This window comes from Methylobacterium terrae (assembly GCF_003173755.1).
GTDB lineage: Bacteria > Pseudomonadota > Alphaproteobacteria > Rhizobiales > Beijerinckiaceae > Methylobacterium > Methylobacterium terrae.
The window spans coordinates 650112-706556 of the sequence record NZ_CP029553.1; the positions used below are offsets into that span (position 1 = coordinate 650112).

At 72.4% G+C, this 56445-nt stretch carries 48 protein-coding genes and 1 pseudogene (2 of these 49 running past the window's edge); 20 read left to right on the forward strand and 29 right to left on the reverse strand.

Annotated features, from left to right (window positions below):
* The 3 genes from DK419_RS02880 to DK419_RS02890 all read right to left on the reverse strand — a co-directional run.
* Positions 1–945 carry the 5' portion of a Zn-dependent hydrolase gene (locus tag DK419_RS02880; protein WP_109957759.1) on the reverse strand. Its footprint begins 255 nt before the window's first position, so 945 of the gene's 1200 nt are visible here — the first part of the coding sequence; the start codon lies at positions 943–945; its stop codon lies off the left edge, out of view.
* Positions 946–1350: 405 nt separating this feature from the next.
* Positions 1351–1584, reverse strand: a complete 234-nt coding sequence (locus DK419_RS02885) for a DUF2171 domain-containing protein (RefSeq protein ID WP_109957760.1) — start codon at positions 1582–1584, stop codon at positions 1351–1353.
* A 105-nt stretch (positions 1585–1689) separates the two neighbouring features.
* Positions 1690–3273, reverse strand: a complete 1584-nt coding sequence (locus DK419_RS02890) for an aldehyde dehydrogenase (NADP(+)) (RefSeq protein WP_109957761.1) — start codon at positions 3271–3273, stop codon at positions 1690–1692.
* Positions 3274–3489: 216 nt separating this feature from the next.
* On the opposite strand from DK419_RS02890, the gene larC reads away from it, so the two are divergent.
* The 5 genes from larC (at position 3490) to DK419_RS02915 (ending at position 7719) form a co-directional block, all read left to right on the forward strand.
* On the forward strand, positions 3490–4770 hold the full coding sequence (gene larC, locus DK419_RS02895) for a nickel pincer cofactor biosynthesis protein LarC (RefSeq protein ID WP_109962092.1): 1281 nt from the start codon (positions 3490–3492) through the stop codon (positions 4768–4770).
* Positions 4767–5591 (forward strand): ATP-dependent sacrificial sulfur transferase LarE, encoded by an 825-nt coding sequence (larE, locus tag DK419_RS02900; RefSeq protein WP_109957762.1) that lies wholly within the window; start codon positions 4767–4769, stop codon positions 5589–5591. Before larC ends, larE begins: the two co-directional genes overlap by 4 nt.
* Entirely contained in the window at positions 5588–6265 is a 678-nt protein-coding gene (gene larB / locus DK419_RS02905; protein WP_109957763.1) for a nickel pincer cofactor biosynthesis protein LarB, read from the forward strand. Before larE ends, larB begins: the two co-directional genes overlap by 4 nt.
* 37 nt (positions 6266–6302) lie before the next feature.
* A complete protein-coding gene (locus DK419_RS02910; protein ID WP_109957764.1) occupies positions 6303–7430 on the forward strand; it encodes an aldo/keto reductase in 1128 nt (375 codons plus the stop codon).
* A gap of 79 nt (positions 7431–7509) precedes the next feature.
* Entirely contained in the window at positions 7510–7719 is a 210-nt protein-coding gene (locus DK419_RS02915; protein WP_109957765.1) for a hypothetical protein, read from the forward strand.
* An 8-nt stretch (positions 7720–7727) separates the two neighbouring features.
* On the opposite strand, the gene DK419_RS02920 is transcribed toward DK419_RS02915, so the two are convergent.
* From DK419_RS02920 to DK419_RS02930, 4 genes and pseudogenes are all read right to left on the reverse strand, one after another.
* Positions 7728–8495, reverse strand: coding sequence for a glucose 1-dehydrogenase (locus DK419_RS02920; RefSeq protein WP_109957766.1), 768 nt, complete (start codon positions 8493–8495; stop codon positions 7728–7730).
* A gap of 23 nt (positions 8496–8518) precedes the next feature.
* A complete protein-coding gene (locus DK419_RS02925; protein ID WP_245442980.1) occupies positions 8519–9277 on the reverse strand; it encodes a carboxymuconolactone decarboxylase family protein in 759 nt (252 codons plus the stop codon).
* 30 nt (positions 9278–9307) lie between these two features.
* A pseudogene (locus DK419_RS29330) lies at positions 9308–9700 on the reverse strand ((R)-mandelonitrile lyase); the annotation flags it as partial.
* 11 nt (positions 9701–9711) lie between these two features.
* Positions 9712–10113, reverse strand: a complete 402-nt coding sequence (locus DK419_RS02930) for a (R)-mandelonitrile lyase (RefSeq protein WP_109957768.1) — start codon at positions 10111–10113, stop codon at positions 9712–9714.
* 238 nt (positions 10114–10351) lie between these two features.
* On the opposite strand from DK419_RS02930, the gene DK419_RS02935 reads away from it, so the two are divergent.
* The gene (locus DK419_RS02935) at positions 10352–11245 is read left to right on the forward strand and encodes a LysR family transcriptional regulator (protein ID WP_109957769.1); all 894 of its coding nucleotides are present in this window, start codon (positions 10352–10354) and stop codon (positions 11243–11245) included.
* A gap of 19 nt (positions 11246–11264) precedes the next feature.
* Here DK419_RS02935 and DK419_RS02940 read toward each other — a convergent pair whose 3' ends face one another.
* Entirely contained in the window at positions 11265–12683 is a 1419-nt protein-coding gene (locus DK419_RS02940; RefSeq protein ID WP_109957770.1) for a pyridoxal phosphate-dependent decarboxylase family protein, read from the reverse strand.
* Positions 12684–13060: 377 nt separating this feature from the next.
* Here DK419_RS02940 and DK419_RS02945 point away from each other — a divergent pair, with 377 nt between their 5' ends.
* From DK419_RS02945 to DK419_RS02955, 3 genes are all read left to right on the forward strand, one after another.
* Positions 13061–13384, forward strand: a complete 324-nt coding sequence (locus tag DK419_RS02945; RefSeq protein WP_162561129.1) for a hypothetical protein — start codon at positions 13061–13063, stop codon at positions 13382–13384.
* 226 nt (positions 13385–13610) lie between these two features.
* Positions 13611–13925: a hypothetical protein gene (locus tag DK419_RS02950; RefSeq protein ID WP_109957772.1), complete on the forward strand. Its 315-nt coding sequence runs from the start codon at positions 13611–13613 to the stop codon at positions 13923–13925.
* A gap of 74 nt (positions 13926–13999) precedes the next feature.
* Positions 14000–16000 carry a PhoX family protein gene (locus DK419_RS02955; protein ID WP_109957773.1) on the forward strand — a complete coding sequence of 667 codons (2001 nt, stop codon included), beginning with the start codon at positions 14000–14002 and terminating at the stop codon, positions 15998–16000.
* 94 nt (positions 16001–16094) lie between these two features.
* Here the strand turns inward: DK419_RS02955 and DK419_RS02960 are convergent, their stop codons facing one another.
* The 4 genes from DK419_RS02960 to DK419_RS02975 form a co-directional block, all read right to left on the reverse strand.
* Positions 16095–18332: an FG-GAP-like repeat-containing protein gene (locus tag DK419_RS02960; RefSeq protein ID WP_109957774.1), complete on the reverse strand. Its 2238-nt coding sequence runs from the start codon at positions 18330–18332 to the stop codon at positions 16095–16097.
* A 609-nt stretch (positions 18333–18941) separates the two neighbouring features.
* Positions 18942–21179, reverse strand: a complete 2238-nt coding sequence (locus DK419_RS02965) for a xanthine dehydrogenase family protein molybdopterin-binding subunit (protein WP_109957775.1) — start codon at positions 21177–21179, stop codon at positions 18942–18944.
* A complete protein-coding gene (locus DK419_RS02970; protein WP_109957776.1) occupies positions 21172–22227 on the reverse strand; it encodes an FAD binding domain-containing protein in 1056 nt (351 codons plus the stop codon). The genes DK419_RS02965 and DK419_RS02970 overlap by 8 nt, the downstream gene beginning before the upstream one ends.
* Positions 22224–22733, reverse strand: a complete 510-nt coding sequence (locus tag DK419_RS02975) for a (2Fe-2S)-binding protein (protein ID WP_109957777.1) — start codon at positions 22731–22733, stop codon at positions 22224–22226. The genes DK419_RS02970 and DK419_RS02975 overlap by 4 nt, the downstream gene beginning before the upstream one ends.
* 262 nt (positions 22734–22995) lie before the next feature.
* On the opposite strand from DK419_RS02975, the gene DK419_RS02980 reads away from it, so the two are divergent.
* Complete coding sequence (locus tag DK419_RS02980; protein WP_425352628.1) at positions 22996–23268, forward strand: hypothetical protein; 273 nt, start codon at positions 22996–22998, stop codon at positions 23266–23268.
* 202 nt (positions 23269–23470) lie between these two features.
* Entirely contained in the window at positions 23471–24436 is a 966-nt protein-coding gene (locus DK419_RS02985) for a D-2-hydroxyacid dehydrogenase (protein WP_109957778.1), read from the forward strand.
* Positions 24437–24568: 132 nt separating this feature from the next.
* On the opposite strand, the gene DK419_RS02990 is transcribed toward DK419_RS02985, so the two are convergent.
* Complete coding sequence (locus DK419_RS02990; protein ID WP_109957779.1) at positions 24569–24988, reverse strand: tellurite resistance TerB family protein; 420 nt, start codon at positions 24986–24988, stop codon at positions 24569–24571.
* A gap of 578 nt (positions 24989–25566) precedes the next feature.
* On the opposite strand from DK419_RS02990, the gene msuE reads away from it, so the two are divergent.
* The 5 genes from msuE (at position 25567) to ssuD (ending at position 30315) form a co-directional block, all read left to right on the forward strand.
* Entirely contained in the window at positions 25567–26151 is a 585-nt protein-coding gene (gene msuE / locus DK419_RS29135; protein ID WP_208642272.1) for an FMN reductase, read from the forward strand.
* Entirely contained in the window at positions 26148–27095 is a 948-nt protein-coding gene (locus DK419_RS29140) for an aliphatic sulfonate ABC transporter substrate-binding protein (RefSeq protein ID WP_208642273.1), read from the forward strand. Before msuE ends, DK419_RS29140 begins: the two co-directional genes overlap by 4 nt.
* A 7-nt stretch (positions 27096–27102) precedes the next feature.
* A complete protein-coding gene (locus DK419_RS03000) occupies positions 27103–27894 on the forward strand; it encodes an ABC transporter permease subunit (protein ID WP_109957780.1) in 792 nt (263 codons plus the stop codon).
* A 32-nt stretch (positions 27895–27926) separates the two neighbouring features.
* Positions 27927–28769, forward strand: a complete 843-nt coding sequence (locus DK419_RS03005; protein ID WP_109957781.1) for an ABC transporter ATP-binding protein — start codon at positions 27927–27929, stop codon at positions 28767–28769.
* A 382-nt stretch (positions 28770–29151) separates the two neighbouring features.
* Positions 29152–30315, forward strand: coding sequence for an FMNH2-dependent alkanesulfonate monooxygenase (gene ssuD, locus DK419_RS03010; RefSeq protein ID WP_109957782.1), 1164 nt, complete (start codon positions 29152–29154; stop codon positions 30313–30315).
* A gap of 67 nt (positions 30316–30382) precedes the next feature.
* Here ssuD and DK419_RS03015 read toward each other — a convergent pair whose 3' ends face one another.
* From DK419_RS03015 to repA, 8 genes are all read right to left on the reverse strand, one after another.
* On the reverse strand, positions 30383–30766 hold the full coding sequence (locus tag DK419_RS03015; RefSeq protein WP_109957783.1) for a type II toxin-antitoxin system VapC family toxin: 384 nt from the start codon (positions 30764–30766) through the stop codon (positions 30383–30385).
* Positions 30766–31047: a FitA-like ribbon-helix-helix domain-containing protein gene (locus DK419_RS03020; RefSeq protein ID WP_245442815.1), complete on the reverse strand. Its 282-nt coding sequence runs from the start codon at positions 31045–31047 to the stop codon at positions 30766–30768. The genes DK419_RS03015 and DK419_RS03020 overlap by 1 nt, the downstream gene beginning before the upstream one ends.
* Positions 31048–31113: 66 nt before the next feature.
* Positions 31114–34335, reverse strand: coding sequence for an error-prone DNA polymerase (locus DK419_RS03025; protein ID WP_109957784.1), 3222 nt, complete (start codon positions 34333–34335; stop codon positions 31114–31116).
* A 226-nt stretch (positions 34336–34561) separates the two neighbouring features.
* Positions 34562–36064, reverse strand: coding sequence for a DUF6504 family protein (locus tag DK419_RS03030; RefSeq protein WP_109957785.1), 1503 nt, complete (start codon positions 36062–36064; stop codon positions 34562–34564).
* A complete protein-coding gene (locus tag DK419_RS03035) occupies positions 35982–36722 on the reverse strand; it encodes an ImuA family protein (RefSeq protein WP_109957786.1) in 741 nt (246 codons plus the stop codon). The genes DK419_RS03030 and DK419_RS03035 overlap by 83 nt, the downstream gene beginning before the upstream one ends.
* Positions 36723–38452: 1730 nt before the next feature.
* Positions 38453–39544, reverse strand: a complete 1092-nt coding sequence (locus DK419_RS03040; RefSeq protein ID WP_425352629.1) for a replication protein RepA — start codon at positions 39542–39544, stop codon at positions 38453–38455.
* 286 nt (positions 39545–39830) lie between these two features.
* Entirely contained in the window at positions 39831–40862 is a 1032-nt protein-coding gene (gene repB / locus DK419_RS03045; protein WP_109957787.1) for a plasmid partitioning protein RepB, read from the reverse strand.
* Positions 40859–42079: a plasmid partitioning protein RepA gene (gene repA, locus DK419_RS03050; RefSeq protein WP_109957788.1), complete on the reverse strand. Its 1221-nt coding sequence runs from the start codon at positions 42077–42079 to the stop codon at positions 40859–40861. The genes repB and repA overlap by 4 nt, the downstream gene beginning before the upstream one ends.
* 344 nt (positions 42080–42423) lie before the next feature.
* Here repA and DK419_RS03055 point away from each other — a divergent pair, with 344 nt between their 5' ends.
* Positions 42424–43044: a pyridoxamine 5'-phosphate oxidase family protein gene (locus DK419_RS03055; protein WP_109957789.1), complete on the forward strand. Its 621-nt coding sequence runs from the start codon at positions 42424–42426 to the stop codon at positions 43042–43044.
* 57 nt (positions 43045–43101) lie between these two features.
* Here DK419_RS03055 and DK419_RS03060 read toward each other — a convergent pair whose 3' ends face one another.
* On the reverse strand, positions 43102–45141 hold the full coding sequence (locus DK419_RS03060) for a methyl-accepting chemotaxis protein (RefSeq protein WP_109957790.1): 2040 nt from the start codon (positions 45139–45141) through the stop codon (positions 43102–43104).
* Between the two features lie 356 nt (positions 45142–45497).
* On the opposite strand from DK419_RS03060, the gene DK419_RS03065 reads away from it, so the two are divergent.
* Positions 45498–46475 carry a C45 family autoproteolytic acyltransferase/hydrolase gene (locus tag DK419_RS03065; protein WP_109957791.1) on the forward strand — a complete coding sequence of 326 codons (978 nt, stop codon included), beginning with the start codon at positions 45498–45500 and terminating at the stop codon, positions 46473–46475.
* A gap of 19 nt (positions 46476–46494) precedes the next feature.
* Here the strand turns inward: DK419_RS03065 and DK419_RS03070 are convergent, their stop codons facing one another.
* Complete coding sequence (locus DK419_RS03070; protein ID WP_109957792.1) at positions 46495–47166, reverse strand: O-methyltransferase; 672 nt, start codon at positions 47164–47166, stop codon at positions 46495–46497.
* Positions 47167–47259: 93 nt separating this feature from the next.
* Here DK419_RS03070 and DK419_RS03075 point away from each other — a divergent pair, with 93 nt between their 5' ends.
* Positions 47260–47895 (forward strand): TetR/AcrR family transcriptional regulator, encoded by a 636-nt coding sequence (locus tag DK419_RS03075; RefSeq protein ID WP_109957793.1) that lies wholly within the window; start codon positions 47260–47262, stop codon positions 47893–47895.
* Positions 47896–48083: 188 nt separating this feature from the next.
* Here the strand turns inward: DK419_RS03075 and DK419_RS03080 are convergent, their stop codons facing one another.
* The 6 genes from DK419_RS03080 to DK419_RS03105 all read right to left on the reverse strand — a co-directional run bounded on the left by DK419_RS03080 (position 48084) and on the right by DK419_RS03105 (position 55268).
* Positions 48084–49949, reverse strand: a complete 1866-nt coding sequence (locus DK419_RS03080) for an ABC transporter ATP-binding protein (protein ID WP_109957794.1) — start codon at positions 49947–49949, stop codon at positions 48084–48086.
* Positions 49950–50286: 337 nt separating this feature from the next.
* A complete protein-coding gene (locus tag DK419_RS03085; RefSeq protein ID WP_109957795.1) occupies positions 50287–51681 on the reverse strand; it encodes a DUF2142 domain-containing protein in 1395 nt (464 codons plus the stop codon).
* Positions 51678–52403 carry a TVP38/TMEM64 family protein gene (locus DK419_RS03090; protein ID WP_162561130.1) on the reverse strand — a complete coding sequence of 242 codons (726 nt, stop codon included), beginning with the start codon at positions 52401–52403 and terminating at the stop codon, positions 51678–51680. Before DK419_RS03090 ends, DK419_RS03085 begins: the two co-directional genes overlap by 4 nt.
* Positions 52400–53170 carry a glycosyltransferase family 2 protein gene (locus DK419_RS03095; protein WP_109957796.1) on the reverse strand — a complete coding sequence of 257 codons (771 nt, stop codon included), beginning with the start codon at positions 53168–53170 and terminating at the stop codon, positions 52400–52402. The genes DK419_RS03090 and DK419_RS03095 overlap by 4 nt, the downstream gene beginning before the upstream one ends.
* 116 nt (positions 53171–53286) lie before the next feature.
* Positions 53287–54288 carry a glycosyltransferase family 2 protein gene (locus DK419_RS03100; RefSeq protein ID WP_109957797.1) on the reverse strand — a complete coding sequence of 334 codons (1002 nt, stop codon included), beginning with the start codon at positions 54286–54288 and terminating at the stop codon, positions 53287–53289.
* On the reverse strand, positions 54285–55268 hold the full coding sequence (locus tag DK419_RS03105; protein ID WP_162561131.1) for a glycosyltransferase family protein: 984 nt from the start codon (positions 55266–55268) through the stop codon (positions 54285–54287). The genes DK419_RS03100 and DK419_RS03105 overlap by 4 nt, the downstream gene beginning before the upstream one ends.
* Positions 55269–55501: 233 nt before the next feature.
* Between DK419_RS03105 and DK419_RS03115 the strand changes: the two genes are divergently transcribed.
* Positions 55502–56445, forward strand: partial view of an RHE_PE00001 family protein gene (locus tag DK419_RS03115; protein ID WP_109957800.1) — the 5' portion only. The gene runs 133 nt beyond the window's last position; 944 of the gene's 1077 nt are visible here — the first part of the coding sequence; its start codon is at positions 55502–55504; its stop codon lies beyond the right edge, outside the window.

Here is a 56445-nt window from a genome sequence, read left to right on the forward strand (position 1 = left end):
GGTATTGCGGGACATCTCCTCGAGGGTCGCGGTGCAGCGCTCGCGCCGGTTGCTCTCGCGGATCAGCGCCCGCAGGGTCGCCTCCATCCGCTCCAGCACCGGCACCGCGACGTCGCGGACCTGGAACAGGATCTCGGCCCGGCCCGGGATGATGCTCGGCGCGCCGGGATCGAGCGTGATGCGCCCGGTGGTCCAGGTGCTGCGCTCGCCGCAGACGCGCGGGAAGGCCTCGTCGATGGCGGCGAGCAGGCGCACCGCGGTGAGGCCCGCGTCGCGGCGCTCCGCCATGGTGGTGCCGCCGGCATGGTCCTGCGCGCCCGCGATCACGATCCGCCACTGCCAGATCGCCACGATGCCGGTGACGATGCCGAGGCGCTGACCCGCCGCTTCGAGCCGCGTGCCCTGCTCGATATGCATCTCGAGGAAGCCGCGGTAGCGCCCCTCCTCCAGCCGCATCCGCTCCAGGCCGGCGAGGCCGGCCTGCGCCAGCGCCTCGCGCAGGAGGGTGCCGTCGGTGCGGTTGCGGCTGGCATCGATCTCGGCCTCGCCGACCTCGCCGATGGCGGAGCGGCTGCCGAGGAAGCCGATGTCGAAGTGCCCCTCCTCGTCCGCGAAGGCGGCGACGTCGACCGGCAGCCCTCCCCGTGCGAGCGCGATCCCGGCCACCACGCCGAGCGCCCCGTCGAGCCAGCCGGCCTCGTTCTGGCTCTCGATGTGACTGCCGACGAGGAGGTGCGGCCCCGGTCCCGGATGACGGCCGAGGACGTTGCCGACCCCGTCGATCGCGGGCGCGAGCCCGCATGCCTCCAGGCGCCGCATCAGCCAGCGCCGGGATTCCATGTCCTGGGGCGAGTAGGTCGGGCGGTGCACGCCGGTGCGGAAGCGGCCGATCGCGCGCAGTTCGTGCAGGTCGCGCAGGAAGGCGTCGGTGTCGATCTCGGGCATGGGTCCGGGCTTATCGGCTCAAGAGCTAACAAATCGGCCGCAGCGCCGTTCGGGGGCCTGCGGTCCGGATCTCGGCAGCACGAAACGGACCAGTGAGGAGGATCGCCTTAGTCTTCAGCCGATCGCGGCAAAAAGAAGGCCCGCCGAGGCGGACCTTGGTCTGAGTGCACGCCCGGGAACCACGCGGCAGCGGACCGGGTTTGTCCTGTGCAGGGCGGTGGCGATGCCGCTGCGCTGCTCGCGCCCTCCTCGGGCGTTTCCTCCCTAGACTCGGGCCGCCTTCTTCAGGGCGGCCCTTTTTTCGTCCAGGATCGTTAACCTAACTCAAATTCGAGCTTCCGGTTGCATCATCCGTTGGCAGCCCGCCCTCCGCCGAAAGGCGCGCCGGTCAGGCAGAGCGGCCCGTCAGGCCGTCGCCCACTCGTCCTTGGCCTCGGCTGTGGTGCGGTTGAGGCGCACCTGCCCGCCCTCGACGCTGGCGATGGAATCGATGTGGATGAAGTGGTGGTGGCCGCCGGCCTCCGGGTCGGTCCGGGTCAGCTTGATCCGCTGGCCGTCGAGGTGATCGATGGTGCCGACATGGCCGCCGTCGGAGCCGACGACCGGCATGTGCTCCTTGATCTGGCTCGTATCGATCATCGCGCGCTCCTTCTGGTGCGGCGACCAACGAGGATACGGGGGGCGGGTTCCGAGCCTCGCGAGTCGCCCCCGGGAGGCTTGCGGCTTCCCGGGGGCGAGGTGGAATCAGGCGCCCGGCGCCACGGCCTTTCCGTCCTCGCGCCGCCACAGCTTGAGCGGGTTGCTGTCCTTCAGGGCGGCCGGCAGCAGGGAATCGGGCAGGTCCTGGTAGCTCACCGGGCGCAGGAAGCGGTGAATCGCCAGGCTGCCGACCGAGGTGGTGCGCCCGTCCGAGGTCGCCGGATAGGGCCCGCCATGCACCATGGCGTGGCCGACCTCGACGCCGGTGCCGAAGCCGTTGACCAGGATGCGCCCGACCCGGCGCTCCAGCACCGGCATCAGCGCCCGGGCGGCCTCGTGGTCGGCCTCGTCGAGGTGGAGCGCCGCGGTCAGCTGGCCTTCGAGCCGCTCCAGCACCGCACGGACCGTCGCGAGGTCGGGGCAGCGCACCACCAGCGAGGCGGCGCCGAACACCTCCTCGGCGAGGGTGTGGTCGGCGAGGAAGGCCTCAGCGGTGGTGGAGAACAGGGCCGCCTGGCCCTGGTGGGTGCCGCCGGCGAGGCCCCGCGCCAGGGTGGTCACGGCCGGGTTGGCCTCCAGCGCCGCGACGCCCGCGCAGTAGGCCTTGTGGATGCCGGGCGTCAGCATCGTGGCGGCCTGGGTCTCCTTCAGGGCGGCGGAGGCCGCCTCGACGAAGCCGTCGAGGCCCGCGCCCTCGACCGCCAGGATCAGGCCGGGATTGGTGCAGAACTGGCCCGAGCCGAGGGTGAGCGAGCCGACGAAGGCGCGGCCGATGTCGCGGCCGCGGGCCTCGAGCGCCGCCGGCAGCAGGACGACCGGGTTGATGCTGCTCATCTCGGCGTAGACCGGGACCGGGACGGTGCGCGCCGCGGCGGCCTGCATCAGGGCGACGCCGCCGCGGCGCGAGCCGGTGAAGCCCACCGCCGCGATGCGCGGATCGGCCACCAGCGCCTGGCCGACCGAGATGCCGGCATCCAGCAGCAGCGAGAACACGCCCTCGGGCAGGCCGCACTGCTTCACGGCTTGCTGCACCGCGCGGCCGACCAGCTCCGAGGTGCCGGGATGGGCCGGATGGGCCTTGGCCACCACCGGGCAGCCGGCGGCGAGCGCGGACGCCGTGTCGCCGCCGGCGACCGAGAAGGCGAGCGGGAAGTTCGAGGCGCCGAACACCGCGACCGGGCCGACGGCGATCTGGCGCAGGCGCAGGTCGGGGCGCGGCAGCGGCTTGCGCTCGGGTTGCGCCGGGTCGATCCGGGCCTCCAGGAAGCCGCCGTCGCGCACGACCCCGGCGAACATCTTGAGCTGGCCGATCGTGCGGCCGCGCTCGCCCTCGAGGCGGGCCCGGGGCAGGCCGCTCTCGGCCATGCAGCGCACGATCAGCTCGTCGCCGATCGCCGCGATGGCGTCGGCCACCGCCTCCAGGAAGCGGGCGCGGTCCTCGAGCGGGGTCTCGCGGTAGGTGTCGAAGGCCTCGGCGGCGAGGGCGCAGGCGCGCTCCACGTCGGCCGGCGTCGCCGAGGCGAAGGCCGGCTCCAGGCTGTTGCCGGTCGCGGCCTCGACGGCGCGGAAGCTCTCGCCCTCACTTCTGCGGGCGGCGGCGCCGATCAGGTTCTCTCCGGTGATGGGCATGGGTCGCGTCCTCTCCTGCGTGGCGATGTTGAGCGGGCTTATGCCCCGGCGGGCCCCAGGGGATCCACCGGGGCGCGGAGAAAAATCCGCGCCTGCCCGACTGCGACGGTCTGTCCCGAGGCGCGGGCGCTTGCCGCGGGACCCGAGGAAGCGATGTGCCGTTGGACCGGCGCGAGGTCCGCCACCGGCGAGTCGTACGCGATCACGAAGGACCCGATGCAGATTCATCTCGACGCCGTCGGCGGGGTCGCCGGCGACATGTTCGCCGCGGCGCTCCTCGACGCCTTTCCGGAGCACGAGGCGGGCGTGCGCGAGAGCGTGGCGCGGGCGAGCCGCGGCCGCACCGCCTGCGCGCTCCTCGCCCACGGCGACGGCGTGCTCCAGGGCCGGCGCTTCGCCGTCACCGGCCCCGGGGGCGAGGCGCCGGAGCGTCGGGCGGACGACCACGCCCACCACCACGATCATCACCATCACCACGGCGACCACGATCACCGCCATCACGGCGGCGATCACGCGCACCGGCACTGGTCCGGCATCCGCCGCGACCTGGAGGCGAGCGGGCTGTCGCCTCAGGTGCTCGCCCACGCGCTGGCGATCTTCGGGCACCTGGCGGAGGCCGAGGCGCGGGTGCACGGCATCCCGGTCGAGGAAGTGGCGTTCCACGAGGTCGGGGCCTGGGATTCGATCGCCGACATCGTGGCGGCGGCCCACCTCGCCGGCGCGATCGGGGCGACCGGCTGGAGCGTCTCGGCCCTGCCGCTCGGCTCAGGGAGAGTGCGGACCCAGCACGGGCCCCTGCCGGTCCCGGCGCCGGCCACCGCGCTCCTGCTCGAGGGCTTCCTCACCCTCGACGACGGCGTGCCGGGCGAGCGGGTGACGCCGACGGGAGCGGCGATCCTGCGCCATCTCTGCGGCGGGCAGCCTCGGAGGAGCGGCCCACGCCGGCTCCTGCGCAGCGGCCTCGGCTTCGGCACCAAGGTGCTGCCGGGCCTGAGCAACGTGCTGCGGGTGCTCGCCTTCGAGGAGCCCGGCGAGACCGGCTCCCCCGGCCACCGCGAGCTCGGCATCATCGAGTTCGAGGTCGACGACCAGTCGGCCGAGGACCTCGCCACCGGGCTCGACCGGCTGCGGGCGCATGAAAAAATCTTCGACGTCGTGCAGATGCCGGTCTTCGGCAAGAAGGGCCGGATGATGACCCATGTCCGGGCGCTCGTCCGGGCCGACGCGATCGAGGAAGCGATCGAGGCCTGCTTTCGCGAGACCACCACGATCGGCTTGCGCCACCACGCCGTCTCGGGCGCGGCGCTCACGCGGCGGCTCGACACCGTGGAGGTGGCGGGACAGGCGGTCCGGGTGAAGAGCGTGGAGCGGCCGGGCGGCCGCACCGCCAAGGCGGAATCCGACGACGCGCTCAGCGTCGAGGGCCATGCCGCCCGCCAGAGCTTGCGCCGCGAGGCCGAGTTGCTGGCTCTGTCGCTGCCGGAGGACGAGCGATGAGAGCCGCCCTCGAGCAGGCTCTCGCCGGCCTCGGGCCGATCGCCGTCGCGGTGAGCGGCGGGGTCGACAGCCTGACGCTCGCGACGATCGCGCACCGGGCCGCGTCCGAGCAGCCTCGGCAAGAACCGCCCCTGATGGTCCACGCCGTCTCCCCGGCCGTGCCGGGCGAGGCGACGGAGCGCGTGCGGGCGGAGGCCGCCCGCGAGGGCTGGCGGCTCCGGGTGATCGAGGCCGGCGAGTTCGCCGATCCGGCCTATCGCGAGAACCCGGTCAACCGCTGCTTCTTCTGCAAGACCAACCTCTACGGGGCGATCCGGCGCGTCACCGACCGCCAGATGGTGTCCGGTGCCAACCTCGACGACCTCGGCGAGTACCGCCCCGGCCTCGACGCCGCCCGCGAGCACGGGGTGCGGCATCCCTTCGTCGAGGCTCAGTTCAGCAAGGCGATGGTGCGGGCGCTCGCCCGCGACCTCGGGCTCGGCGCGGTGGCGGAGCTGCCGGCGGCGCCCTGCCTGTCGAGCCGGGTCGAGACCGGGATCCGCATCGAGCCCGAGACCCTGGCCTTCATCCACGCCGTCGAGCGGCTGGTCGGGGAGGATCTGGCGGAAACCGGGCCGAAGCGGGCCGTGCGCTGCCGGGTGCGCGCCGCCGGCATCGTGGTCGAGCTCGATGCCCAGAGCCTCGCCGGCCTGACCGAGCCGGCGAAGATCGATCTCGGCCGCCGCATCGCCGCCCGCGCCCCTGACCGGCTCGCCGCGGCGCCGGTGTCCTTCGCGCCCTACCGCACCGGCAGCGCGTTCCTGGTGGGAAGCGCCCGATGAGCGTCCGGGACGAATTCGCCCTCGACTTCGCCCGCACGGAGCGGATCGGCCTCGAGGAGGCGGTGTTCGCCGCCGGCAAGTCGCCGGCCCAGATCGACGCGATCCTGGCCGCCGCCGAGGAGCGCGGCGCCCGCTTCCTCGTCACCCGCCTCGATCCGGACCGTCACGCGGCGCTCACCTATCGCGACCGGCTCGATTACTGCCCGGTCTCGCGCACCGCCTTCTTCGGCGAGGCGAGGCGGGTGGAGGGCCCGGCCCGCATCGCCATCGTGGCGGCCGGCACCTCCGACGTGCCGGTGGCCCGCGAGGCCGAGCGGACGCTCGCCTACCAGGGCCATGCCACGACGCTGATCGCCGATGTCGGCGTCGCCGGCCTGTGGCGGCTGACCCGGCGGATCGAGGAGATCCGGGCCCATCCGGTCGTCATCTGCGCCGCCGGCATGGATGCGGCGCTGCCGAGCGTGCTCGGCGGCCTCGTCGCCGGGGCGGTAATCGCAGTGCCGACCTCGGTCGGCTACGGCGTGGCGGAGGGCGGGCGCGCCGCCCTCGACGCGGTGCTGGCGAGCTGCGCCCCCGGCATCGCGGTCGTCAACATCGACAACGGCTACGGCGCCGCCTGCGCGGCCCTGCGCCTGCTCCACGCGGCACGCCGCCTGACGGAGGCACCCCGATGACGTTCGCCCCAATGCCCCTCATCCCCGGAGAAACGCCATGGAACGTCGCAGCTTCCTGCAGGGCGCGGCCCTCGGGGCCGGTCTCGCGGTCTCAGGTCAAGCGGGGGCGGCCGTGAACGCCCCGCCGCCGCCCAGCTCCGGCCCCTTGCCGAACACCCGCCCGGCCGATCCCGCCGACCTGCCGCTCGTCACCGATCCCGGCGAGCGCCGGGGCGAGATGCTCTACCGCCCGTTCGGGCGCACGGGCGAAAAGATCTCGGCGATCGGCATGGGCGGCTTCCACCTCGGCAAGAGCGCGGTGACCGATGCCGAGGCGACGCGGCTGATCCACGAGGGGATCGATCGCGGCATCACCTTCATGGACAATTGCTGGGACTACAACGAGGGCCGCTCGGAGGAGCGGATGGGCATCGCCCTCGAGCAGAGCGGGTACCGGGACAAGGTCTTCCTGATGTCCAAGATGGACGGGCGGACCAAAGAGGAAGCCATGAAGCAGATCGACCAGTCGCTGCGCCGCCTGCGCACCGACCGGATCGACCTTGTCCAGCACCACGAGATCCTGCGCTACGACGATCCCGACCGGGTCTTCGCCGAGGGAGGCGCCATGGAGGCGTTCCAGGAGGCGAAGAAGGCCGGCAAGCTGCGCCATATCGGCTTCACCGGCCACAAGGACCCGCGCATCCACCTGCAGATGCTCGAAGTGGCGGCCGAGCGCGGCTTCCACTTCGACGCGGTGCAGATGCCGCTCAACGTGATGGACGCGCATTTCCGCAGCTTCGGCCACCTCGTGCTGCCCTACCTCGTCCAGAACGGCATCGCGCCGCTCGCCATGAAGACCTTCGGCGACGGGGTGATCCTGAAGAGCGACGCACCGATCAAGCCGATCGAGTACCTGCACTTCTCGCTCAACCTGCCGACCGCGGTGGTCATCACTGGCATCCAGAACCAGCGCGACCTCGACCAGGCCTTCGAGGCGGTGAAGACCTTCGCGCCGATGGACAAGGCGACGGTGGCGGAACTCCTGAACCGCAGCCGCCCCTACGCGCTGGAGGGCAAGTACGAGCTGTTCAAGACGAGTGCCACCTTCGACGGCACCGCCAAGAACGCCGCCTGGCTCGGCGAGGACGTGCCGGGGGTGAAGACGCTGGCGCCCACCATGGAGTGAGGGCGGCGGGCAAGATGACACAACCATGACGGCGGCCGGCGCGTTGACCTTGGTCTTCACGCCGGCACGAGGCCGTCCCATGAGCGACACGCCCCTCCCCCATCGCAACCCGTCCGCCGAACTCCACACGATGAACGAGCGGCTGGCGGCCTGGGCCGCCTGCACCGCCGAGGACAGCCCCACCCTGATCGAGCGCCTCGAGGCGATGGGCTACGCGGTGCGCGGCAAGACCCGCGAGGAGGTCGAGGCGGCGTTGCGCTGCCCGCCGACGCAAGCGGGGCGGGGCTGATCGCCGGATCAGTGCGCGGTGTAGCCGCCGTCGACCGGCAGGGCGACGCCCACGACGAAGCTCGCCGCATCGCTGCACAGCCAGAGCACGGCGGCCGCGACCTCCTCCGGCCGGCCGAGCCGGCCGATCGGCTGCTTCCTGAGGATCTCCGCCATCGCCTCGGGCCGCTCGGCGACCATCCGGGCCACCATCGGCGTGTCGATGGTGCCGGGGCAGACCGCGTTGACGCGGATGCCCCGCGCGGCATTCTCGAGCGCCGCGCTCTGGGTCATGCCGATCACGCCGTACTTGGTGGCGTGATAGGCCGCGAGGCCCGGATTGCCGACGAGGCCGCCGATCGACGAGCAGTTGACGATCGCGCCGCGCCCTTGCGCCTGCATCTGGCGCAGCTCGGCCCGCATGCAGGTCCAGACCCCGCGCAGGTTGATCGCCATCACCCGCTCGTAATCGGCGCTCGGCACGTCGACGACGTCGTTCGGCGGGATCTGGATGCCGGCATTGTTGAAGGCCGCGTCCAGCCGCCCGAACGTGTCGACGGTGCGCGCGACCATGGCGGCGACCTCGTCGTCCCGCCCGACGTCGCAGCGGACCGCGAGGGCCCGGCCGCCGGCGGCGTTGATCCCGGCCTCGGCCGCCCGGGCGGCCTCGAGGTCGAGATCGGCCAGGACCACGGCGGCCCCGGCCTCGGCGAAGGCCCGGGCGGCGGCGAGCCCCATGCCCATCGCCGCCCCGGTCACCAGGGCGACCCGGCCCTCGAACGAACCCGTCGCGCTCATCGTCCGTCCCCGTGTGGTGGTCGTCATTTCGCCCGTTCCTCGGAGTTCCGTGCCTCGAAGACGCTTCGGGCGACCGGCAGGGCCGAGAAGGCGCTGGGCCAGCCGGCGTAGTAGGCGAGGTGGGCGATGACCTCGCCGGCCTGCTCCTTCGTCAGGCCGGCATCCATCGCCCGGTCGAGGTGGTAGGGCATCTGGGCGACCTGGGAGTTGGCGACGAGCGCGCTCACCGTCACCAGGCTGCGGTCGCGCGGGGCGAGGCCGGGCCGCAGCCACAGGTCCCGGAACAGGATCTCCGTCGTGTCCTTGACGAGGTTCGGCGACACCGTCCCGAACTCGGCCTCGACGCGGGCGGCGCGCCGGCTCTCCGCCGCCTGATCCAGGGGCAGCGGCTGCGCCGGCACGGCCTCGGGCAGCCGGTCGGCGCCGATCCCGCGCTGCGCGAACGCCGCCCGCAGGGCCGGGAGCGCCGCATCGGCGCTGCCCCAGCCGGCGTAGAAGGCCAGGTGGGTGACGGTCTCGGCGATCTCGCCCGGGGTCACGCCGTTGTCGAGGGCGCGCCCGACATGGAACGGCAGCTCGACCGTCTGGCCGCGGGCGATGAGCGCCGCGAGGGTGACGAGGCTGCGGTCGCGGGGCGACAGGCCGGGCCGCGTCCACACCTCGCCGAGCAGGGTGCCCTCGGTGTAGCGCGCGAGGGCCGGGGCGACCGCCTGCGTCGACGGCGCCGCGACCTCCGCCGGTGCGACCGGGGCGGCGTAGTGCGCGTCGTCGACCTTCTCCATCCACGCGACGTTCCGGCCCTCGACGCTCTCCTGGACGGCGAGATGGCTCATGGCCGTGGTCGCCGTCGCGCCGTGCCAGTGCTTCACGCCCGGCGGCGTCCAGACCACGTCGCCGGGCTTGATCTCGCGCTTGCGACCGTTCCACTCCTGCACCCAGCCGGTGCCGGAGGTGACGATCAGCACCTGGCCGGCCGGGTGGGTGTGCCAGGCCGAGCGGGCGCCCGGCGCGAAGGTGACGTGCCCGGCCGAGAGCCGGCTGTCGGGCGAGGCGAATTGTGGATCGACCCGCACGGTGCCGGTGAAGGTGGCCTCCGGTCCCGCGACCGTCGGGCGCGAGCCGGCGGGAAACACCCGCATGGCCTCGCCCGAAGCCGGCCCGGCGAGGAGGCCGAGGGCGACCAGGGTGGCGCAAGCGCGGATCATCGTCGGGCTCCTCACGGCCGGCTCCGGTACTGCTCGTCCGAGACCTTCCCCATCCAGTCGACGGCGCGGCCGTCCTGCTTCTCCTGGATGGCGATGTGGCTCATGGCGGTGGTCGGGCTCGCGCCGTGCCAGTGCGTCTCGCCGGGCGCGAACCAGACCACGTCGCCGGGCCGGATCTCCTCGACCGGACCGCCCTCGGCTTGCACGAGGCCGCAGCCGCTCGCGACGATCAGCGTCTGGCCGAGCGGGTGCGTGTGCCAGGCGGTGCGGGCGCCGGGCTCGAAGGTGACGAGGGCGCCGCCGGCCCGGGCCGGCTCCGGCGGCCCGAACAGGGGATCGACCCGCACCGCTCCGGTGAACCAGTCCTGCGGGCCGGCGCCGGAGGGTTGCGTGCCCGCGCGCGTGATCTGCATGATGATGTCTCCGCTTCGCCGCGAGGTCGCCGTGCGGGGGCCTGGCGGCGGTCCCCGCGACGGATGAAGGCGTCGGCCGTCGATCCGGCGGCCGCGTTCCAGCCCCGGATACGGACACTCTCACGGCGTATGGCCGGCCATGAGCTGGCGCCGCCCGAGCCCGACCGACGATCTACCGGCTGGGCCGATCCGCGATTAGCCGGTAGAATCCGCATGCGGTCATAAGCTGGGCTCATGAATGGCGCGGGAGAACCTGAACGACCTCGCCGCCTTCCTGGCCGTCGCCCGCGCCCGGAGCTTCACCCGGGCCGCCGCGCAGCTCGGCGTGTCGCAATCGGCGCTGAGCCAGGTCGTGCGCGACCTCGAGGCGCGGGTGGGCCTGCGGCTCCTCACCCGCACCACCCGCAGCGTCGCGCCGACGGAAGCGGGCGAGCGCCTGCTGCAGGAGATCGGCCCGCACCTCGACGGGATCCATGCCGGCCTCACCGCCCTGACGGCCCTGCGCGAGACGCCCGCCGGCACGGTGCGGATCAACGCCGACGAGCACGCCGTGACCGCGGTCCTGTGGCCGGCCCTGCGGACCATCCTGCCGGATTACCCGGACATCCGGGTCGAGCTGGTGACCGATTTCGGCATGACCGACATCGTCGCCGCGCGCTTCGACGCCGGCGTGCGCCTCGGCGAGGTGGTGGCCAAGGACATGGTGGCTGTGCCGATCGGCCCCGACATGCGCATGGCGGCGGTGGCCTCACCGGCCTACTTCGCCCGCCGTCCGCCACCGCGCACGCCGCAGGACCTGACCGGCCACACCTGCATCAACCTGCGCCTGCCGACCCATGGCGGCCTCTACGCCTGGGAGTTCGAGGAGGCGGGCCGGGAGATCCGCGTGCGGGTCGAGGGCCAGGTGGTGTTCAACACCGTCAGCATGATCCTGCGCGCGGCCCTCGACGGGTTCGGCATCGCCTACCTGCCGCAGGACATGGTGCAGGCCCATCTCGACCGGGGCGAGCTGGTCCGGGTGCTGGAGGCCTGGAGCCCGCCCTTTCCCGGCTACCACCTGTACTACCCGAGCCGGCGCCAGCACGCCCCGGCCTTCGCGGTGCTGGTCGAGGCCCTGCGCTACCGGGGGTGAGGCCAGGGACGGGCCGACGTCACCCCGCCCGCAACCCCGCCGCGATCTCCCGCACCGCGTCCCACGCCATCATCACGTCCGCCCGCGTCGTGGTGGTCTGGCCGACCTGGAAGCGGATGACGAAGCGGCCATCGTGCCGGGTCTGGGTCAGGTAGGTGCGGCCGTCGTCGTTGATGCGCTCGACGAGGCGGGCGTTGAGCGCGTCGAGGTCGTCGATCCCTGCGGGCGCAAAGCGGAAGCTGAACAGGGACAGGATCGGCGCCGAGGTCAGCTCGAAGTCGGGCTCGGCCTCGATGAGCCCGGCGAGCTCCCGCGCCCAGGCGACGTGGTCGCGGATCATGCCCCGCAGCGCCTCGACGCCGTAGGAGCGGATCACGAACCACAGCTTCAGCGCCCGGAAGCGGCGCCCGAGGGGGATCGACCACTCGTTGTAGTCGACGACGCCGTCGTGGCCGAGCGTGCGCAGGTAGGAGGGGCGAAGGCCGAGCGTGTCGGTGAGCGCCTTCGGGTCGCGCACGAAATGGGCCGAGCAGTCGAAATGGGTGAACAGCCACTTGTGCGGGTTGAACACCAGGCTGTCGGCCTGTTCGGCGCCCCGCATCAGGTCGCGGAACTCGGGGCAGATCATCGCGCTGCCGGCCCAGGCGGCGTCGACGTGGAGGAAGACGTCGTGACGGCGCGCCACCGCGGCGACGGCCTCGATCGGGTCGCAGGCGCCGATCCCGGTGCCGCCGAGGCAGGCGACGATCGCGGCAGGCCTCAGCCCCGCCTCGCGGTCGGCCCGGATCGCCGCGTCGAGGGCGCCCGGGTCCATGCCGTGGAGAGGGCCGGCCACGGGGATCCGCACCAGGTTGGCATCGCCGATGCCGGCGATGCGCACCGCCTTGTCGACCGAGGAATGCACCTGCTCGGAGGCGTAGACCCGTAAAGCAGGCCCGCCGGCGAGCCCTTTCGCGTTGCCGGTGAAGCCGAGCGCCCGCTCGCGGGCGGTCAGCAGCGCGGCGAGCGTCGCGCCCGAGGCCGAGTCCTGGATCACGCCCGAGAAGCCGTCGGGCAGGCCGATCATCTGGCGCAGCCAGTCCATCACCCGGGTCTCGAGCTCGGTCGCCGCCGGCGAGGTCTGCCAGAGCATGCACTGGGCGGCGAGCGCCGCGGTGACGAACTCCGCCACCAGGGAGGGCGGGCTGGCATTGGCCGGGAAGTAGGCGAAGAAGCGCGGGTGCTGCCAGTGGGTCATGCCCGGCATCACCACCCGGTCGAGGTCGGCGAAGATGGCCTCCATCGCCTCGCCCGCGGCCGGCGGCTCGGGCGGCAGCTGGCGGAAGATCTCGCCCGGCGCCACCTGCGCCCGCACCGGCCGCTCGCCGACGCCCGCGAGGTAGTCCACCGACCAGTCGGCGGCCCGGCGCGCCCAGGCCCGAAACGTCTCGTCGTCCATCCGCTCCTCCCGCCGGCCCGGTCTTCCGGTGCCCGGCCGGCTGTCTAGCAGGTTTCGGCCGGCGCGCCTCCCTGCCCGCCATCCGGCCGGCAATCGAGGCAAGCGGCAGCGGAGCAGGAAGCGTCGCGCCTGACAGTCAAACTTGCAAACATTCCGGCTTGAGACCGCAGAGGGAACATGGCACGCTCAATCAAGCGATCACCATTCACGGTTGTTTAACCAATCAAAGATTGCAACCTTGGACGGCTCATCCGCATCGACACAAGGAAAAGGGCAGCACAGCGGCATCCTTGGCCGGTGCAGCGCATTGTCCGGATTGGTTTCAATGTTTCTTAAGCGCCGTGTTAGCTCATGAGCGCACCACGACGAGGAGCGCGATGTTCGGGCGGCGTACCCAGGCGGCAGTGGCGGACAGGCTGACCCGCCGCCACGTTCGGATGAACCGCGGCGGGGCGGAGCAGGAAGGCTGCCTGATCTATCTCGGTGACGAGCTCGTCTCGGTGCTGGTGCGCCTCGAGCCCGGCACGCCGCACGCGCCGGAGCACCGGCACAAGTGGCGCGTGACGGAAGCCTACGGCCCCGGCGTCTCGCTCGCCCGCGCCCCGCTCTTCGACACGCCGGACGCGGTGGCCGACTGGATCGCCGACCGCCTGCCGCCGCCGGCGCCCCGGCCCTGGCTGGACGCGCACCTGCTGCCGTGAGGCGCGCGCATACCCGGTGCGACGGAACCGCAACCGCGATACCAACTCACTGATCGATAACGGTTTTTCACCGGAGCCGGATGCTGCTTGCCGGCGGGCCGGGTGCGCCCGCGCACAGGGGTCCGGCGGGTTCGAGCCCATCTTCCTCCCATGCCGCTCAGGCCCGCTACGCCGCTTCCGTGGCGCCGTGCGCGAGACGCCGGGACCGAGGCGGCCGGAGGTCACCATGTCGCTCTTCGCCATGTCGCTCTTCGCCAGGCCCCTCGTCGCAAAGTCCCGCGTCGCAAAGTCCCGGTTCCTCGGAGCCGCCGCCCTCGTCGCCCTGCCCCTGTCCGCCGCCCACGCCAATGGCGGCGACCGCGAGCCGGCCGGCGGCGCCTTCATGAGCAGCTACGTCACCAACCCCTACGCCACGAGCCGCTCCCCCGCCGAGGCCCGCCCGCTCGACCGCCCGGCGCCGTGGTTCGCGCCCGGCCCGGCGGTCCCCGAGACCACCGGCTCCCTGCGGGCGCTGCCGGCCCGGCCGCGGACGCACCGCTGAGCCTGTCATCCCGCCGCCACGGTCCCCAGGGTAAGCTCCCGTTTTCTCGAAGGGCGGGAGCGCCGAGGGGACCGATGACACAGCCGTCGCTGAATCGATCGCAGCAGGCCGAGGCGGCCGAGGATGCCGGCTCGAACCCGAGCCCGAACCCGACCCTCGGCGAGGTCGTGGCCCGGCGCTTCGACCGGCGCGAGATTCTTCGCGGGGGCTTGGCGGGGAGCTTGGCGGGCGGTCTGGCCGGGGGTCTGGCCGTCTCGGCGATCTCCGCGACCCTGGCGCCCCGGGCGGTGGCGGCGGCGACGCCCGAGACCTTCCCGTTCCGCGAGCTGCCCGCCGGCGCCGACGAGCGCCACCACGTGGCCGACGGCCACGACGCCGAGGTGCTGATCCGCTGGGGCGATCCGGTCCTGCCCGGCGCCCCGGCCTTCGACCCGCACCGGCAGTCTGCCGCCGCGCAAGGCATGCAATTCGGCTACAACAACGACTTCCTAGGCTTCTTCCCCCTGCCGGGCGCGAGCGACCCCGCCGCCCACGGCCTCCTCGTCGTCAACCACGAATACACCAACGAGGAGCTGATGTTCCCCGGCCTCGGCCGGCAGGACGGCAAGGCCGGCTTCGCCGGCATGAGCCGCGACCTCGTCGACGTCGAGATGGCGGCCCATGGCGGCTCGGTGATCGAGGTCAGGCGCGAGGACGGGCGCTGGCGCGTCGTGCCGGGTTCGGCCTATGCCCGCCGCATCACCGCCACGACCCCGATGCGCCTCGCCGGCCCCGCCGCCGGCGCGGACCGCCTGCGCACGAGCGCCGACCCGGAGGGCCGGACGGTGCTGGGCATGCTCAACAACTGCGCCGGCGGCGTCACCCCGTGGGGCACGTGGCTGACCTGCGAGGAGAACGTCAACTACTACTTCCAGGGCCGCCTGCCCGAGGGCTCGGTGGAGGCGAAGAACCACAAGCGCCTCGGCATGCCCGGCAACCTCTACGGCTGGGCCCGCTTCCACGAGCGCTTCGACCTCGGAAAGGAGCCCAACGAGCCGAACCGCTTCGGCTGGGTGGTCGAGATCGATCCCTTCGATCCGGCGAGCGTGCCGGTGAAGCGCACCGCCATGGGCCGCTTCAAGCACGAGGGCGCCGCCGGCGCGATGGCGCGGGACGGCCGCTACGTCGTGTTCCAGGGCGACGACGAGCGCTTCGACTACGTCTACCGCTTCGTCACGCAGGCACCGGTGAACACGGCCGACAGGTCGGCGAACCGCGACATCCTCGATTCCGGCACCCTGTCGGTCGCCCGCTTCGACGCCGACGGGCGCGGCACCTGGCTGCCGGTCGTGTTCGGGCAAGGCCCGCTGACGCCGGCGAACGGGTTTCGCGACCAGGCCGACGTCCTGGTCGAGACGCGCCGGGCCGCCGATCTCCTCGGCGCCACCAAGATGGACCGGCCGGAGGACGTCGAGGCCAACGCGACGACCGGCAAGGTCTACGTGATGCTGACCAACAACGTGCGCCGCAAGGCCGACCAGGTCGACGCCGCGAACCCGCGGCCGGACAACCGCTTCGGCCACATCGTCGAGCTCACGCCCGAGGGCGGCGACTTCGCCGCGAAGGACTTCGCCTGGGAGGTGCTGGTGCGGTGCGGCGATCCCGCGATCGCCGCGGTGGGCGCCACCTTCTCGTCGGCGACGACGAAGGACGGCTGGTTCGGCATGCCGGACAATTGTGCGGTCGACGGAGAGGGCCGCCTCTGGGTCTCGACCGACGGCAACTCGCCGGCGAAGACCGGCCGCACCGACGGCATCTGGGCGATGGAGACCGACGGCGCCCGCCGCGGCACGGGCAAGCACTTCTTCCAGGTGCCGCTGGGGGCCGAGATGTGCGGCCCCTACTTCACCCCCGACGACACCACCTTCTTCGTCGCCGTGCAGCATCCGGGCGAGGCCGACGAGGAGGATCCGAACGCCGTGCCTGCCACCTTCGAGAACCCGGCGACCCGCTGGCCCGACTTCGACCCCGCGGTGCCGCCGCGCCCGGCGGTGGTGGCGATCACGAGACGGGGTGGGGGGAGAGTGGGGACGTAGGCGGCGTCCCGGTCCGGCGCCCGGCTCCGGCACGAGGCGGCGGGGATCCCCCCGCCGCTCGACGGACGAGGCCGGGTCTGCCGGCCTCGCGATCTTATCCGATCAGGGTCCAGTCGGACGTGATGGCGCCGATGTTGGGGGTCCCCGACAGGGTGGTGCCTCCGGCTCCGACGAGCCAGGTGTTCACGTGGCCGACATTGTCGCGGAAGACGATGTCCGAGCGGCCGTCGGCATTGGTGTCGCCGATGCCCTCGATCGTCCATTCGGACCCGACCGTGCCGAGATTGGGAGCGGACACGACCGCGCCGCCGGAACCCAGGATCCAGGCGTTGATGTGCCCGGCCTGGTCCCGCCACAGGATGTCGTCGCGCTTGTCGCCGTTGAAGTCGCCGATGCCGGCGACCGACCACTCGGACGAGATCGTGCCGATGTTGGGCGCCCCCGTGACGAGGTCGCCGTTCACCGTCCAGATGTTGACGTGCCCGGCCTGGTCCCGCCACAGGATGTCGTCGCGCCCGTCGCCGTTGAAGTCGCCGACGCCCTGCACCGTCCACTCGGACCCGATCGTGCCGAGGTTCGGCGCCCCCGTGACGGTCGCGCCGTTGACCTGCCAGGCGTTGACGTGCCCGGCCTGGTCCCGCCACAAGATGTCGTCGCGCCCGTCGCCGTTGAAGTCGCCGACGCCCTGCACCGTCCACTCGGACCCGATCGTGCCGAGGTTCGGCGCCCCCGTGACGGTCCCGCCGTTGACCTGCCAGGCGTTGACGTGCCCGGCCTGATCCCGCCACAGGATGTCGTCGCGCCCGTCGCCGTTGAAGTCGCCGATCCCCTGCGCGACCCATGCGCTCGAGATCGTGCCGATGTTGGGCGCTCCGGACACGCCCGTGCCGGTCAGCTGCCACGTGTTGATGTGCCCGACCGTGTCGCGCCAGAGCAGGTCCGCGCGCCCGTCGCCGTTGAAGTCGCCCAGCGCGGAGACGGAGAGGGGGGAGGGCCCGGTGCCGGTGCCGCCTCCGGTCCCACCACCGCCTCCAGTCCCGCCTCCGGTTCCGGAGCCCGTGCCCGCAAGCCTGATGGCCAGTCCGCTCGAGGCATTGTTGGCTTCATTCACCTCGAGAATGCGATTGTCGTAATCGGCGATGACCCCGAAATAGTACGTGCCCGCCGCCAGGTTGGCCGGCAGGGCGAACTCGCCCGGACCCGGCTTGGATCCATTGGCCGGGATCGTCTCCAGCAGGTTGCCGAAACCGAGGAAGAGATCCGAGGTCGTGATCGTCGAATCGGTCGACAGATAACCGGCGATGTTGCCGGCCGACGATGACAGGGTGCCGGTATTCGTGATGGCCACGTCGGCTGCGATCCGCCCGGTGCCCGTCAGGCGGACGTTCGATGCACTCGCCGTCAGGTCGACGCCGGATGTCGCATTCGTGATGCCCTTGACCGTCAAGGCCAGAACGTTCGAGGTATTGTTCGCCTCGTTCGTCTCGGAAATCTTGTTGTCGTAATCCGGGATAATTCCGAGATAATAGTTTCCCGGAGCAACGTCTGTGGGGATCGTGAAGGTGAAATTCTGGTTCGCGCTGCTTTTGGCGGCGACCAGGTCGATCATGAGATTCTTGGTGGTCAGGAGACGGTCTGTCGCCGGATCGATCGTGCTGTCCGAGGACAGGTAGAAGGCGATGTTGCCGGCGGAGCCGTTCGCACCGCCACTGTTGGCGATCGACACGCCGACGCTCTGCGTGGCGCCCGGCGTCGCCACGCTGCCGCGGTCGAGCGACAAGTTGCTGAGCGAGGACGTCAGATCGATCTGGGCGCTCGGATCGCCGGTTCCACCCCCTCCGGTACCGCCCCCGCCGTTACCAGTGCTCGTCTGATTATTGAGGACAATCGAATAGAGTCCGTTGAAATTATCGGGTTTCTGAACCGAAATTTTGAAGGTGAGAGCATAATCACCAGGAGCGCTAGGCCTCCAGCTGGTCTCACGCAATATGATCGATCCCGTCCCCGTAATATTTCGACTGCCGCCCAAGAGACCGATGCCGGTGGTATTCAGCTTCGTATAGGTGGATGTCTCGTATTCGAAGAATAGAGTCACGTTCGGGTCAACCGAGTAGCCGATGACCAGATCTCCACTCGTCCCAAGTGAATCTCTGCCGCTGTCCCGCGATCCGCCAATCAGATCCACGGCGAAGAAATCCTCCGTATCGGCCCCTCTGGATGCGATGGATCCGGTGAAGCTACCACCATCCGCGGCAATGAGCGGAAAATTGTTTGCTGTCGTATCTGCGCTGAGGTCTGCGTATCTCTTAATAGGAATATTTGGAACGGTCATAGCGCGCCTCACTCGGCCAGCAGGACAATGTCATACCCGCATCTGCCGCACTCATATCACCCGCCTCAAATATCGTCCATCTCCATGTCATCAAATACAAAACTGAGGCAAGGTAAAATCTGTGAGCACCTCGCCACAACTCAGGCGAAAGCAAGAATCAATTCCTCTCATCACGATAACGAGCTACAATATACAATCATATGATTATCAGACCGGTGGAGCGGATTTGTCGAGGCTGGATCACGATCTTGCGCACACCCTTTGGTTGAAATTGGCATCGCTGGCAACCTTGGCATCGTTTTATGTTGAGCGATGTCGCAGACTCGGCTGGACCGCGGTCGACGCGGAGCGCGCATTTCTTATTGTTGCTGAAACGTTGCTCGATTCTGGGCGGAAATTCTGCTGGGTCAGGGACTACACTCGGCCCGTGGCCGCATCGGCGATGCGAGCCCAGGTCCGGCCAGCGGCTGAGCCTGGTACCCTGCCGCGCATCGCGCTGCGTCAGCCATCGACGCGAAGCCAGCCCTCGCCGGTGGTGGCGCGGGCCGGCGCTGAGGACGCGCCCGGCCCCGTATCGAGCCGGGTTCCTGGGCGAACTCGGATTCGGCCCTACAGCAGCTTGTCCAGCGTCACCGGCAGCTTGCGCACCCGCTTGCCGGTCGCGTGCCAGATCGCGTTGACGATCGCGCCCGCGCTCCCGGTGACCCCGATCTCGCCCACCCCCTTGATGCCGAGCGGGTTGACGTGGGGATCCTCCTCCTCGACCAGGATCGCCTCCAGGGAGGGCACGTCGGCGTTCACCGGCACGTGGTACTCGGCGAGGTTGGCGTTCATCGGCCGGCCGGTGCGCGGGTCCATCACCGCCTGCTCGTGCAGGGCGAAGGAGACGCCCCAGATCATCCCGCCGTAATACTGGCTGCGCACCAGCCGCGGGTTGATGATCCGCCCGGCCGCGAAGGCGCCGACGAGGCGCGTCGCCCGGATCTGGCCGAGATCGGGATCGACCGTCACCTCGGCGAAGACCGCCCCGTGGGCGTGCATGGCGTATTGCTCCCGCGCCGCGTCGGGACCGGCCGCGCCCTTGCCCTCGACCGATTCGCGACTCGCCCTCCCCAGGATCTCGGTGAAGGCCTCGGACCGGGTCTCGTCGTCGCGCCGCACGAGGCGGCCGCCGCGGGCGATCACCCCGGCATTGCCGGCGCCGTAGAGCGGCGAGCGGGAATCCTGCGTCGCCAGGGCCGCGAGCTGCGCGATCGCGTCCGCCGCAGCGGCCTTGATCGCCGTGCCGGCGGTGGCGGTGTGGGCCGAGCCGCCGGCGATGCCGCCATTCGGCAGGTCCGAGGTACCGATGCGGAAATCGATCGCGTCGATGTCGAGGCCGAGTTCTTCCGCCGCGATCTGGGCGAGCGCCGTCCAGGCCCCCTGCCCCATGTCGATCGCGCCGATCGCGACCGCCGCCTCGCCGGTGGCCCTCAGGACGGCCCGCGCCTCGGCCTGGAACATCAAGGCCGGGAAGGTGGCGGTGCCCACGCCCCAGCCGACAAGGAGGCCGTTCGCATCGCGCATCTGCCCCGGTGCGAGCGGGCGCTTGCGCCAGCCGAACGCCTCGGCGCCTTGCGCGTAGCACTCCCGCAGGGCCTTCGAGGAGAACGGCTTGCCGGAGGCCGGCTCGGTCTCGGCGTAGTTGCGCAGGCGGAACGCCAGCGGGTCCATCCCGCAGGCCTCCGCCATCTCGTCGATGGCGCCCTCGAGCGCCGCGCTGCCCGAGGCCTCGCCGGGCGCGCGCATGAAGAGCGGCGTGCCGGTATCGAGCCGTACCGCCCGGTGGCGGGTGGCGAGAGCCGGGGCGGCGTAGAGCGTGTGCGAGACGCCGCCGCTCGGCTCGATGAAGTCGTCGAAGGTGCTGGTCGCCGTGAGCGTCTGGTGGTCGAGGGCGGTGAGGCCGCCATCCTCGGCCACGCCGAGGCGCAGGGTCTGGCGGGTCGGGGCGCGGTGGCCGACGGGGCCGAACATCTGCGGCCGGCTCATGACGAGCTTCACCGGCCGGCCGACGAGGCGGGCCGCCATGATGCCGAGCACCTGGGGCCCGGCGATCATCCCCTTCGAGCCGAAGCCGCCGCCGAGGAACGGGCTGCGGATGTGGATGTCGGAGGCCGAGATGCCGAACAGGCCGGCGATGCGCCCCTGCGCCATCGCGAGCCCCTGCGAGGGCATGTCGAGGTCGAGCCGGTCGCCGTCCCAGGTGGCGACGACGGCGTGGGGCTCCATCGCGTTGTGGTACTGCGCCGGCGTCTCGTAGGTCGCCTCGATGGTGCGCGCGGCGGCGGCCAGGCCGGCCTCGACGTCGCCCGTCTCGAAGTCGGCCGGGTCGCCGACCCCGATCGCCGGCGGGGTGAAGGGCTCGGCCGAATCGAGCCCGATCGCCGGCGCCTCGGCCTCGTAGGTGGGGGCCAGCAGGGCGGCGCCCTCGGTCGCGGCCTCCAGCGTCTCGGCGATCACGACGGCGACCGGCTGGTTGGCGTAGCGGACGCGATCGTCCTGCAGGAGGTCGAGCCGGAAGGTGAAGCCGTCGTTCTTCTCGTCCGGATGCCGGGCGAGTGCCGGCTTGTTGTCGGGCGTCATCACGGCGACGACGCCGGGATGGCTCTGCGCCGCCGCGACGTCGAGACGCGCGACGCGGCCGCGGGCGATGCGGCTCACCGCCATCACGCCGTAGAGCATCCCGGGCGGGTGGTGGTCGGCGGCATAAGCGGCACCGCCGGTCACCTTCAGGATTCCGTCCTGGCGGGTGAGCGGCTGGCCGATGCTGGAGCCGTGGCGAATCCGATCGGACGTCTGGTTAGACATGAACGGCCTCCGAGGCGGGCGCGAGAACGGAACCCGGCAGGGCCGGCAGGCGCTCGGGCGTGCCCGCCGTCGCGCGCTGGAGCGCCCGCACCACGAGGCGCCGGGCGAGTTCGATCTTGAAGGCGTTGTCGCCGGAGGGTGTCGCGCCGGCGAGCGCGGCGTCGGCGGCCGCCCGGAAGGCGGCCTCGTCGGGCGCGCGGCCGGCGAGCAGGCCCTCCGCCTCCCGGGCCCGCCAGGGCTTGAGGGCGACGCCGCCGAGCGCGAGCCGCGCCTCGGCGATGCGCCCGCCATCCAGCCGCAGGCCGACCGCCGCCGAGACCACCGCGAAGGCGTAGGAGGTGCGGTCGCGGACCTTGAGGTAGCGGCTGTGGCCGGCGAACCCCGCGGCCTCCGGCGGCAGCACCAGGGCGGTGACGAGCTCGCCCGGTTCCAGCGCCGTCTCGCGCTCCGGCGCGTCGCCCGGCAGGCGGTGGAAGGCTTCGAGCGGCAGGTTGCGGGTGCCGGCCGGACCCGCGATCTCGACGCTCGCCTCCAACGCCACGAGGGGCACGCAGAAATCCGACGGGTGGGTGGCGATGCAGGCCTCGCTCCAGCCGAGGATCGCGTGCAGCCGCGTCTCGCCGCCCCGCGCGTCGCAGCCGCTGCCGGGCTCGCGCTTGTTGCAGGCGCTGCCCGTGTCGGTGAAGTAGGGGCAGCGGGTGCGCTGCATCACGTTGCCGGCCGCCGTGGCGGCGTTGCGCAGCTGCGCCGAGGCGCCCGACAGCAGCGCCTCGGCCACCGCCGGATAGGCCCTGGCGAAGGCGGGATCGTGGGCGAGGTCGCTGTTGCGGGCGAGCGCCCCGATGCGCAGGGACCCGTCGTCCCGCCACTCCAGGGCGGCGAGCCCGGGCAGCCGGGTGATGTCGACGAGGCGCGTCGGGCGGGCAACGCCGCCCTTCATCAGGTCGAGGAGGTTGGTGCCGGCGGCGAGATAGGCGGCACCGGGCTCGGCCCCCGCCGTGACCGCCCCGGCGACATCGGTCGCGCGGACGTACTCGAACGGGATCATGCCGCCTCTCCCCGGCGCTCGCCCGCCGATCGCTGGGTCATGGCGCCTTGCGCCTCCAGCACCGCCTCGGTGATGCCCGCATAGGCGCCGCAGCGGCACAGGTTGCCGCTCATCGCCTCGCGCACCCGCTCGGGGTCGTTCCCGGCCTGCGCCTCACGGATCAGCCCGACCGCGCTCATGATCTGGCCCGGGGTGCAGAAGCCGCACTGGAACCCGTCATGGGCGATGAAGGCCTCCTGCACCGGGTGCAGGTGCGCACCCTCCGCCAGGCCCTCGATGGTCAGGACCTCGGCGCCGTCGAGGCTGACGGCCAGGGCGAGGCAGGAATTGATCCGCCGCCCGTCGACCAGCACCGTGCAGGCGCCGCACTGGCCGCGGTCGCAGCCCTTCTTCGTACCGGTGAGGTGCAGGCCCTCGCGCAGGAGGTCGAGCAGGGTCGTGCGCGGGTCCGGGATCGGGATCGTGCGCCTCGTGCCGTTCACCGTCAGGACGATGTCGACGCTCATGCGGCTTCCTCCAGAGCATTGTCCGACGAAGTGGATGCCGGTTCGTCGCAGAGAATGCGGCGAACCGAGGACCTGAACTCGTGCCCGGACGCAGCGCGTCCGGGCACGAGTTCAGGCTAGACGGGCTCCAAACTAATCCGGCCCCCCGGACTGCCCAGATGCGGCTGCGTGCGGCAGCGCACATGTCGCAGCGAACCTTTTGCCGGCACGATGGTTGACGCTGCGAAACCGCACAGCGATCCCCCTCAACTGGACAGGACCTATGATGAAGACCCGCCTCGCCCTCGCCGCGGCCCTGCTGACCGTTGCCGCCGCCCCCGCCTTCGCCCAGGGCGGCTCGCCCTACAACCGCTCGGGCTCGCAGGCCGGCGGCCCGCTGGGCGGCATGGAGCGCGCCTACGGTGAGCCGGGCGGCGCACCCGCCGTCGACAGCACCGGCAGCGTCGTCGTGTATCCGCGCGACTCGCGCGGCATGATGGTCCGCGAGGTGCCCCCGGGCTACGCCCCGGCCGCTCCCTACGTGTACGGCCGCTGATCGAGCACGGGGCTCCCGTTCCGCCCCGTTCGGGAGCCCGCTCTCGCGAGCCGGCGAAGCCCGTCCCCGCCCCCGCGGGGGCGGGCTTTCCGTTTTACGGCGTCCTGCGCGTGGCTTCGTGGCGTTATGGCTTGCCTTGAGGTGCGAGCCCGGTGTGAACTCCCGCGGCCCCGCGTCCCGCAGGATCCCGAGCCGCCCGCCGATGACCGCACCCGCCTTTTCCGGCCCCATCGTCCTCGCCCACGCCGCCTACCGCCTCGGCGACGCCTACGCGGCGAAGGGCGCGCCTCAGCCCTTCGTCGAGGTGCGCGACCTCGCGGCGCTGGAGGCGGCGGTCGCGGAGGCCGAGGTGCTGGTGGTCTCGGGGCTGTGGCGCCATTCCCTGCTGGAGCGGGCGCCGCGCCTGCGCTTCATCCAGTCGGTCAGCGCCGGCACCGACCAGTTCCCGAAGGATCTCCTGCGCGAGCGCGGCATCCGGCTCGCCAGCGCGCAGGGCGGCAACGAGCGCGCGGTGGCCGAGCACGCCCTGGCGCTGATGCTCGGCCTCACCCGGCACCTGGCCGAGGCCCTGCGCAACCAGGCCGAGGGGCGCTGGCGGCCGATGATCGCCGATCCGGCCGCACGCGAGCGGGAACTGGGCGGGCGGACGCTGCTGGTGATCGGGCTCGGCCGCATCGGCGCCCGCATCGCCCGGCTGGCGCAGGCCTTCGACATGCGGGTGATCGGCCTGCGCCGCCGCCCGCTCGAGCCCGGCGACCCGGTCGAGGCGGTGTTCTCCCCCGACCGGCTGCACGAGGCCTTGGCCCAGGCCGACGTGGTGGCGCTGTCCTGCCCGCTGACGCCGGAGACCGAGGGGCTGATCGACGAGGCGGCGCTCGCGGCGATGCGGCCGGACGCGCTACTGATCAACGTCGCCCGCGGCCGGGTGGTCGACCAGGACGCCCTGGCGCGGGCCCTCGCCGACGGCCGCATCGCCGGCGCCGGCCTCGACTGCTTCCACGAGGAACCGCTGCCGGCCGACGCGCCGTTCTGGCGCATGCCGAACGTGATCGTCACGCCCCACAGCGCCGGGGAGACGAGCCTCTACGAGGGCCGGGTGATCGACCTGCTCGTCGAGAATCTCGGGCGGCTGCGGCGGGGGGAGGAGTTGGTCAACCCGGTGGCGTGAGGGGTCCGTCGAGGGGGCAACCGCCTCTCCTTCACGCCGGCACGCTCACCCCGCACGGCGGATCGCGCGCATCCCTCCTCTCCCCGCGCCTCGTCCGGAAAGCGGGCGGATCGGATCACGCCGGCCCTGCTCTCACCGGTCCAGCACCGCCCGGTCGTTCTTCGCCACGAGCGCCCTGAAGTACGGGGTCAGGTCGTTCTCCGACAGGCCGAAGGCCTGGGCGAACTGCATGATCAGGCGCTGCTCGCCCTCCTCCGCCTCGCCGTCGGCCATGGCGCTGTCGATCATGTTGAGGATGATGCAGAGCCGCTGGTCCGGGCGCAGGCGGGGCGCGGCATCGGCCAGGAACTGGGCCGGCTGGGTGGCGCGGGCGTACTTGACGGCGGAGTCGAGGTGCTGGCGCGTCGTGTTGCGGCCGAGCACCGACATCAGGTGGCCGATCTCCTCCGGGTCGATCTCGCCGTCGGCGCTCATGCAGTAGATCAGCGAGACCGCGAGGCAGGTCCGCGGCGTCAGGTCGAGCGAGGTCTGCGACTTGAACATGTTGAACATCGTCGGGGGCCCCTGGCAAACGGCCAAATGCTCTGGCACGGCGCTGAGGCGATCCGTCAGCGCAGGCCGTCGATTACCGCAACGGTGCAGCGGTGTCGATGATCCGCAAGCCCGTCGATCGCAAGTATTTTTCGAATGCCGAGTCTTCCTTCGGACGGGCGTGACACCCATATAAGCATCGATTTGTCTGATATACGTTCGATGAGAGGGTTTAATCCCCGACCACTGTTTGAAAATACCGGCATGGGACCGCGCACCGCTCGAGGCGAGCGGAGCGGGTCCGGTCCGCTCGCCTCGGCGATCAGGGCCGTGTGGCCGCAGGTACTGCGCCGCGTCGAGGCCGCAAAACGCAGCATAGCCCCCGGGGCCTCCCACGATTTTCTCGGCCCATACCGGGAGAGAAGCCGCATTTTCTCCCTGCCGCCACCGCCATAGCAAGATCAACTCTCGCTATACGTTCATTTAAAATCTCATTTCATTGACGGATCCCGGCACCGGTCGCATCGTAGCGACACCGAGCACGGGGGCCGCGACGCCCCGGCCGTGCATGTGCCCCCTGACCTTTCGGATCGACCCCCATGACGCGACCGCGCCTCGTCGGCTTCTCCGCCAACATCCAGCGGCCCTCGAAGACCCGCACCCTGGTCGAGGCGATCGCCGCCGAGGCCGCCGTGCGGCTGCCGGTCGAGGTGCGGATCTTCGACCTCGTCGATGCCGGCCCCGGCCTCGGGGCCGCGCTCACCCGCGACCAGCTCTCCCTGCCGGCCCGGCGCCTCGTCGAGGCGGTGGAGGAGGCCGACGCCCTCGTGGTCGGCACCCCCGTCTACAAGGGCGCCTATACGGGCCTGTTCAAGCACCTGTTCGACCTCGTCTCGCCCGAGGCCCTGGCCGGCAAGCCGGTGGCGCTCGCCGCCACCGGCGGCGGCCCGCGCCACGCCCTCGTGGTCGAGCACGCCTTGCGCCCGCTCTTCGGCTTCTTCACCGCCTTGACGGTGCCGACCGCGGTCTACGCCTCCGACCCCGATTTCCGCGAGGGCGGCCTCGACGCCGCGGCGATCCGCCAGCGGGTCGCCGAGGCGGGCGACCAGCTCGCGACCCTCGCCGGGGCCCGCGCCGCAGCCTCCGCCGCTCCCCTGGCGCGGGCCGCCGGGGGTGCCCGGTGATCGACCGCCGCAGCCTCCTGGCGGCGGCCCTCGCGGGGGCCGCCGCCCTGCCGGCCCGGGCCGCTCCGGCCGACACCCTGCGCATCGGCTACCAGAAGAACGGCACCCTGGTCGTCGCCAAGCAGCAGGGCGCGATCGAGGCGCGGCTCAAGCCCCTCGGCGTCGGCGTCACCTGGGTCGAGTTCTCGTTCGGCCCGCCGCTCCTCGAGGCGATCAGCCTGGGGGCCATCGACCTCGGTCCGACCGGCGACGCGCCGCCGATCTTCGCGCAGGCCGCAGGGTCGCCTCTGGTCTACGTGGCGGCGCAGGAGGCCGCGGGCTCGGGCGCCGCGATCCTGGTGCAGAAGGAATCCCCCATCCGCACCCTCGCGGACCTCAAGGGCAGGCGCGTCGCCTTCGCCAAGGCGTCGAGCGCGCACAACCTCACCATCGCGGCCCTGGAGAAGGCAGGCCTGACCTACGGCGACATCGAGCCGGTGACCCTGGCGCCGGCCGACGCCGCGGCGGCCTTCGCCCGCGGCAGCGTCGATGCCTGGACGATCTGGGACCCGTACTTCGCCATCGCGGAGCTGCAGCCGACGACCCGGGTGCTGACGCTCGCCACCGACATCGCCAGGCCGAACAGCTTCTTCCTCGCCCACCGGAGCCTCGTCGCCGAGCGCGGGCCCGTGCTCGACGCGGCGCTCGACGCGCTCGCCGACATGGCGCGGTGGTGCGAGGCCAACCGGGGCGAGGTGGCGGCGATCCTCGCGAAGGGCACCGGCGTGCCGCTTCCCGCGACCCGCCGGGCCGTCGACCGAACCGACTACGTCATCGGCCCGATGACCGCGGGCGCGGTGGCCGAGCAGCAGCGCGTCGCCGACCGCTTCCACGCCCTCGGGTTGATCCCGCGCCCGATCCGGATCGCCGACGCGCTGCGCGCGCCCGTCCCCCAGAACGGCTGAGTTCCCGATGCCCGCCCTCGCTCTCCCCTCCCCCGCGGCCGCCGCGCGGCGCCTCGCCCCCTGGCTGCTGCCGGCCGTGATCCTGATCGGCTGGCAGATCGCCGGCTCGGCCGGGCTGGTCTCGACCCGGCTGATGCCCGCCCCCCTCGACGTCGCCGCCGCCGGCTGGCGCATGGCCGAGACCGGCGAGCTCTGGACCAATCTCGGCGTCAGCTTCCTGCGGGCGGCGAGCGGCTTCCTGATCGGTGGCGGCATCGGCTTTGCCCTCGGGCTCGCCAACGGGCTGTCGCGCCTGTCGGACAGCCTCACCGACACCACGGTGCAGATGGTCCGCAACATCCCGCACCTGTCGCTGATCCCGCTGGTGATCCTGTGGTTCGGCATCGGCGAGGAAGCCAAGCTCTTCCTCGTCGCCCTTGGGGTGTTCTTCCCGATCTACGCCAACACCCTGCACGGTATCCGCTCGGTCGATCCGCAGCTCGTCGAGATGGGCCGGATCTACGGCATGTCGCGGCCCGAGCTGTTCTGGCGCGTGGTGCTGCCCGGCGCCCTGCCGTCGATCTTCGTGGGCCTGCGCTACGCGCTCGGCATCATGTGGCTGACGCTCATCGTCGCCGAGACGATCTCGGCCTCCTCGGGCCTCGGCTACATGGCGATGCAGGCGCGCGAGTTCATGCTGGTCGACGTCGTGGTGCTGGCGATCCTGATCTACGCGCTGCTCGGCAAGGTCGCCGACCTGCTGACCCGCCGGCTCGAGCGCGCCTGCCTCGCCTGGAACCCGGCCTACCGCTCGGCCTGAACCACCCGCTCTCGCCTCCAGGGTCTCTCCCCATGATCGCCAGCACCCTCCGCCGGTTCGAGGGCGTCGCACCCGCCCTCCCCGCCCGCCCGCGCCGCGAGGCCCAGAACAGCCCGGTCGCCCGGGAGATCGCCCGCGACCGGATGCCGGCGACCGGCCTCGGCATCACGCTGCGCGGCCTGTCCAAGTCCTTCGACGGCGGTCCACCGGTGATCGACGGGCTCGACCTGCACATCCCGGCGGGCGAGTTCGTCGCCGTGGTCGGGCGCTCGGGCTGCGGCAAGTCCACCCTGCTGCGCCTGATCCTCGGCCTCGAGGCGCCGAGCGCCGGCCGTGTCGCCATCGAGGGCGGGGAAGCCCCGCGCCGGATCATGTTCCAGGAGCCGCGGCTCCTGCCCTGGGCGCGGGTCCTCGACAACGTCGCGGTCGGGCTCGGGCGCGACGGCTCGGCGGCCGGGCGGCGGGAGCGCGCCGGCGCAGCGCTTCACGAGGTCGGCCTCTCCGAGAAGGCGGGGCAGTGGCCCGCCACGCTCTCGGGCGGCCAGCGCCAGCGCGTGGCGCTCGCCCGCGCCCTCGTCAGCCGCCCGGGGCTCCTCGCCCTCGACGAGCCCCTCGGGGCGCTGGACGCGCTGACCCGCATCGACATGCAGGCGATGATCGAGCGGATCTGGCGCGCGCAAGGGTTCACCGCGCTCCTCGTCACCCACGACGTCGCGGAGGCGGTGGCGCTCGCCGACCGCATCCTCGTCGTCGAGGCCGGCCGCATCGCCCTCGACGTGCCCGTCACGGTGCCCCGCCCGCGCCGGCGCGGCGACCCGGAGCTCGCCGCCCTGGAGGGGCGGATCCTCGACCACCTGCTGGATGGGCGGATGTAATTCGCCCGAAGAAACCGTCACTATCCGCGTCATACCGCATTGATCTGCACGATCACAAGATTAAAATCAGATAAAACATCCTTCTGATCTGCAATCATATCAATCGCGGGATCCCCTCTCCCGTGTGGGAGAGGGGTAGGGGTGAGGGTGACACGCTTCAGCGTGAAGCTCGGATCGTCCCGCTGCCAGCACGACGCTTCGTGCCTTGTTGCGGAACCGTGTCACCCTCACCCCCTCCCCCTCTCCCACACGCGAGAGGGGAGATGTGCTCTATCTTCATTCGCGCAGATCAGGCGGAATTCGAAAAATTTCATGAAGCCGGCGCCGTCTCGTCTTGCTCCCCCGAGCAGACCGGCGCCCACCCCCTCACCGGAGTCTCCCCATGACCGGCCAGACCGACGTCCTCTGGTTCCTGCCCACCCACGGCGACGGCCGCTACCTCGGCGCCCAGGAAGGGGCGCGGGCCGTCTCCCTGCCCTACCTGCGCCAGATCGCGCAGGCGGCGGACGAGCTCGGCTATTACGGCGTGCTCCTGCCGACCGGGCGCTCCTGCGAGGATTCCTGGGTCGTCGCCTCGGCGCTGGCGCCGCTGACGAAGCGCCTGCGCTTCCTGGTGGCGGTGCGGCCGGGCCTGCAACTGCCCGCCACCGCCGCCCGGATGGCCGCGACCCTCGACCGGATCTCGGACGGGCGGCTCCTCATCAACGTGGTCACGGGCGGCGATCCCGTCGAGCTGCGCGGCGACGGCGTGTTCCTCGCCCACGACGAGCGCTACGCCGTGACCGACGAGTTCCTGCGGGTCTGGCGCGGCCTCCTCTCCGGCGAGACCGTGACCTACCAGGGCGAGCACCTGCGGCTGGAGGACGGACGGCTGATCTTCCCGCCGGTGCAGAAGCCCTACCCGCCGCTCTATTTCGGCGGCTCGTCGCCGGCCGGGATCGAGGTCGCGGCCGAGCATTGCGACGTCTACCTGACCTGGGGCGAACCCCCGGCCGACGTGAGGGAGAAGATGACCCGGGCCCGCGAGGCGGCGGAGAAGCGCGGCAAGACCTTCTCGTACGGCATCCGCCTGCACGTCATCGTGCGCGAGACGGAAGGCGCGGCCTGGGAGGCGGCCGAGTCGCTGATCTCGCGCCTCGACGACGCCACCATCGCCAAGGCGCAGGCGACCCTGGCGCGCCAGGATTCCGTCGGCCAGAGCCGGATGATGCAGCTCCACGGCGGCCGGCGCGACAAGCTGGTGGTCTCGCCGAACCTCTGGGCCGGCGTCGGGCTGGTGCGGGGCGGCGCCGGCACCGCCCTCGTCGGCTCCCCCGACCAGGTCGCCGACCGGATGAAGGAGTACATCGATCTCGGCATCGACCGCTTCATCCTCTCCGGCTACCCGCACCTGGAGGAGGCCTACCGCTTCGCCGAGCTGGTCTTCCCCAAGCTGCCGCTCCGCAGCACCACCGGCACCGCGGCGACGGGCGCGCGCAACGACGGCCCGTTCGGCGAGGTGATCGCCAACGACATCGTGCCGGCGCGGGGGGTGGCGGCGCATTGAGGAGGGTAACCTCCCGACCATATCAGGCGGGCCCCGTTCGACGGGCCGAGCGAAGTCGGACGGGCTCTCAGCCACGCCACGGATCGATGACGGTGAGTCCGCAGCCACTGAACCCGCCGACATCGCGCGTCGCGATGCTCGCTCCCGCACTCGCGACCGTGGCCGCGATGAGCGCATCGAATCCTTCGATCGGCCGTCCGGCCTTGCCCCTGCTCGCGACGATCCGCGCATAGTGCGGGGCTGCATCCGCGTCGAACGGGAGGACGCGCCCGGCAAAGTCTTCCGCGAACATCACCTCGACCGGCACACCCAAGGTGTCGCGCCGCTTGCCCTGCGGCATCGCCGCGACTCCATGGAGGAGCTCAGCGCGCGTGATGCTGGTCGTATAGAGGTTGTCGCGCGGCTGTGCCGACACCCAAGCCACTACGCTGGCATGCGGCCGGGGGCGCATCAACTCGGAGACGACGTTCGTATCGAGAACGATCCTCCGTCGAAGCGCGGCCGCGGACCGATCGCCACCGGCGGATGCGGCTCGAGCTCAACGCCACCGAGCGGCGCGAAGCGGCGGCGGATCGCCTCGGCCAGATCGACCGTCTCGCGTGGAGGTGGTGCGACGCTCTCGGCGAGGATCGCGCGCGCCTCCGCTTCGATGGAGCGGCCGTGGCGCGTGGCGCGCAGGCGCAGCGATTCTTCGACCTGGATATCGAGGTTACGGATCGTGAGCGTGGCCATGGGCGATTCGCGTATGGGCAGGCCGGTTGTGTAGCGTGAAAGGCCGAACCCCGGCAGGGCCGCCCCTCACCGGAAATCCCGGCTCCCCACCCGCAGCGGCCGGCCTACCCCCCGCGGATCCGCGCCCCCGCGCCGCGCCTCGTCCCCCCGCCCGCCATCGACCGCCAGCGGCTCGGCCTGCGCGTCCTCCGCCACCCGCGCGAGCAGGTCCGAGCGGTCGATCAGGTGCTCGGCGACGAGGTGGATCACCTCGCCCTCGCGCTGCACCCGGCCGCGGGCGGCCATCAGGCCGGCCTGGAGGATCAGGGTGCGCTGGCGGGTGAACAGGGACGGCCAGATCACCAGGTTGGCGACCTCGGTCTCGTCCTCGAGGGTGATGAACATCACGCCCTTGGCCGAGCCCGGCTTCTGGCGCACCAGCACCAGCCCGGCCACCGTCACCCGGGTGCCGTCGCGCAGGCGGCGCAAGGCGGCGCAGGCCGAGACGCCGTCGCGCGCGAGTTCCGTCCGCAGGAAGGCGAGCGGGTGGCGGCCGAGGCTGAGGCCCGACGCCCGGTAATCCGCCACCACGGCGGCCCCCTCGCCGAGCGGGGCGAGGCGCACCGGTGGCTCGGTGAGTTCGGGGCGGGCCGACGCCTCGCGCCGGTCGGCGGCCGCGAAGAGCGGCAGCGGCGCGGGGGCGAGGCCGCGGATCGCCCACAGGGCCTCGCGCCGCTCCAGCCCGAGGCACGCGAAGGCATCCGCGGCGGCGAGGCTGCGCAGACCCTTGAGCGAGAGCCCGGCCCGGCGCCACAGGTCCTCGACCGAGCGGAACAGGTCGGCCTCGCGCACCGTCGCGATCCGGGCGCCGTCCTGGTTCGGCAGTCCGCGCACCAGCCTCAAGCCCAGGCGCACCGCGAGGCGCCCGTCACCCGACGGCTCCAGGGTGCAGTCCCAGCGCGAGGCGTTGATGCCGATCGGCTTGACCTCGACCCCGTGGGCGCGTGCGTCGCGCACGATCTGGGCCGGGGCGTAGAAGCCCATCGGCTGGGCGTTGAGGAGGGCGCAGCAGAACACCTCGGGATGGTTGCACTTCAGCCAGGACGAGGCGTAGGCGATGAGGGCGAAGGAGGCGGCGTGGCTCTCCGGGAAGCCGTAGGAGCCGAAGCCCTCGAGCTGGCGGAAGGTGGAGGCGGCGAAATCCGGGTCGTAGCCGTTGGCGATCATGCCGCCGATCAGCTTCTCCTCGTAGAGCCCGATCGTGCCGTCGCCCTTGAAGGTGCCCATGGCCCGGCGCAGGCCGTCGGCTTGCGCCGCGGTGAAGCCGGCGGCGACGATCGCGACCTGCATCGCCTGCTCCTGGAACAGCGGCACGCCGAGGGTGCGCTTCAGCACCGCCTTCAGCTCCTCGGTCGGGTAGGTGACCTCGTCGAGCCCGCGGCGCCGGCGCAGGTAGGGGTGGACCATGTCGCCCTGGATCGGGCCCGGCCGGACGATCGCGACCTCGATGGTGAGGTCGTAGAGATTGCGAGGCTGCATCCGCGGCAGCATCGCCATCTGCGCCCGGCTCTCGATCTGGAACACCCCGACCGTGTCGGCGCGCCGGATCATCGCGTAGGTGGGTCCGTCGCCCTGCGGGATATCGGCGATCTCCCGCGGCGGGTTCGTCTCCGGCCGGTGCTCGGCGAGCAGCGCGAAGGCCCGGCGCAGGCAGCCGAGCATGCCGAGCCCGAGCACGTCGACCTTCATGAAGCGCAAGGCTTCGATGTCGTCCTTGTCCCACTCGATGATCTGGCGGTTCTCCATCCGGGCCGGCACCACCGGGCAGAGGAGGTCGAGCCGGTCGAGGGTCAGGACGAACCCGCCCGGATGCTGGCCGAAATGGCGCGGCGTGCCGATCAGCGCCCGGGCGATCTCCAGCGTCAGCCGCAAGGAGCGCTCGGAGAGGTCGAGGCCGAGCGCCTTGGCCTCGCGCTCGCCGACGCCGTCGCGCGACCAGCCCCAGACCAGGCGGGCGAGCCCGCCGGTGACGTCCTCCGGCACGCCCAGCACCTTGCCGACCTCCCGCACCGCCCCGCGGGCGCCGTAGCGGATCACCGTGGCGGTGAGCGCCGCGCGCTCGCGGCCGTAGGTGGCGTAGATCCACTGGATCACCTCCTCCCGGCGCTCGTGCTCGAAATCGACGTCGATGTCGGGCGGCTCGTCGCGGTTCTCGTTGATGAAGCGGGCGAAGAGCAGGCCCTGCTCCACCGGGTCGATCGCCGTGATGCCGAGGCACCAGCAGATCGCCGAATTCGCCGCCGAGCCGCGGCCCTGGCACAGGATGCCCTGGGAGCGGGCGTAGCGGACGATCGCCTCGACGGTGAGGAAGTACGGCGCGTAGGCCTTCTTGGCGACGAGGTCGAGCTCGTCGCCGAGCTGCCTGCGGACCGCCTCCGGCACGCCTTTCGGGTAGCGCCTCGCCGCGCCCTCCCAGGTCATCGCCTCGAGTCGTCCTTGCGCCGGGCGGCCGTCCGCCCCGGCCTCGTCCGGGTAGGTGTAGGTCAGTTCATCCAGGGAGAAGCGGCAGGCTTCGGCGATCGAAGCGGCCCGGGCGAGCGCCTCCGGGTGGCGGGCGAACAGGCGCGCGGTCTCGTCGGGCTCGTGCAGGTGGCGCCCGGCATGGCGCTCGCGGGAGAACCCCGCCGCCGCGATGGTGGTCTTGAGGCGGATGCAGGTGACCACGTCCTGCATCATCCGTCGCTCGGGCACGTGGTAGAGCACGTCGCCCAGCGCGACGGTCGGCACCCGGGCGGCCCGGGCGATCCCCGCGAGACCATCGAGCCGCAGGTGGTCGTTGACGCCGAAGCGGCGCGACAGGCCGCAGGAGAGGTCTTTGCCGAAGATCGCCTTCAGGATGCGCAGGCGCTCGGCGAGCGCGTCGTCCGGCCGGTCGGCGGGCAGCACCGCGAGCAGGCCCCGGCTCCACGCGGCGACGTCGGCGATTGCCAGGTGGCAACCGCCGTGGGGCGCCCGCTCGCGCGAGCGGCCGATGGTGAGCAGCCGGCAGAGCCGGCCGTAGGCCTCCCGGTCGGTGGGGTAGACGAGCAGGCTCCAGCCTTCCGCGAGGTCGAGCCGGCAGCCGACGACCAGGCGGCAGCCGGTGGTGCGGGCCGCCGCGTGGGCCCGCACCATTCCGGCGAGCGAGTTGCGGTCGGTGACGGCGAGCGCCCGGATGCCCAGGAGGGCGGCGGCGGCGAACAGCTCCTCCGGCGAGGAGGCGCCGCGCAGGAACGAGTAATGGGTGGTGACCTGAAGTTCGACGGTCATGGTGAGACCGATCGACGGCTGACGGCAGAATCGCCAATACCCTTCCTCTCCCACACCACGACCTCATCCTGAGGTGCGACTGAAAGGAGCCTCGAAGGAGGGCTCCAGGAATCGCGGAGACTTCTGAAGCCCTCCTTCGAGGCTGCTTCGCAGCACCTCAGGATGAGGTCACGATTGGGATGAACTGCGTCGGCCGAAGCCGGCAAACTTCGGGAGACCGGCCGCATCACGCCTCGCCCAGACCATGCAGCCACCAGCGCGCGCCCTCCGGCGTCAGGCAATCGCGGAACAGCCAGTAGCGGGCGCCGGTCTCGTCCTCGACCCGGTAATAGTCGCGGGTGGCCGCGGCCTCGTCGTCGGACAGCCACCACTCGCCGAAGATCCGTTCCGGCCCGTCGGCCCGGGCCACCCGGCGGCGGGTGCCGCGCCAGGTGAAGGCGGAGGGCGGGGCGTCGGGGAGGGCTGCCAGCACCGCCACCGGCTCCGGGACGGGGAGCAGCCGGCCCGGCCGCGGCAGGTCGGCCGGCCAGGTGATCCCGGTGGCGGGGCTCAAGGGGGCGACCCGGCGCACCGCCCGCTCGGGCCACTCGCTCTCGACGGGGGCCCGGCGGAACACCCGGCCCGGGCCGAGGCGCAGCACCAGCCGGTCGACGAGCTCGGCCATCGTGTCCGGGTCCGGCTCCTCGCCCGGGGCCGCGATCTGGCGCGCCTCCAGGCGCTCGACGGCGGCCGCCGACAGCCGCGCCTCGTCGAGGCCGTGGCCGGGATCGATGTGGCCCAACCGCTCGCAGAGCAGGCGCGCGAGGTGGCGGGGATCGCGGCTCGGACGGGCGGTGCCGACGCTGACCGACTGGTCGAGCCCGTCGACCCGGCGGAACACCAGGTCGAGCCGGCGCGCCCCGAGGCCGTGCCGGGTCAGGTCCTCGGCCAGAAGGGCGGTCAGCCGCCCGGTCACCCGGGCGAGCGTCTCGGGCGCGCCGATCGGCTCCGGGAAGGCGAGGCGCACGGCGTGGTCCACCGGCGGCGCCAGGTACGTGAGCGGTTCGGGCGCGTGGCCGAGCGCCTGGTCGAGGCGACGGGCGGGCGCCTCGCCGAAGCGCAGGCGCAAGGGGCCGCGGGGCTGCCCGGCGAGGTGGGCGATCCGGGTGAGGCCGAGCTGGGCGAGCCCCGCGACGGTGTCGCGCTCGAGGCGCAACGCCCGGAGCGGCAGGTCGAGGAGGGCGTCGCGCTGGCCGCCCGGCGGCAGCACGGTCTCGGGTGGCAGGCAGCGGGCGGCGGCCCAGGCAGCGCCGGGGGTGTCGGCTAGCGCCGCCCGCACCCGGTAGCCGGCCCGGGCGAGGCGGCGGCGTAAACCGGCGAGCAGGGCCGCCTCGCCGCCATGCAGGTGGGCCGCCCCCGCGACGTCGATCCAGATCCCGTCCGGCGGATCGGGGGCGACGAGGGGCGCGTAACGCAGGCACCAGGCCGCGAGGCGGTGGAGCGCAGCCGCATCCCCCTCCGGGTCGGCGGCGATCACCGTGAGGCCCGGCACCATGGCCTGCGCCTGCGCGAGCGCCAGGCCGGGGCGCAGGCGCGCCGCGCGGGCGGCGCGGTCGACGGCCGTGAGCACCCGGCGCGGGCCCTCCTGGCCTGCGGCCACCACCGGCTCATCCGGCGGCTTGCCGCCGTGCCGGCGCCGCCACAGGTCGGTCGACCAGGTCGGCAGGAACACGCAGACGACCCTTCGCATCGGGAGCCTCGAGGAGCCAGGTGCGGGGCTCGGCGCCCCGGGCGCGCAGGAGCGCCACGGTCCAGCGGGCCCGCGACAGGCCCGGCAGGGTGAGAGCGGCGGAGGGCGCCGCGGTGACGCCCCAGCGGGTCGCGGCGGCGTTCGGCTCCGGCACGGCGGCGCCCCAGCGGCGGATCACCAGGGCGAGCCCCCCGCTGCCCTCGGCGGCGAGCTGGAGCCGGCGCGACGGGGTGAGCCCGAGCCGGGCGACCTCGCCGACCACGGCGGCCAGGCCGCGATGGCGCAGGCCCTCCTCCATGGTGGGCAGGACCTCGGTCTCGCGCCGGGTCTCGGCGTAGAGCACCCGGTCGGGATGGAGCCCGACCGCGGCGAGGCCGGGGGCGAACAGGTCGCGCCCGGGCAGGCACCACAGCACCGGGCCCGAGAGCCTCGCCAGGATCGCGGCGGCGAACAGGGCCGCGAGCGCCCCCTCCCCGTCCACCGGCCCCGCCGCCAGCACCTCGTGCACCGCGCCGAGGCGCAGGCCCCCGCCCGGCAGGTGCGCGTCGAGGGGGGCGACGCCGAACGGCAGGACCGGCCGCCCCGCCCCCTCGGGCGCCAGCCCCCCGATCCGCTCGCGCAACGCCGCGAGCTGCCGTTCCCGCTCGGCCTGCCGCATCTCATGCCCATCACCGAACCGAAGCAACAACTCGTTCTTGTTTTGTTCGGTTTCACGGGAGTGTCAATCGGGGCTGTGGACGGGTGGGCTGTCAGAGCCTCGCGGAAACCGGCTCCTGTTGACGGGAGCGGGGATAGCCGTCCCGGCGGCACCCGGAAAGCCCGATGGCCCAAGGGGATCGGGCGGGGCCGCGGTGCGGGACACGACCGGGCACAGCCGTTGGACAACCCGCGCCAAGCCGCCAGGAGCGCCGCTGAGCTGGATTCCGGGCCGGCGGGTGCCGTACAACGGTCCTGGGGCGGAACGGGCCTCCACGGGCCTCCTGGTGGAGAATCCGGGGTTCCCGGCTTGCCCACCTCGCGTCGCCCGCCGGATTCGCAAATCCGGCGCCGTCCGGGGGTGGTATTCCGGCCTCGCGCGGCACGCCGAATTGCCTACGCGGCGCCATCCGCGATTCACACAGCTTTCCAAGCTGTTAATCGGGGGGCTACGCCGAGTCACCTACGGGGCCACGCCGAGTCGCCTTCGCCGGGCGGGGGATTCCGCGCAGACCTGCCTACGCGGGTGCGCCGAGTTGCCTACGCGACCGCGCAGACCTGCCTACGCGAATGGGTCCCAACCCCTTGGCAGGTCTCAGAAAATCGCGGCCCCATATAATACCCATATAGCTCTACGGATTCAGACTCGGAATCTAGATTCTGAATCTCTCATAAAAAGGCTTTCGGGGATCAGGAGTTAGGGGCCATTCGCGGCGATCGGCGCGCCGGCGGCATCCCGGGGCCTTCGGCCGGGGGATGCGCGAGCCCCCTCCCCTCCCCTCCCCGGCCGGAGTCCTGGATGACCCAGCCGGAGTCGCGGCCTCACGGCGCCCGAGTCATCGCCCGACAAAGCCCAGATCAGCCGGAGTCGTTTCCACGGGGAAGAGTCGAGCCGGGGCTTGAGTGGGTGGAACCGACTCGCCTGTACGCCGGCTGATGATTCGCCGTCCCGATGCGGGACTCTCCCTCGACTCTGCGGTGTCGATCGGAGCGCAGCAATACTTTGCAGCGACTCGCCAGGCGTGCGACCCGGAGGGTTACCGAGGGGCTGACCGGTCGCGGCGGAGCGTAGGCAATTCGGCGTGGAGTCGTTCACGTCCCGTAGGCAGGTCTGCGTGGGTGCAAGTCGGGAAAAGACGTGGAATCGCAACGGGGAAGCGGGCGATTCGGGCTGTCGGGCCGGCCGTGGGGCGCGTAGGCGATTCAGCGTGGCCGGGCACGGTCGCGGTGGCGAGGGGGCGTAGGCAATTCGGCGTGCGGCGGCAGCGGTGGCGGGGCGCAATGAGCCCGCCGGACCGGACATTGGGATCGAGAGTCGATGGATGAATCACGGTCATGTCGGATCACGAGCTTCGATCGATCGGATGTTCCGGCGACATGAGCAGGATTTCTCGAGATCGCTCACGTCGATCGTCAGGCACGGACTTGCGTCGAACGCCCGTATGGCTTCCTCGAACGCGCATAGACCTTCCGCGTCATCCCAGGGCCACTCAGCGGAGCCCGGGATCCATGAGCGCTGACGATGCAGGACGGCGCGGCACGCCGATACCGGGGGCGATGCCCGGACATGAACAGAGAAAAGAAAATAATCCTATATACGGTCACGGCAAGCGTCGCGCCGTCGAGGCGCCGACGCCGCCTGCCTTCGCCCCGTGGCCCGACCCCCCTCCCCTCGTAGGGAAGTCGGCGGAATCAAGCCCTTGCCCGGGCTCGCTTATTCGCGAGGGCCGCCTTGGGGGGCACCAGCAGGTCCTTCGGATCGGAGGGGTGCAGCTGCATTCCCCCGTCGTCGAGGGTCAGGCGCAGGCGCGGAAACACCTCGGTGAGGTGCGCGACGTCCTTGCGGAATTCCTGGCGGAACGAGCGGATCGAGCCGTTCTCGCTGCCGAACTGCTTGTAGAGGTTGTCCCAGGTGAGCCGCAGCGGCCGCTCCAGCCGCGAGAGCCGGTAGCCGACCCAGAACAGGAGGTCGAGCTTGCGCGCCGAGCCGGCGAAGGCGCGGGCGGCGCGGATGTCGACCGGCAGGGCGTGCTGGATCAGGTTGTCGTAGAACTCGCGGTGGAAGGTGATGGTCGAGGACCACAGGAGGCCTTGATCCGGGTGGTTGTGCAGCGGCAGCCACACGTCCATCTGCCGGAACGGCGGCACGTTGAGGGTCGAGGCGCGGGTGCCGTCCCACAGGCCGATCTGCATCGAGCAGGCGGCGAGCCGGTTGAGCTGCTCCTTGAACTGCTTGAGCGTGCCGCGCTCGCCGCCGGTGACCGGGAAGCCCATGTCGCGGATGAAGCCCGACATGCTCTGCGCCACCTCGACCTTCGGGCTGCGCTGGCGTACCGCCTCGGTGCAGAGATGCAGCAGGAGGAGGCGCGCCTTCGGGCCGTAGGGCAGCCCCTGCATCTCCATCTCGCCGGTCGACGGGTTGATGAGCCGGCCGGCATTGATGGCGAGCGTGTTGCGGCCGTACTCGCGCGAGACGTTGGTGACGCCCTTCGGCTCGCGATACGGCAGGCCGCAGAGCGCCAGCACCGAGTGGATGTGCTGGATGTTCTCGGGCGCCGCCGGCTCGTTCTCGATCACCTCGCGGACCATGTCGCGGCGGCGCGCGTTGCGCGGCAGCCGGGCGCGCTCGGCCGCGGCCTCGGCCTTGAGCACCACCAGCTTCTCGCGCGCTTCCCGTTCGGCGTCGCGCTTGGCCTGGCTGGCGCGCACGAAGGCGAGCGTCGCCTTGTAGGCGACGCTGCCCCGCGCCTTCTCGACGATCTCGACGAGATCGGCGTCGCGCACGCCCTCGACGGGCTCCTGGCCTGCGAGCTCTTGACCTGCGGGCTCTTGGCCCGCGAGCTCTTGGCCTGGTCGCGGCGGGTTCGTCATCTCCACCAAAGGGGCTCCGCACGGGGATGCGGACCCATCGGGCACGCATCGTGACTCTGTTTGGCGGAGTCGTAACGCGCGAAACCCGAATCCGCAGAGTCGAGTCCGGTGGATTCCCGAAGCACAGAGCCAGATTCCTGTGAATCTGTGTGTCTAACCGGCGAGTCTTCGTCTCGCCGGTCGACGATGGAGCCGATCGTTAATCGGTCTCGTCGCGCGTCTTCGACTCGGCGAAGGCGGCGTAGAGCTGGGGAAGACTCTGGATCAGGTAGGCGGCGAAATCCGGCTCGAGCGTGTCGTCGATGGTGAGCTGGGTCCGCTTCGGGTCGCGCTCGATCCGCACCACCGGCCGGCCGCCGAGATTGGTCCAGACCGCCGGGGTCGGCGCCGGTTGCGGCGCTTTCGCCGTCAGCCCGCCGAGCAGCCGGGCGAAGCGGTCGTCGGACGACAATTCCGAGAAGTCCGGCGCCGCCAGGATGCGGGTCACCGCCTCCCCCGCACCCTCCCGGGCCAGCGCCTCGACGAGCGCGGTCCAGCGCGGCCGCCCGGCCTTGGGCGCCGGGCCGACCGCCGCCACGACCTGCGGCGGCACCGCCCGGCCGATGCCGATCAGGCGCGAGAGCTGGGTCTTCTCGACCGCGAGCGCCGCCATGATGGTGGCGCGGTCGAAGCCGCGATCCTCGAGCGCGATCGCGAACAGCGCCCGCTCGATGTAGCTCAGATCGGCCCGGGCCGAGTTTTCCTGGCCCTGCGCGACGACGAGGTCCTCGTCGGTGAGCGCCTTGACCACCGCCCGCACCGGCCGGCCGAGCTCGGCGGCCGCTCGCAGGCGGCGGTGGCCGTAGGCGACCTGGTAGCGGCCCTCCGTGCTCGGGTGCGGCCGCACCAGGATCGGCACCTGCTGGCCGCGCTCGCGGATCAGCTCGACGAAGGCAGCGTGCTCTTGCTGGTCGCCCGACAGGCGGTCCTTGACGAAGGAACCGTCGATCAGTCCCGGATCGAGTTCGACCACCCGGTCGCCGGAGGCAACCATGGCGCGGGCCTCGGCCGCCGCGCTGGCGATGCGCCCGAGGCTGCGCCCCATGGCACCGACGGCACCGGAGCGCACCAGCGGCCGCGGCGCCTCGGGCGGCGGTTCCACCGTCGCGCCCGGGTTGCCAGCTGGCAACTCCGGTGCCGGTTCGACGGAGCGGGCTCCGAGCGCCGCGCGGAGGGCGTCCTTGCGCTTCATGCCGCCACGCGTCCCCAGGCGCGGTGCATCAGGCCTTCGATCTCGCCGTTGACCCCGTCGAGGGCCTCGATCGCCCGGTCGTAGGTGGCGCGGGTGAAGCTCTCGCGCCCGATCTCGTAGAGCGTCTGCTTCGACAGGCCGGCATCCGACACGGCGGTGGATTTGAGCATCAGGTGCGTCAGCACCCGCTCGCGGAACAGCGAGCGCATGAAGCCGACCATCTGGGTCTGGGGGGCGTCGGAGGGCTCGTAGCGGGTCACGACGTAGCGCAGGAAATCGTAATCGAGGTCGGCTCCCGCCTCCTGCACCACCCCCAGCAGGTCGGAGGCCATCAGCAGGAACTGGCACATCGACATCACGTCGAGCATCTGCGGATGCACCGTCACCAGCATCGCGGTGGCGGCGCAGAGCGCGCCGAGCGTCAGGAAGCCGAGCTGCGGCGGGCAGTCGAGGATCATCACGTCGTAATCGTCGGCGACGCTGCCGAGCGCGGTGGCGATGCGGCCGAAGAACGGCTCGGCGTTGCGGTCGGCCAGCACCCGCGGGGTGTCGTGCTCGAACTCCATCAGCTCGAGGTTGCCGGGCACGAGGTCGAGACCCGGGAAGTAGGTCTTGCGCACCACCTCACTCAACGGCTTCTGCTCGTCGTCGTGACGGATCGCGGCGTAGAGGGTCTGGTTCGGGCCGACGTCGAATTCCGGCTGGTAGCCGTGGAGCGCCGTCAGCGAGGCCTGAGGGTCGAGGTCGACGGCGAGGACCCGGTAACCGCGCAGGGCCAGGTACTGGGCGAGGTGGGCCGCCGTGGTGGTCTTGCCCGATCCGCCCTTGAAGTTCACGACGGCCAGCACCTGGCAATGCTCATCGCCGGAGCGGTGCGGCACGTAGCGCTTGGCCTTCGGCCCGTCGTCGAGCAGCTGGCGCAGCTCGTTGATCTGAGCCAGCGTGTAGGAGCGCCGGCCGCCGGGGCCGATCTCCGGCTGCGGGCCCTTGCTGGCGAGCGAGAGCTGGCGCAGGTACCCGTCCGCCACCCCGATCAGCTTCGCCGCCTCGCCGGACGAGAACGAGCGCAGGAGCTTGTGCGAGGCCGGCGGGAAGAGCGTGCGCCGCAGCGCGTTGAGCTCGTTCGAGAGCGCCCCGCCATCCTCGGCGATGATCCGGGTGATCGAGGGGCGGTCGGAGGCTGCGGCTCGCGCCTGCTCCTGCGGCTGATCTGGCATTTACGGCTCTCGAGCGCGTCACGGAAAAAATCCGTAAGACGATGCCAGCGTGGCCATGGCGGGGCAAACGATTTTTTGGTTAACGGTCGTTAACCTGCGGCACCGCAACTCCGATCGCCCGATCGCACTGGCGGGGCGGGGACCGGCCACGCCCGACCGTGCCGTCCGGCGAGAGTTGCCCCGCGCGAGAGTTGCCAGACGGGAGTTGCCACATGGCAACCCCGCGACCGATCGCAGGCGGCTCCTCCGTGAGTTCCGCTCACGCGACGGTGCACACTTGTCGATGGCCAGCGCGGACCCGATCGCTTAACCCGAGAGCCATCCGGGTGGTTGGGGCTGAGACGATGGCGATCCTGAGGACCGAAGCGGAGCTGGAGCGAGTCTACGGCGCGTTCGGGGCCGTCGGCGAGGCCTCGACCGTGAAGGTCGCCGACCACGTCACCCCGCATTACCGGCGCTTCATCGAGGCGGCGCCCTTCGCCGCGCTCGCCACCTGCGGCCCGGAGGGGCTCGATTGCTCGCCCCGGGGCGACCGCCCGGGCTTCGTGCGCGTCGCCGATTCCCGCACGCTGCTCCTGCCCGACCGCCGCGGCAACAACCGGATCGACAGCCTGCGCAACGTCGTGCGCGATCCGCGGGTCGGTCTGATGTTCCTGATACCCGGCATCGGCAACGCGCTCCGGGTCAACGGCCGGGCGGTAATCGACGACGATCCGGACCTGTGCGCGTCCTTCGCCGTCGAGGGCAAGGCGCCGCGCACCGTGATGGTGATCGGGGTGACGGACGTCTACTTCCAGTGCGCCCGGGCGCTGATCCGCTCCGGCCTGTGGCGGGCCGACAGCCAGGTCGACCCGGGGACGCTGCCGACCCCCGGCCAGATCCTGGCCGAGCTCAGCGACGGCCGCGTCGGCGGCGAGACCTACGACAGGACCTGGGCCGAGCGGGCAAAGCAGACGATGTGGTGACCGGGGCGGGGCGGATCGCACGAAGGGGGAGGGCGCCTCCGGTCGCCGCCCCGCCGGTCAGGCGGCCTGGATGTCCTGCAGGAAGCCGTCGACCTTGCTCTTGACGGCCAGGGACTGGGCCGCGAGCTCCGCCGCCGCCGCGAGCACCTGCGAGGCGGCGCTGCCGGTCTCGCCCGACGACGTGAGGACCCGGGAGACGTTCTCCGACACGTCCCTCGTGCCCCGTGCCGCCTCGCTCGCGTTGCGGGCAATTTCGCCGGTCGCGGCGGTCTGCTCCGTGACCGTCGCGGCGATCGCCGCGCTGATCTCGTTCATGCCCGAGATGGTGCGGCTGATCTGCCGGATCGTCTCCGCCGCCTGGGTGGTGGCCGCCTGGATCGCGGTGATCTGGCCGCCGATCTCGTCGGTCGCCCGGCTGGTCTGGCTCGCGAGCTCCTTGACCTCGGCGGCGACGACCGCGAAGCCGCGGCCCGCATCGCCGGCCCGCGCCGCCTCGATGGTCGCGTTCAAGGCCAGCAGGTTCGTCTGCGCGGCGATCGACGAGATGGTGGTGACGGCAGCCCCGATCTGCTCGGCCGCGGCGCTCAGGCCCGCCATGGCGGTGCCGGTCGCCTCGGCCTCCTGCGCGGCATGGGACGCCACGTCGTTGGAGCGGAGCACCTGCCGCTCGATCTCCTGCAGCGAGGAGACCATCTCCTCGGCCGCCGCCGCCACCGTCTGGACGTTGACCGCCGTCTCTTCGGCCGCCGCGCTCGAGGCCAGCGCCTGGCCGTTGGTGCTGTCGGCGACCTGGGCCATCGCCCGGGCGGTGGCGTCGAGCTCCGTCGCCGCGGAGGAGACGATGTCGAGCGAGCCGGTGACGCCGTGCTGGAAGGTCCGGACGAGCCGATCGACCCGGTTCGCCCGCGCCGCGCGGCGCTGCTGCTCCCGCTCGCTCTCGCTCGTCAGGAGGTCCGCCCGATGGGCCTTGTCGCGGAACACCTCGAGCGCCTTGCTGATCTGCCCGACCTCGTCGGTGCGCTGCGTGTCGGTGATCGCGACGTCGTAGCGCCGGTCGATCAGGGCCTCGATGGTCCCGAGGCACCGCTCCAGCGGCGTCCGGATCAGGCGATGCGTCGTCGCGAACAGGACGCCGATCAGGACGACGAGGATGATGAGCCCGGCGGCCGCGGTCTCGGCGACGCGCAGGTAGATCGGATGCGTGAAGGCCGCGGCCGGAACGTCCATGACGAGTGCCCAGGTCGTGTTCATGCCGGGCTGCGTGAAGGGGTAGACCAGCCGGACCGCCCCGTCCGGGCCGCCCCGCAGGACGCGCGGCCGCAGGTCCTTCAGGGCGCCCTCGACCTCGGCGGCGCCGACGCCGTCATAGGCTTTCATCAGCCGGTCGGGCTGCGGCGGGACGATCCATTGTCCCGCATTCGACAGCATCATGACGCGCCCGCCGTCGAAGGGCCGCAGCGCCGCGAACGTCTCCGCGAGCCAGCTCAGCCGGATGTCGACGCCCGCGACGCCCACGATGTCGCCCTTGACCCTGAGCGGCGCGGAGATCGACGTGACGAGCTGCCCCTGGCTGGTCACGTAGGGCTCCACGAGCAGGCTCTTGCCGGAGGCGACCGGTCCGCCATACCAGCTCTGCTTGGGGTCGATCGGGAACGTCGCGAAGGCGAGCGTGCCATCGTCCTGCTTCGTCCAGTAGGGCGTGAAGATCCCGGCGGCGTTCTCGAAGCCGGTTCCGCTCAGGTACCGTTCCGCGCGCTTGTCCGTCGTGTCCGACATCCACGCGCCGAACAGGTTCGGATAGTGCTGGAGCAGGGATCGGGCCGCCGCGACGGCGTCGGCCTTCCGGACGGTGCCGCTGCCCATCAGCCCCGACATCGTGCTCGCCAGGGCGTTGCCGGCGGACACCGCATCGACCACCTGGATGGATGTCCGGGCCGTCGTGCTGGCGGCCTTCTCGGCCGCGAACTGCATGATCTCGTCGTGGGTCCGCTGCGCGGCCATCCACCCGGAGATGCCGACGAAACCGAGGAGGGTCGCGCCGATGGCGGAGCCGGCGATCACCATCAACTTGCTGGAGAGACCGTTCTTGATCGTCATCACCGAGGGCCCAGGGATTCGAACTGACTCGTGCGTGAACCGTCTTGGTAAAGGCGCGGTTAGTGTCCGGGTGGGCGTAGGGACATAACAGTGTGCTGCGGGAAGGGACCGGTCCGACGCAGCGGTCGGGAAGTCGTCCGCCCGCGGTCGTCAGTCTCGGGCCGGAGCGGCCGGGGTCGCGGGTCGCTGCCGGCACTGGGGCAACCGCCGACGAGGCGAGGAGGACGGCCGCGAACGCTGGGAGATCCCGGTGCCGGATCCTCCCGGTCACGGTTCCGATACGGTCGGCCGGAAGCGGGCCGGAACGGGGGGCGGACGCCGCCGGTCGCGTCGGCCGGAGCAGGAGGGAAGCGGGCATGGAGGCCACGACGGAGAAGACGTTCGTCGCCGAGCGCGAGGACCGCCCCGGCGCGGGGTGGCTCGCGCGCTTCCGCGGTGGCCGGGACGAGGCGGCGCGGTGGTATCTCGGGGACGGCACGGTCGCGCCGCCCTCGGCCGCCGCCTGCCGCGCCGCCCTCGCGCGCCACATGCCCGAGCTCGTCCCGGCCTACGACGAGGCCTGCGGGCTGGTCGGCGACGACGACCTCGCCCACCGGGTCCTCAGCCATTACCGCCCGGCGGCGCACCGTCAGGGATGCAGCCAGGCGGTCTGGCTCGGGGAGGACGGCCCGGCGCTGGTGCGCAACTACGACTATCCTCTCCCGGTCATCACCGGCCGCATCGAGCGGACCGCCTGGTCGGGGCGGCGCGTCATCGCGATGGGGCAGCGGCCCTGGGGCGGCTGCCTCGACGGGATGAACGACGACGGGCTGGTCGCCAGCTGCACGCTCGGCGGCATCGCCCGGCGGGGCGAGGGCTTCGCCATCATCCTGATGCTGCGCTACGTGCTGGAGACCTGCGGGTCGGTGGGGGAGGGGATCGCGGCGCTACGCCGCCTCCCGCCCTCGCAGATCCACAACGTCACGCTCCTCGACCGGACGGGCGCGCACGCCACGATCCTCATGGGACCCCGGCGCGAGCCGGCGGTGGTGCCGTGGCGGACCTGCACCAACCACCAGGAGCGGGCCTCGCCCGCCTCCCGCTCGGCGCTCCGCCAGCGCGTGCTCGACGAGGCCCTGGCCGCGCCCGGGGCGACGCTCGAGACCCTGACGGCCCGCTTCTTCGAACCGCCGCTCTACTCGCGCAAGGCCGCCTTCACCACGGCCTACACCGCACTCTACCGGCCGGCCGCGGGCCGGGTCGATTACCTCTGGCCCGGCCGGCGCTGGAGCCAGAGCTTCGACCGGTTCGAGGAGGGCGCCTACACCCACGATTACGGCGCGCTGGAGCCGTGACCGTCCGCGCGCCGGCCCTTCAGCCGAGGCGGACGGACAGTTCCACGTCGCCGCCGAACGGCACCGACAGGTAGCCGCGGCCCGGGTCGCGGATGCGGGCGAGGTAGTCGGGGCTGTACTCGGCATTGTCGGCGACCACGAGGGCGCCGGGCCGCAGGCGGCCCTCCACCCGGTCGAGGATCTCGGGGTAGAGCGCCTTGGCGCCGTCGAGGAGGAGGAGGTCGACCGTCTCCGGCAGGTCGCGCCCCAAGGTCTCGAGGGCGTCGCCCTCGCGGAACTCGACGAGGTCGGCGAGGCCCCCGGCCGCGAGATGGGCCTTCGCCCGCGCCACCTTCGACGGCTCGAACTCGCTGGTGATCAGCCGGCCGCCGCCATTGTCGCGTAGCGCCGCCGCCAGGTGCAGGGTCGAGAGGCCGAACGAGGTGCCGAACTCGACGACCGAGCGGGCGCGGGCGCCCCGCGCCAGCAGGTAGAGCAGCCGGCCGGTCTCCCGCGACACCGCCAGCGGCATGTCCTTCATCCGGCCGTAGAAGTCGCGGTAGTCGGCCCGGCTGCGGATCAGCCGATCGCGCTCGTCGGCCGACAGGTCGGCCACGACGGAGAACGGCGACGACGCCTCCGCGTCGAGGAAGAGACGGTCGAGAAGCGGCGCGACGGGCGCGCTGGTCAGCGAAGATGCAGCGTGAAGCATCGTCTTTTACTTTCGTGAACGTCCTGAGGACTGGACAAGACGGAAAATACGATCGATCGTTCGCGCCCGCTATTCGCATTCCCGGCCGCGCGCATGACCGTCCGCCCAAGTCCCCGTCTCGTAAGGCGAAAACAGCCCCGGCAGTCCCGCTCGACGAGCCTCGTCGCGGCGGTCCTGGAGGCGGCTGGTCAGGTTCTGGCGGAGGTCGGGCCTGCGCGCTTCACGGCCGCCCGGGTCGCCGAGCGGGCGGGGGTCAGCGTCGGCTCGCTCTACCAGTACTTCCCGAACAAGGCCGCGATCCTGTTCCAGCTCCAGAGCGACGAGTGGCGCGACACCACCGCCCTGTTGCGCGGGATCCTGCAGGATCCCGCGCCGTCGCCGCCGGAGCGGCTGCGCGCGATGGTCCACGCCTTCGTCCGCTCGGAATGCGAGGAGGCGGCGATGCGCGGAGCGCTCGGCGACGCCGCGCCGCTCTACCGCGACGCCCCGGAAGCCGAGGACTCGCGCGTCGCCGCCACGGACGCCATCCGGGCCTTCCTGCGGGAGGCCGTTCCCGATCTGGCCGAGGCGCGGTGCCGGATCGCCGGCGACCTGATCGCGATGACGCTCGGCGCGGTGGGGGAGGGGATCTCGGAGATGAGCGCGGACGATCCGGCGGTCGAGGCCTACGCGGACGGGCTCGCCGACATGCTCTGCGCCTACCTGGCGCGGCTCGCGGCGGGCGGGTGAGGATGGAGCGGTCGTCCGTCGGCCGGCCTGCCTCCGGTCTCCCGGCGCCTGGACTCAGCGTCGCTGACGGACCCCGCACCCTCCATCGTTCCGGGCTCCGCCGCGCGGCTCCGGAACGACGCGGAGGGAAGCGGTTCGGTCGAGGCTGATCGACGAGGCTGTCAGGCGAAGGGCAATCCCCCGCCGGCTCACGCCTGCCCCTGCTCCCCCGCCCGTGCCGCCTGCGGCAGCATCTGTTCTCCGGTCCGTGCCGCCTGCGGCAGCGTCTCTTCTCCGGTCCGTGCCGCCTGCGGCAGCGTCTCTTCTCCGGTTCGTGCTGCCTGCGGCAGCACCTGCTCCGGCGGGCCCGAGGCGACGATCCGGCCGCCCTCCAGCACGTGCACGGTGTCGGCCCCCGCGAGGCTGGTGAGGCGGTGGGCGATCATGATCAGCGTGCGGGTGCCGGAGAGCCCCTGCACCGCCCGCATCACCACGGTCTCGGTCTCGTCGTCGAGGGCGGAGGTCGCCTCGTCGAACACGATCACGTCGGGGTCGTGGTAGAGCGCCCGGGCGATGCCGATGCGCTGGCGCTGGCCGCCGGAGAGCCGCGCGCCGCGCTCGCCGACGCGGGTGGCGTAGGCCTCCGGCAGGGCGGCGACGAAATCGTGCGCGCCGGCAAGCCGCGCCGCCCGCTCCACCGCCGCGTCGTCGATCGCGTCGAGGCCGAAGGCGATGTTCTCCGCGATGGTGCCGTCGATCAGAAAGATGTCCTGCGGCACGTAGCCGATGCGGTTCTGCCAGGCCGGCAGGGTGGCGGGATCGAGGCCTGTGCCGTCGACCGCGATGCGGCCGCTCGTGGGCTGGAGAAAGCCGAGGATCAGCCCGATCAGGGTCGACTTGCCCGAGCCGGTGCGGCCGACGAGGCCGATCGTGGAATGGGCGGGAATCGTGAGGGTGACGTCCGTCAGCGCCGGGCGGCCGGGCTCGTAGTCGAACCCGACCCGCTCCAGGCGGATGGCGTCGCGGAACGGCAGGCGCTCGGGGCCGCGGCGGACGGGAGGGCGCTCGCCCTGGAGCCCGTCGACGACGAGCCGCACCGCCGGCAGGTAGAAGCGCAGCAGCGCCAGCGCGTTGAACACGTTCTGGAACGCCGGCAGCATCCGGTAGCCCGCGAAGGCGAACAGGCCGAGAAGCGGCAGGATGCCGGCGGTGTCGAGCCCCTGCGAGAGGGCGAACAGCACGACGACGATGACGCCGCCGAAGGCGAGCGCCTCGATGACGAAGCGCGGCAGCTGCCCGGTGAGCAGGCTCTCGGCGCTGGCCTGCGCGTAGGCGCGGGCCGGGGCCTCGAACCGGCTCGCGAAGCCTTGCGCCCGGCCGTAGAGCTTGAGTTCGGTCAGGCCGCCGAGCGTCTCGTGCACCACCCGAAAGCGGGCCTCGTTGCCGGCCACGGCGCGCGCGCCGATGCGGGCGAGGCGCGCCCGCACCAGAAGGAAGATGCCGACGTAGAGCCCGCCGAACCCGGCGCCGAGGATCAGCGCCAGACGCGGCGAGACGACGAGCAGGAACACGATCACGGCCGTGGCCGAGGTCGCCCGCGAGGCGATGACGGTGGCGGGCGTCAGCACCCCGACGACGAGGCGGTCGGTCTCGCTCAGGATCGTCTTGGCGAGCTCGGCGCTGTTGGCGGTCGTGAAGAACAGCCGCTCGCGGTCGATGGTGCGGAACAGGAGCCGGCGGGCGAAGCCGTAGCCGACGGCGTGGCTGAAGCGCAGCTGCGCGTAGGTCAGCCCGGCATTGACGCAGGAGGTGGTCAGGATGGCGACCAGCGCCGCCAGCCCGACGACGATCAGGAAGCTGCGGTCGTCGGAGAGACCGAGCCCGTCGCGGATCGCGCCGAGGGCCGGGATGCGGGCGGCCGCTCCCGGATCGCCGACCAGCGTCAGGAACGGCACCACCGAGGCGACGCCGACCACCTCGAGCAGGGCCGCGAGCGCGAGCCCCGCCCCGATCAGCCCGGCGCGGCGGCGCTCGCGCGGGGTCATGGCGCGCAGGAGGTCGATCAGGGCGCGCATGGCGGGCTCATGGGGGGAGGGGAGGGGGGCATGCGGTCCTGTGCGGGGGACGGGATGGCGCGGGCAATCTCCTCTCCCCGCGGGCGGGGAGAGGCCCGTGCTCCCGTTCAGGGAGCACGGCAAGCGGAGGCGAGAGCCGGAGCGAGGGTGAGGGTTTGGTGCCGGAGGAGTCTCCCGGAGATACCCCCTCACCCTCGGGTCGATCCTTTCGGGATCGATGCGCCGCCTCGCCGTGTCACCCGAACGGTGACACGGCCCTCTCCCCGCCCGCGGGGAGAGGGGGGCATGCTCACGACTCGGCCGGCCCCTGCCCGCGGCGGGACCGCCCGCTCCGCCGTCAGAACATCCGCGCGGTCGCGAGCGGCACCACCACGAGGTCGAGGGCCGCCACCGCGGTACCGACGACGAGGGCCCAGCGCAACCCGGTCGCCGGGGCGGGCCGCGGCGCGACGGCGAGGACGAGCATCGGGATCAGGGGCAGGAAGTAGCGCCCCTGCGGACCGTAGATCCGCACGTCGCCGACATCGGTCCAGGACAGGTACTGCGACAGGGCGACGAGCCAGGCGGTGAGGAGCGCCGCGGCACCGAGCAGCCCCAGATCGATCCAGCGCACCCGCACGGACCGCCCGCACAGGAGCGCGAGCCCGGCGAGGCCCAGGCCCCAGGCGGCGTAGATCGCGGCCGGCAGCATCCTGTCGATCCAGCCGAAGATGCCGATCGCCCCGGCGGCGAGGATCAGGGCCCGCTTGAGGCTGAAGAAGCACTGCGCCGGCAGGGTGAGGAGCAGGCCCGGATGCGCGAGGAGCACCTGCGCCTGCGCCCGCGTGTCGGTGCCGAGGAACTGCGCCGGGCGCGGGCCGGGCCAGAGCGGGCCGGCCTCGTAGGCGAGGCGCGGCACCGGCGTGGCGATCTGCGTCGTGGTGTAGAGGATCCAGGCGACGCCCGGCAGCACCGCCAGCACCGCGGTTCCGACCCGGCGCCAGACGACCGGGCTCGTCCAGAATCGCGGCGGCAGCGGCACCAGCAGCATCGCGGCGATCGCCGCGTAGGGCGGTTTCGCCAGCACCACCAGGGCGACGAGGACGGCGGCGAGGCGCCGGCGCCACGGGTCCTCGCCGGTGAGGAGCGCGGCGGCGAGCGCGCAGGCGGCGATCATCAGGGCGTCCTGGTTGAAGGACGCCGCGAGCGACAGGCCCATCGGCAGCACCAGCACCCCGAAGAGGAGCGCCCGGCCGCGGCGCGCCAGCGCCAGGGCCGCGAACCCGAGCGCGCCGTAGGCCGCCGCACCGGCGAGCCGCCCGAGGAGGGCCGATGCGGCGTGGCTCAGCCCGAGGGCCTGCCCGGCGCCGATCGCGAGGGCGGCCGGGACGTAGAAGCCCGGGAAGTAGGTGCCGATGGTGTAGAGCGGCAGGAAGGCCGGGCGGCCGAGCGCCGGCATCGGGTCCGGTATCGGATTCACGTGGGGCGCCGGCGGCCGGCCGCGGCTCAAGGCCTCCCAGGCCGGATCGACGGTGACGCCGGCGGCCGGGCGGGCGACGCCGTCGGAATAGGTCACGGTCTCGCGGTGGCCGACGACCTGGCCGTCGAGGAGCGCCACCGCCCGCAGGAGATGGGCGGATTCGTCCGCCACCTCGCCGAGCGGCACCAGGAAGGCCAGGATCAGGCAGAGCGGCAGGCCGAGCGCCGCGAAGGCGGCGAGCCAGGGCCGGGCCCCGTCGAGGCGGCCGATCACGGCCGCTCGCCCCGCAGCGCGCCCTCGGGGGCCAGCGTGTCAGGCGCCAGCGTTTCGCACGTCGAGGTTTTGGCGAGCCGCTTCAGCTTGCGCAGCAGCAGCACCGTCGCGCCCAGGCCCAGGACCAGGACGCCGCCGCGCAGCCACTCGGCCTCGCCGGCGAGCGCCGTGCGCCCGAGCGCCCCCAGCATCACGTAGGCGAGGAGCGCCGGCAGGACGGCGAGCGTGCCGATGAGGTAGTCGGCGAGGCGCACGCTGCTGAGGCTGAGCGCGTAGCTCGTCGGGGCGAAGGGCATCACCGGCGAGAGCCGCATCAGGCCGACGAGGCGCCAGCCCTCCGCCGCCACCGAGCGGTCGAGGGCCATCGCCCAGCGCCCGCCGGCGGGGAAACCGGGCCGGCGCCCGCGCAGCAGGGCGCGGCCGATCCAGAAGCTCAGGAGCGCGCCCGCCATCGTGCCGGCGGCGGCCGCGGCGAAGCCCGGGCCGATGCCGAGCAGCGTGCCGGCGGCGATGCCGAGCAGCGAGGCCGGGAGCACGCCGCTCGCCGCGATCAGCGCCTGGGCCGCGACCAGCAGGGCGGGGCCTGCGGCGCCCTGGCGCTCGCACAGGGCGGAGAGCCAGGCGATCACGTCCCCCGGGGTACCGGGCGCGACGAGGCCGAGCCCGAAGGGCAGGGCCGCGAGGAGCGCGAGGCCGGCGAGGATCGCGAGGCGGCGCGTCACGGCTGCACCCGCACGGCGCCCGCTTCGGGGGCGGAGAACAGCGGGTCGGTCCGCAGGCCCCAGCGGTGCAGCCGGTACGCGAGCGAGGTCCTCAGCACGCCGAGGCCGTAGACGACGCTGCGGCGGAAGTTGATCGAGGAGGCCTCGGGGAAGTAGCGGGTCGGGCAGGAGATCTCGCCGATGCGGTAACCGGCGTCCATCGCCTGGGCCAGCATCTGGTTGTCGAACACGAAATCGTCCGAGCAGCGGTCGAGGGCCAGGCCCTCCAGCACCGTGCGGCTCCAGGCGCGGTAGCCGCTGTGGTACTCCGACAGCTTCTGCCCCATCAGCAGGTTCTGCACGAAGGTGAGGCCGCGATTGGCGACGTACTTGTAGAGCGGCATGCCGCCGACGAGCGCGCCCTTGCCGAGGATGCGCGAGGCCAGCACCGCGTCGTACTCGCCCGAGACGATCATCGAGGCCATCGCGGTCACGAGGCGCGGCGCGTACTGGTAGTCGGGGTGGAGCATCACCACGATGTCGGCGCCGCGGGCGAGCGCCGTGCGGTAGCAGGTCTTCTGGTTGCCGCCGTAGCCGCAATTGCGGGCGTGCCGGATCGTCGTCAGGCCGAGCTCGTCCGCCACCGCCACGGTGTCGTCGCGGCTGGCATCGTCGACCAGGATGACGTCGTCGACGATGTCGAGCGGGATCTCGGCGTAGGTGCGCCGCAGGGTTGCCGCGGCGTTGTAGGCCGGCAGGACGACGGCGATCTTCTTCCCGTGCAGCATGGAGAATCCGAGGTTTTTTTTCGTCTAGGCAACCTTGCGCAAGGTTGCCAGTCCCCCGACCGGCCCGAGGCGCGATGACCCTCGGGCTGTGTCCGGAAAACCGTAGGTGAGGGCGATCAGGGGGCGGGGGAGGTGCCGATCGCACGCAGGAGGCCGGGCAGCGCCCGGGCGAGCAGGCCCGCCCCGCGCAGGACCTCGCCGGCCTCCGCGCTTGAGCCCCGCGCCAGCGCCTGGGCGAGGCGCAGGGGCACCTGCGCCCCGAAGGCCGCCGCCGTCAGGGCGAGCGCCGTCGCCCGGCCGTGATGCTTGGCGGCGTAGCGGATCTGGCTCTCGAGGAAGCAGGCGAGGCGGTGCGCCTTGGCCGCCCGCGTCGTGCCCTGGCCCTCGTGCCGCACGCGGACGCCGGCGAGGTGGCGCACCGCGAAGCCCGCATCCTGCGCCCGGGCGCAGAGGTCGACATCCTCGTAGTAGACGAAGAAGCGCTCGTCGAAGCCGCCGAGATCCGCGAACAGCGACCGGCGGATCATCAGGAAGGCGCCCATCACCTGATCGACCGCCCGGTCCTCGGCGTGGTCCCACTCGGTCATGAAGTGCGTGGGCACCAGCCGCGCCCGGTCGAGGAGGAGCGCCTGGCCGACGAGCGAGCCGGCGCTCGGCCGCCGCGCGCAGGAGCGCTGCACCGCGCCCGCCTCGTCGAGGAGCTGCGCCCCGACGATGCCGGTGCCCGCATCCGCCGTCAGGGCGGCGTAGGCGCCGGCCAGGCTCTCCGCCGTCACCCGCGCGTCGGGGTTCAGGAACAGGATCGCGGGCGCGCGCCCCCGCGCCGCACCGGCGTTGCAGGCCCGGCCGAAGCCCCGGTTGTCGGGATTGGCGATCACCTCGGGCCCCGCGTCCGGTCCCGTTCCCGGCCCATGGCGCAGGCGCGGCAGGGCGTCGAGCGAGCCGTCGCTGGAGGCGTTGTCGACCACGACGACCCGCAGGGGCAGGGCGTCGCCGAGGCCGTCCTCCGCCGCCGCCAGGCTGGCGAGGCAGGCCCGCAGCAGGGCGCCGCCGTTCCAGTTGACGATCACGACGTCGAGGGCGGGGGGCGTCCCGGGCATCGCCGCAATCCCCGTCATGACGGCTCTCCCGGCAATCCTTTCGGCCGCCCGAGCCGGCCGCGCAGGCCGTCGAGCACCGCGCCGGCGAGCTGAGCGAGCACGCGCGGGCGGTAGCCGGAATCGGCCCAGGTGAGCAGGGCCTGGAGCGGCAGGTAGGCGGCCTGGCGCACCTTCCAGCGTCGTGGCACGTGCGCCAGCCGCCAGGCATAGACGCTGTTGCGCAGGTAGGCCGTCATCCGGAACAGGGGCTGGCGCGGCATCTCGATGCCGAAGAGCGTCGAGCGGATCACCCCGGCCCCGACCCGATGGGGGAGGGCGGTGCCCGCCTCCATCCAGCAGCCGTAGCCGCGGGCCCAGGCGCGAAAGCACCATTCGAGGTCGACGCCGTCGATGAAGAAGTCGCTCCGGAACGGGCCGATCCGCGCATAGGCCTCGAGGTCGACGAGCGAGCCGGAGGTGGCCAGGAACTCCACCGGCACGAGGGAGCCGTAATCCGGGATCTCCGGCCGGCGCGGATAGGCCGGCGCCTTGGCTCCGGGCGCCGCCTGCGGCCTCGGGCCGACCACGGCCGGCGGCAGGCTCAGGGTCCGCAGGCGCGCCAGCGCCGCCTCCAGCTCCGAGACCTGGTCCGGCGTGAACGCGGCGTCCTGGTCGAGGAGCAGCACCTGCGCGGCCCCCGCCGCGGACGCCGCCCGGGCGATCGCGTCGAGGGCGCCGCCGATTCCGATGTTGCGCCCCGCCGACAGCACGAGCGCGCCGCGCTGCTCGAGCGCGGCCGCGTCCTCCGCCGGTAGGCCGCCATTGTCGAACACGATCGTCAGGCGCGCCTCCGCCGCGACCCGGGCGCGCAAGGTCGCGACCTGCTCCGGCGTCGGCCGGAACACCGTGATGCCCACGGCGACGGGCAGGGGGGAGGTCGGGGGGATCGGCTCGGCGGCGGGCTGGCGCACGTCACCGTCCTGCGCGGCGTCGGGGTGGGTCACGGCGGGGTCGGTCACGGCAAGTCTCGTCACGGTTAAGGCCGTCGAGTCGGATGGGTCAATGCGCCGGCCGGACAGCGAAATTGCGGCGGGACTGCCCGGTCGGGACGCCGACCGGCCGCGCTTGGGTATGTGGGAATATTGCCCACGTCAAGGTGCGCGGCACCGTCCGTGGGCCTCGCTCCTCTCCACGGTCGACCAAGCGAATGCCATCTTTCCTTGGATGTGATATTCCGTATCGTGCCGCCGCAATGGCTTACGATCTCGACGCGATCCGCCCGCCCGCCGCGTGGCGGCCCCTCGCCGGTCCCCTGGAGGCGGCCTCCGACGCGCTGGTGCGCGCCGACGAGCGCCTGGCCCGGGCCGATCCCGTGCTGGCCGACGGGGCCCGGGCGCGGGCGCACCTGTTCGACGCCCAGGCCGCCCTGCATCTCGACGGCGAGCTCGTCGCCCTGGAAGATCTCGTGCTGCACGAGGCGGCGATGGACGTGCGCCGTCCGACGCTCGCGCTGGGGCGTGCCGTGGCGGTGCTCGCCGACCGGCGGCGCCTCGCCGCGTCCCCGCCGGGCTGGGCCTTCTCCGCCCCCGGCCGGGCGATGCTCGCCGGGCCCGAACCCGAGGCGGGCGCGACGGAGGACGAGCGGCCCGACGAGGAGGACGAGGACGAGCCGGAGGGCGCCGACACGGCCTTCGCCGCCATCGACCGGCTGCTCGCCCGTACCCGCCGCACCCTCGCCGCTCACGAGGCGGGCGGGCCGGTCCCGCGCCGAGACCCGGACGAAGGCCCGGTCGCCGCCTGGCGCCGGATCCTCGACGAGACCCGGGACCTGCCGGCGGCTCTGGCCGCCGCGGTCGCCCTCGACGCCTGGCTGGTGCTGGATCCGGCCCCGCGCCGGGGTCACCGCGGGCCGCTGACGGCGGCGGCCCTGCTGCGGGCCCGGGCCAAGGTCACGGTCCACCTGCCGGCGCTGTCGCTGGGCCTGCGCGAGAGCCGGGCGCCGTGGTCGCGGGCGCTGCCGCTCGCCGACCGTGTCGCCGGTCTCCTCGGGGCGGTCGAGGCCTCCGCCCGCACCCTCGGGCGCGACCTCGACCGCCTGACGCTCGCCCGCGAGGTGATGCTGCGCGCCTGCGCGGCCAAGCGCCGGACCTCGCGCCTGCCGCAACTCGTCGACCTGTTCGTCGGCACGCCGCTGGT

Bases quoted from the DNA above. Each gene is read 5' to 3' on its own strand.
- DK419_RS02885 (WP_109957760.1), bottom strand. From the start codon at position 1,584: ATGATCGATACGAGCCAGATCAAGGAGCACATGCCGGTCGTCGGCTCC.
- DK419_RS02890 (WP_109957761.1), bottom strand. From the start codon at position 3,273: ATGCCCATCACCGGAGAGAACCTGATCGGCGCCGCCGCCCGCAGAAGT.
- larC (WP_109962092.1), top strand. From the start codon at position 3,490: ATGCAGATTCATCTCGACGCCGTCGGCGGGGTCGCCGGCGACATGTTC.
- larE (WP_109957762.1), top strand. From the start codon at position 4,767: ATGAGAGCCGCCCTCGAGCAGGCTCTCGCCGGCCTCGGGCCGATCGCC.
- larB (WP_109957763.1), top strand. From the start codon at position 5,588: ATGAGCGTCCGGGACGAATTCGCCCTCGACTTCGCCCGCACGGAGCGG.
- DK419_RS02910 (WP_109957764.1), top strand. From the start codon at position 6,303: ATGGAACGTCGCAGCTTCCTGCAGGGCGCGGCCCTCGGGGCCGGTCTC.
- DK419_RS02915 (WP_109957765.1), top strand. From the start codon at position 7,510: ATGAGCGACACGCCCCTCCCCCATCGCAACCCGTCCGCCGAACTCCAC.
- DK419_RS02920 (WP_109957766.1), bottom strand. From the start codon at position 8,495: ATGAGCGCGACGGGTTCGTTCGAGGGCCGGGTCGCCCTGGTGACCGGG.
- DK419_RS02925 (WP_245442980.1), bottom strand. From the start codon at position 9,277: ATGGAGAAGGTCGACGACGCGCACTACGCCGCCCCGGTCGCACCGGCG.
- DK419_RS02930 (WP_109957768.1), bottom strand. From the start codon at position 10,113: ATGCAGATCACGCGCGCGGGCACGCAACCCTCCGGCGCCGGCCCGCAG.
- DK419_RS02935 (WP_109957769.1), top strand. From the start codon at position 10,352: ATGGCGCGGGAGAACCTGAACGACCTCGCCGCCTTCCTGGCCGTCGCC.
- DK419_RS02940 (WP_109957770.1), bottom strand. From the start codon at position 12,683: ATGGACGACGAGACGTTTCGGGCCTGGGCGCGCCGGGCCGCCGACTGG.
- DK419_RS02945 (WP_162561129.1), top strand. From the start codon at position 13,061: ATGTTCGGGCGGCGTACCCAGGCGGCAGTGGCGGACAGGCTGACCCGC.
- DK419_RS02950 (WP_109957772.1), top strand. From the start codon at position 13,611: ATGTCGCTCTTCGCCATGTCGCTCTTCGCCAGGCCCCTCGTCGCAAAG.
- DK419_RS02955 (WP_109957773.1), top strand. From the start codon at position 14,000: ATGACACAGCCGTCGCTGAATCGATCGCAGCAGGCCGAGGCGGCCGAG.
- DK419_RS02960 (WP_109957774.1), bottom strand. From the start codon at position 18,332: ATGACCGTTCCAAATATTCCTATTAAGAGATACGCAGACCTCAGCGCA.
- DK419_RS02965 (WP_109957775.1), bottom strand. From the start codon at position 21,179: ATGTCTAACCAGACGTCCGATCGGATTCGCCACGGCTCCAGCATCGGC.
- DK419_RS02970 (WP_109957776.1), bottom strand. From the start codon at position 22,227: ATGATCCCGTTCGAGTACGTCCGCGCGACCGATGTCGCCGGGGCGGTC.
- DK419_RS02975 (WP_109957777.1), bottom strand. From the start codon at position 22,733: ATGAGCGTCGACATCGTCCTGACGGTGAACGGCACGAGGCGCACGATC.
- DK419_RS02980 (WP_425352628.1), top strand. From the start codon at position 22,996: ATGATGAAGACCCGCCTCGCCCTCGCCGCGGCCCTGCTGACCGTTGCC.
- DK419_RS02985 (WP_109957778.1), top strand. From the start codon at position 23,471: ATGACCGCACCCGCCTTTTCCGGCCCCATCGTCCTCGCCCACGCCGCC.
- DK419_RS02990 (WP_109957779.1), bottom strand. From the start codon at position 24,988: ATGTTCAACATGTTCAAGTCGCAGACCTCGCTCGACCTGACGCCGCGG.
- msuE (WP_208642272.1), top strand. From the start codon at position 25,567: ATGACGCGACCGCGCCTCGTCGGCTTCTCCGCCAACATCCAGCGGCCC.
- DK419_RS03000 (WP_109957780.1), top strand. From the start codon at position 27,103: ATGCCCGCCCTCGCTCTCCCCTCCCCCGCGGCCGCCGCGCGGCGCCTC.
- DK419_RS03005 (WP_109957781.1), top strand. From the start codon at position 27,927: ATGATCGCCAGCACCCTCCGCCGGTTCGAGGGCGTCGCACCCGCCCTC.
- ssuD (WP_109957782.1), top strand. From the start codon at position 29,152: ATGACCGGCCAGACCGACGTCCTCTGGTTCCTGCCCACCCACGGCGAC.
- DK419_RS03015 (WP_109957783.1), bottom strand. From the start codon at position 30,766: ATGCGCCCCCGGCCGCATGCCAGCGTAGTGGCTTGGGTGTCGGCACAG.
- DK419_RS03020 (WP_245442815.1), bottom strand. From the start codon at position 31,047: ATGGCCACGCTCACGATCCGTAACCTCGATATCCAGGTCGAAGAATCG.
- DK419_RS03025 (WP_109957784.1), bottom strand. From the start codon at position 34,335: ATGACCGTCGAACTTCAGGTCACCACCCATTACTCGTTCCTGCGCGGC.
- DK419_RS03030 (WP_109957785.1), bottom strand. From the start codon at position 36,064: ATGCGAAGGGTCGTCTGCGTGTTCCTGCCGACCTGGTCGACCGACCTG.
- DK419_RS03035 (WP_109957786.1), bottom strand. From the start codon at position 36,722: ATGCGGCAGGCCGAGCGGGAACGGCAGCTCGCGGCGTTGCGCGAGCGG.
- repB (WP_109957787.1), bottom strand. From the start codon at position 40,862: ATGAAGCGCAAGGACGCCCTCCGCGCGGCGCTCGGAGCCCGCTCCGTC.
- repA (WP_109957788.1), bottom strand. From the start codon at position 42,079: ATGCCAGATCAGCCGCAGGAGCAGGCGCGAGCCGCAGCCTCCGACCGC.
- DK419_RS03055 (WP_109957789.1), top strand. From the start codon at position 42,424: ATGGCGATCCTGAGGACCGAAGCGGAGCTGGAGCGAGTCTACGGCGCG.
- DK419_RS03060 (WP_109957790.1), bottom strand. From the start codon at position 45,141: ATGACGATCAAGAACGGTCTCTCCAGCAAGTTGATGGTGATCGCCGGC.
- DK419_RS03065 (WP_109957791.1), top strand. From the start codon at position 45,498: ATGGAGGCCACGACGGAGAAGACGTTCGTCGCCGAGCGCGAGGACCGC.
- DK419_RS03070 (WP_109957792.1), bottom strand. From the start codon at position 47,166: ATGCTTCACGCTGCATCTTCGCTGACCAGCGCGCCCGTCGCGCCGCTT.
- DK419_RS03075 (WP_109957793.1), top strand. From the start codon at position 47,260: ATGACCGTCCGCCCAAGTCCCCGTCTCGTAAGGCGAAAACAGCCCCGG.
- DK419_RS03080 (WP_109957794.1), bottom strand. From the start codon at position 49,949: ATGCGCGCCCTGATCGACCTCCTGCGCGCCATGACCCCGCGCGAGCGC.
- DK419_RS03095 (WP_109957796.1), bottom strand. From the start codon at position 53,170: ATGCTGCACGGGAAGAAGATCGCCGTCGTCCTGCCGGCCTACAACGCC.
- DK419_RS03100 (WP_109957797.1), bottom strand. From the start codon at position 54,288: ATGACGGGGATTGCGGCGATGCCCGGGACGCCCCCCGCCCTCGACGTC.